This window comes from Duganella sp. 3397 (assembly GCF_031456625.1).
GTDB lineage: Bacteria > Pseudomonadota > Gammaproteobacteria > Burkholderiales > Burkholderiaceae_D > Rugamonas > Rugamonas phyllosphaerae.
In genome coordinates, this window is sequence record NZ_JAVDVB010000002.1 from 56,330 (window position 1) to 113,861 (window position 57,532).

At 63.6% G+C, this 57,532-nt stretch carries 53 protein-coding genes (2 of these 53 cut by a window edge); 41 read left to right on the plus strand and 12 right to left on the minus strand.

Features of this window, described 5'->3' with window-relative positions; genetic code table 11:
• The 6 genes from J2X54_RS04910 to urtE all read left to right on the plus strand — a co-directional run.
• On the plus strand, nt 1-75 hold the 3' portion of the coding sequence (locus J2X54_RS04910) for a porin (RefSeq protein WP_310178550.1). Its footprint begins 1,083 nt before the window's first position; the window shows 75 of its 1,158 coding nt (coding positions 1,084-1,158); the start codon falls outside the window, past its left edge; its stop codon occupies nt 73-75.
• Nucleotides 76-140: 65 nt separating this feature from the next.
• Nucleotides 141-1,379, plus strand: a complete 1,239-nt coding sequence (urtA, locus tag J2X54_RS04915; RefSeq protein ID WP_404990890.1) for an urea ABC transporter substrate-binding protein — start codon at nt 141-143, stop codon at nt 1,377-1,379.
• A gap of 120 nt (nt 1,380-1,499) precedes the next feature.
• Nucleotides 1,500-3,119: an urea ABC transporter permease subunit UrtB gene (gene urtB, locus J2X54_RS04920; protein ID WP_404990891.1), complete on the plus strand. Its 1,620-nt coding sequence runs from the start codon at nt 1,500-1,502 to the stop codon at nt 3,117-3,119.
• Nucleotides 3,116-4,198, plus strand: a complete 1,083-nt coding sequence (urtC, locus tag J2X54_RS04925; RefSeq protein WP_310178556.1) for an urea ABC transporter permease subunit UrtC — start codon at nt 3,116-3,118, stop codon at nt 4,196-4,198. The genes urtB and urtC overlap by 4 nt, the downstream gene beginning before the upstream one ends.
• Complete coding sequence (gene urtD, locus J2X54_RS04930) at nt 4,195-5,025, plus strand: urea ABC transporter ATP-binding protein UrtD (protein WP_310178558.1); 831 nt, start codon at nt 4,195-4,197, stop codon at nt 5,023-5,025. The genes urtC and urtD overlap by 4 nt, the downstream gene beginning before the upstream one ends.
• A gap of 11 nt (nt 5,026-5,036) precedes the next feature.
• The gene (gene urtE / locus J2X54_RS04935) at nt 5,037-5,735 is read left to right on the plus strand and encodes an urea ABC transporter ATP-binding subunit UrtE (RefSeq protein ID WP_310178560.1); all 699 of its coding nucleotides are present in this window, start codon (nt 5,037-5,039) and stop codon (nt 5,733-5,735) included.
• Between the two features lies 1 nt (nt 5,736).
• Here urtE and J2X54_RS04940 read toward each other — a convergent pair whose 3' ends face one another.
• Nucleotides 5,737-6,630 carry a c-type cytochrome gene (locus J2X54_RS04940; protein ID WP_070249602.1) on the minus strand — a complete coding sequence of 298 codons (894 nt, stop codon included), beginning with the start codon at nt 6,628-6,630 and terminating at the stop codon, nt 5,737-5,739.
• Nucleotides 6,631-6,725: 95 nt separating this feature from the next.
• Between J2X54_RS04940 and J2X54_RS04945 the strand changes: the two genes are divergently transcribed.
• The 5 genes from J2X54_RS04945 (at nt 6,726) to J2X54_RS04965 (ending at nt 11,854) form a co-directional block, all read left to right on the plus strand.
• Nucleotides 6,726-7,091, plus strand: a complete 366-nt coding sequence (locus J2X54_RS04945; RefSeq protein ID WP_070249601.1) for a cytochrome c family protein — start codon at nt 6,726-6,728, stop codon at nt 7,089-7,091.
• Entirely contained in the window at nt 7,088-8,047 is a 960-nt protein-coding gene (locus tag J2X54_RS04950) for a c-type cytochrome (RefSeq protein ID WP_310178564.1), read from the plus strand. Before J2X54_RS04945 ends, J2X54_RS04950 begins: the two co-directional genes overlap by 4 nt.
• Nucleotides 8,044-10,569, plus strand: coding sequence for a cytochrome c oxidase subunit I (gene ctaD, locus J2X54_RS04955; protein ID WP_310178567.1), 2,526 nt, complete (start codon nt 8,044-8,046; stop codon nt 10,567-10,569). Before J2X54_RS04950 ends, ctaD begins: the two co-directional genes overlap by 4 nt.
• Nucleotides 10,570-10,589: 20 nt before the next feature.
• Nucleotides 10,590-10,916 carry a hypothetical protein gene (locus tag J2X54_RS04960; protein WP_310178570.1) on the plus strand — a complete coding sequence of 109 codons (327 nt, stop codon included), beginning with the start codon at nt 10,590-10,592 and terminating at the stop codon, nt 10,914-10,916.
• Nucleotides 10,917-10,984: 68 nt separating this feature from the next.
• The gene (locus J2X54_RS04965) at nt 10,985-11,854 is read left to right on the plus strand and encodes a cupin-like domain-containing protein (RefSeq protein WP_310178572.1); all 870 of its coding nucleotides are present in this window, start codon (nt 10,985-10,987) and stop codon (nt 11,852-11,854) included.
• Between the two features lie 110 nt (nt 11,855-11,964).
• Here J2X54_RS04965 and J2X54_RS04970 read toward each other — a convergent pair whose 3' ends face one another.
• From J2X54_RS04970 to J2X54_RS04980, 3 genes are all read right to left on the minus strand, one after another.
• Nucleotides 11,965-12,828 carry an alpha/beta hydrolase-fold protein gene (locus tag J2X54_RS04970; protein ID WP_310178575.1) on the minus strand — a complete coding sequence of 288 codons (864 nt, stop codon included), beginning with the start codon at nt 12,826-12,828 and terminating at the stop codon, nt 11,965-11,967.
• Between the two features lie 75 nt (nt 12,829-12,903).
• A complete protein-coding gene (locus J2X54_RS04975) occupies nt 12,904-14,205 on the minus strand; it encodes a hypothetical protein (RefSeq protein WP_310178578.1) in 1,302 nt (433 codons plus the stop codon).
• Nucleotides 14,198-14,899, minus strand: a complete 702-nt coding sequence (locus tag J2X54_RS04980) for a response regulator transcription factor (protein ID WP_310178583.1) — start codon at nt 14,897-14,899, stop codon at nt 14,198-14,200. Before J2X54_RS04980 ends, J2X54_RS04975 begins: the two co-directional genes overlap by 8 nt.
• A 65-nt stretch (nt 14,900-14,964) precedes the next feature.
• Here J2X54_RS04980 and J2X54_RS04985 point away from each other — a divergent pair, with 65 nt between their 5' ends.
• The 4 genes from J2X54_RS04985 (at nt 14,965) to proX (ending at nt 19,487) form a co-directional block, all read left to right on the plus strand.
• Nucleotides 14,965-15,612 (plus strand): VOC family protein, encoded by a 648-nt coding sequence (locus J2X54_RS04985; RefSeq protein WP_310178586.1) that lies wholly within the window; start codon nt 14,965-14,967, stop codon nt 15,610-15,612.
• A gap of 429 nt (nt 15,613-16,041) precedes the next feature.
• Entirely contained in the window at nt 16,042-17,277 is a 1,236-nt protein-coding gene (proV, locus tag J2X54_RS04990; protein WP_070247614.1) for a glycine betaine/L-proline ABC transporter ATP-binding protein ProV, read from the plus strand.
• Nucleotides 17,274-18,425 (plus strand): glycine betaine/L-proline ABC transporter permease ProW, encoded by a 1,152-nt coding sequence (gene proW, locus J2X54_RS04995; RefSeq protein WP_310178598.1) that lies wholly within the window; start codon nt 17,274-17,276, stop codon nt 18,423-18,425. Before proV ends, proW begins: the two co-directional genes overlap by 4 nt.
• Nucleotides 18,426-18,437: 12 nt before the next feature.
• Nucleotides 18,438-19,487 carry a glycine betaine/L-proline ABC transporter substrate-binding protein ProX gene (gene proX / locus J2X54_RS05000; RefSeq protein WP_310178601.1) on the plus strand — a complete coding sequence of 350 codons (1,050 nt, stop codon included), beginning with the start codon at nt 18,438-18,440 and terminating at the stop codon, nt 19,485-19,487.
• Nucleotides 19,488-19,511: 24 nt separating this feature from the next.
• On the opposite strand, the gene J2X54_RS05005 is transcribed toward proX, so the two are convergent.
• The 7 genes from J2X54_RS05005 to J2X54_RS05035 all read right to left on the minus strand — a co-directional run bounded on the left by J2X54_RS05005 (nt 19,512) and on the right by J2X54_RS05035 (nt 29,891).
• A complete protein-coding gene (locus tag J2X54_RS05005; protein WP_310178603.1) occupies nt 19,512-20,438 on the minus strand; it encodes a response regulator transcription factor in 927 nt (308 codons plus the stop codon).
• Entirely contained in the window at nt 20,428-23,853 is a 3,426-nt protein-coding gene (locus tag J2X54_RS05010) for an ATP-binding protein (RefSeq protein ID WP_310178606.1), read from the minus strand. Before J2X54_RS05010 ends, J2X54_RS05005 begins: the two co-directional genes overlap by 11 nt.
• A 41-nt stretch (nt 23,854-23,894) precedes the next feature.
• On the minus strand, nt 23,895-24,566 hold the full coding sequence (locus tag J2X54_RS05015; RefSeq protein WP_404990892.1) for a flagellar brake protein: 672 nt from the start codon (nt 24,564-24,566) through the stop codon (nt 23,895-23,897).
• Between the two features lie 209 nt (nt 24,567-24,775).
• Nucleotides 24,776-25,525 (minus strand): pseudouridine synthase, encoded by a 750-nt coding sequence (locus tag J2X54_RS05020; protein WP_208600019.1) that lies wholly within the window; start codon nt 25,523-25,525, stop codon nt 24,776-24,778.
• A 37-nt stretch (nt 25,526-25,562) separates the two neighbouring features.
• Nucleotides 25,563-28,130, minus strand: a complete 2,568-nt coding sequence (locus tag J2X54_RS05025; RefSeq protein WP_070247609.1) for a [protein-PII] uridylyltransferase — start codon at nt 28,128-28,130, stop codon at nt 25,563-25,565.
• A 6-nt stretch (nt 28,131-28,136) separates the two neighbouring features.
• Nucleotides 28,137-28,949 (minus strand): type I methionyl aminopeptidase, encoded by an 813-nt coding sequence (map, locus tag J2X54_RS05030; protein WP_070247608.1) that lies wholly within the window; start codon nt 28,947-28,949, stop codon nt 28,137-28,139.
• 165 nt (nt 28,950-29,114) lie between these two features.
• Entirely contained in the window at nt 29,115-29,891 is a 777-nt protein-coding gene (locus J2X54_RS05035) for an MHFG family PEP-CTERM protein (protein WP_310178616.1), read from the minus strand.
• Between the two features lie 402 nt (nt 29,892-30,293).
• On the opposite strand from J2X54_RS05035, the gene rpsB reads away from it, so the two are divergent.
• From rpsB to J2X54_RS05125, 18 genes are all read left to right on the plus strand, one after another.
• Complete coding sequence (gene rpsB, locus J2X54_RS05040; RefSeq protein WP_019919692.1) at nt 30,294-31,043, plus strand: 30S ribosomal protein S2; 750 nt, start codon at nt 30,294-30,296, stop codon at nt 31,041-31,043.
• Between the two features lie 149 nt (nt 31,044-31,192).
• Nucleotides 31,193-32,104: a translation elongation factor Ts gene (gene tsf, locus J2X54_RS05045; protein WP_070247606.1), complete on the plus strand. Its 912-nt coding sequence runs from the start codon at nt 31,193-31,195 to the stop codon at nt 32,102-32,104.
• Nucleotides 32,105-32,259: 155 nt separating this feature from the next.
• Nucleotides 32,260-32,976 carry a UMP kinase gene (pyrH, locus tag J2X54_RS05050; protein ID WP_070247605.1) on the plus strand — a complete coding sequence of 239 codons (717 nt, stop codon included), beginning with the start codon at nt 32,260-32,262 and terminating at the stop codon, nt 32,974-32,976.
• Nucleotides 32,977-33,008: 32 nt separating this feature from the next.
• Nucleotides 33,009-33,569 (plus strand): ribosome recycling factor, encoded by a 561-nt coding sequence (gene frr / locus J2X54_RS05055; protein ID WP_070247604.1) that lies wholly within the window; start codon nt 33,009-33,011, stop codon nt 33,567-33,569.
• Between the two features lie 126 nt (nt 33,570-33,695).
• On the plus strand, nt 33,696-34,448 hold the full coding sequence (uppS, locus tag J2X54_RS05060; protein ID WP_310178630.1) for a polyprenyl diphosphate synthase: 753 nt from the start codon (nt 33,696-33,698) through the stop codon (nt 34,446-34,448).
• Entirely contained in the window at nt 34,448-35,284 is an 837-nt protein-coding gene (locus tag J2X54_RS05065; protein ID WP_310178633.1) for a phosphatidate cytidylyltransferase, read from the plus strand. The genes uppS and J2X54_RS05065 overlap by 1 nt, the downstream gene beginning before the upstream one ends.
• Nucleotides 35,285-35,295: 11 nt before the next feature.
• Entirely contained in the window at nt 35,296-36,489 is a 1,194-nt protein-coding gene (gene ispC / locus J2X54_RS05070) for a 1-deoxy-D-xylulose-5-phosphate reductoisomerase (RefSeq protein ID WP_310178635.1), read from the plus strand.
• Nucleotides 36,486-37,880 carry an RIP metalloprotease RseP gene (gene rseP / locus J2X54_RS05075; RefSeq protein ID WP_310178637.1) on the plus strand — a complete coding sequence of 465 codons (1,395 nt, stop codon included), beginning with the start codon at nt 36,486-36,488 and terminating at the stop codon, nt 37,878-37,880. The genes ispC and rseP overlap by 4 nt, the downstream gene beginning before the upstream one ends.
• Nucleotides 37,881-37,965: 85 nt before the next feature.
• Entirely contained in the window at nt 37,966-40,302 is a 2,337-nt protein-coding gene (bamA, locus tag J2X54_RS05080; protein WP_070247599.1) for an outer membrane protein assembly factor BamA, read from the plus strand.
• A gap of 65 nt (nt 40,303-40,367) precedes the next feature.
• Nucleotides 40,368-40,883, plus strand: a complete 516-nt coding sequence (locus J2X54_RS05085) for an OmpH family outer membrane protein (protein ID WP_070247598.1) — start codon at nt 40,368-40,370, stop codon at nt 40,881-40,883.
• Between the two features lie 12 nt (nt 40,884-40,895).
• The gene (lpxD, locus tag J2X54_RS05090) at nt 40,896-41,948 is read left to right on the plus strand and encodes a UDP-3-O-(3-hydroxymyristoyl)glucosamine N-acyltransferase (RefSeq protein WP_070247635.1); all 1,053 of its coding nucleotides are present in this window, start codon (nt 40,896-40,898) and stop codon (nt 41,946-41,948) included.
• A complete protein-coding gene (fabZ, locus tag J2X54_RS05095; protein ID WP_070247597.1) occupies nt 41,945-42,439 on the plus strand; it encodes a 3-hydroxyacyl-ACP dehydratase FabZ in 495 nt (164 codons plus the stop codon). Before lpxD ends, fabZ begins: the two co-directional genes overlap by 4 nt.
• A gap of 2 nt (nt 42,440-42,441) precedes the next feature.
• A complete protein-coding gene (gene lpxA / locus J2X54_RS05100) occupies nt 42,442-43,230 on the plus strand; it encodes an acyl-ACP--UDP-N-acetylglucosamine O-acyltransferase (RefSeq protein WP_310178645.1) in 789 nt (262 codons plus the stop codon).
• Nucleotides 43,214-44,374 carry a lipid-A-disaccharide synthase gene (gene lpxB / locus J2X54_RS05105; RefSeq protein WP_310178648.1) on the plus strand — a complete coding sequence of 387 codons (1,161 nt, stop codon included), beginning with the start codon at nt 43,214-43,216 and terminating at the stop codon, nt 44,372-44,374. The genes lpxA and lpxB overlap by 17 nt, the downstream gene beginning before the upstream one ends.
• 124 nt (nt 44,375-44,498) lie before the next feature.
• Nucleotides 44,499-45,149, plus strand: coding sequence for a ribonuclease HII (gene rnhB / locus J2X54_RS05110; RefSeq protein WP_070247594.1), 651 nt, complete (start codon nt 44,499-44,501; stop codon nt 45,147-45,149).
• Complete coding sequence (locus tag J2X54_RS05115) at nt 45,146-45,931, plus strand: RNA methyltransferase (protein WP_310178655.1); 786 nt, start codon at nt 45,146-45,148, stop codon at nt 45,929-45,931. Before rnhB ends, J2X54_RS05115 begins: the two co-directional genes overlap by 4 nt.
• Nucleotides 45,932-45,952: 21 nt before the next feature.
• On the plus strand, nt 45,953-47,146 hold the full coding sequence (locus J2X54_RS05120; RefSeq protein WP_310178657.1) for an EAL domain-containing response regulator: 1,194 nt from the start codon (nt 45,953-45,955) through the stop codon (nt 47,144-47,146).
• Between the two features lie 123 nt (nt 47,147-47,269).
• The gene (locus tag J2X54_RS05125) at nt 47,270-49,684 is read left to right on the plus strand and encodes a catalase (protein WP_310178660.1); all 2,415 of its coding nucleotides are present in this window, start codon (nt 47,270-47,272) and stop codon (nt 49,682-49,684) included.
• Nucleotides 49,685-49,727: 43 nt separating this feature from the next.
• On the opposite strand, the gene J2X54_RS05130 is transcribed toward J2X54_RS05125, so the two are convergent.
• Nucleotides 49,728-50,576: a pyruvate, water dikinase regulatory protein gene (locus tag J2X54_RS05130; RefSeq protein ID WP_070247590.1), complete on the minus strand. Its 849-nt coding sequence runs from the start codon at nt 50,574-50,576 to the stop codon at nt 49,728-49,730.
• A gap of 166 nt (nt 50,577-50,742) precedes the next feature.
• Between J2X54_RS05130 and ppsA the strand changes: the two genes are divergently transcribed.
• The 8 genes from ppsA to J2X54_RS05170 all read left to right on the plus strand — a co-directional run.
• On the plus strand, nt 50,743-53,175 hold the full coding sequence (gene ppsA / locus J2X54_RS05135; RefSeq protein ID WP_310178665.1) for a phosphoenolpyruvate synthase: 2,433 nt from the start codon (nt 50,743-50,745) through the stop codon (nt 53,173-53,175).
• Nucleotides 53,176-53,343: 168 nt separating this feature from the next.
• Entirely contained in the window at nt 53,344-53,787 is a 444-nt protein-coding gene (locus tag J2X54_RS05140; protein WP_310178667.1) for an NfeD family protein, read from the plus strand.
• A 25-nt stretch (nt 53,788-53,812) separates the two neighbouring features.
• The gene (locus tag J2X54_RS05145; protein WP_070247587.1) at nt 53,813-54,775 is read left to right on the plus strand and encodes an SPFH domain-containing protein; all 963 of its coding nucleotides are present in this window, start codon (nt 53,813-53,815) and stop codon (nt 54,773-54,775) included.
• A 10-nt stretch (nt 54,776-54,785) separates the two neighbouring features.
• Nucleotides 54,786-55,223: a DUF4259 domain-containing protein gene (locus J2X54_RS05150; RefSeq protein WP_310178670.1), complete on the plus strand. Its 438-nt coding sequence runs from the start codon at nt 54,786-54,788 to the stop codon at nt 55,221-55,223.
• 13 nt (nt 55,224-55,236) lie between these two features.
• Entirely contained in the window at nt 55,237-55,521 is a 285-nt protein-coding gene (locus J2X54_RS05155) for a zf-TFIIB domain-containing protein (RefSeq protein WP_310178672.1), read from the plus strand.
• A 173-nt stretch (nt 55,522-55,694) separates the two neighbouring features.
• Nucleotides 55,695-55,865, plus strand: a complete 171-nt coding sequence (locus tag J2X54_RS05160; protein ID WP_310178675.1) for a hypothetical protein — start codon at nt 55,695-55,697, stop codon at nt 55,863-55,865.
• A gap of 18 nt (nt 55,866-55,883) precedes the next feature.
• Nucleotides 55,884-56,561, plus strand: coding sequence for a hypothetical protein (locus J2X54_RS05165; protein ID WP_310178678.1), 678 nt, complete (start codon nt 55,884-55,886; stop codon nt 56,559-56,561).
• Between the two features lie 220 nt (nt 56,562-56,781).
• A protein-coding gene (locus tag J2X54_RS05170) for a DUF3300 domain-containing protein (RefSeq protein WP_310178682.1) crosses the window boundary here: on the plus strand, nt 56,782-57,532 show its 5' portion. 1,133 nt of this gene lie beyond the right edge of the window; only the first 751 of its 1,884 coding nucleotides appear in the window; it begins with the start codon at nt 56,782-56,784; the stop codon falls past the right edge of the window.

Here is a 57,532-nt window from a genome sequence, read left to right on the forward strand (position 1 = left end):
GTGTACTCCAAGACCAAAGTTACCCGTGCCGGCGACGCCGACAAGTTTGCCGTCACCCTGCAACTCCAATACTAATCCCTCATTTTCGGAGCCCGACCATGCAAAACCACCTTCGCACCCGCCGCACTTTCATCGGCGCCATGACCCGCATCGCCGCCGCCACCTCGCTGGTGGCCGTCGGCAGCCTGTTGCCAGGCCTGGCCCAGGCCGCGGACACCATCAAGATCGGCATCCTGCACTCGCTGTCCGGCACCATGGCCATCTCGGAAACGTCGCTCAAGGACGTGGCGTTGATGACCATCGACGAGATCAACGCCAACGGCGGCGTGATGGGCAAGAAGCTCGAAGCGGTCGTCGTCGATCCGGCCTCGAACTGGCCGTTGTTCGCCGAAAAGGCGCGCGGCCTGATTGCCCAGGACAAGGTGGCAGCCGTCTTCGGCTGCTGGACGTCGGTCTCGCGCAAGTCGGTGCTGCCGGTATTCAAGGAACTCAATAGCCTGCTGTTCTACCCGGTGCAGTACGAGGGCGAAGAACTGGAAAAGAACGTGTTCTACACCGGCGCGGCGCCGAACCAGCAGGCCATTCCCGCCGTGGCCTACTTGATGAGCAAGGAGGGCGGCAGCGCCAAGCGCTTTGTCCTGCTGGGCACCGACTACGTGTACCCGCGCACGACCAATAAAATCCTGCGCGCCTACCTGAAATCGAAGGGCGTGAAGGACAGCGACATCGAGGAGGTGTACACCCCGTTCGGCCACTCCGACTACCAGACCATCGTCGCCAACATCAAGAAGTTCTCGGCCGGCGGCAAGACGGCGGTCATCTCCACCATCAACGGCGACTCCAACGTGCCGTTCTACAAGGAGCTGGGCAACGCCGGCATCAAGGCCACCGACGTGCCGGTGGTGGCGTTCTCGGTGGGCGAGGAAGAACTGCGCGGCGTCGATACCAAGCCGCTGGTCGGCCACCTGGCGGCCTGGAACTATTTCGAGTCGATCAAGAACCCTGTCAACGCCGACTTCATCAAGAAATGGAAAGCGTACGCTGTGGCCAAGAAGCTGCCGAACGCCAAAACCGTGGTCACCAACGACCCGATGGAAGCAACCTATGTCGGCATCCACATGTGGGCCCAGGCGGTAGAAAAAGCCAAATCGACCGACACCGACAAGGTGATCGCGGCGATGGCCGGCCAGACCTTCAAGGCGCCGTCGGGCATGACCCTGACCATGGATGCGACCAACCACCACCTGCACAAGCCGGTGTTCATCGGCGAGATTCGCGGTGACGGCCAGTTCAACGTGGTGTGGAAAACCCCGGGCCCGGTACGCGCGCAACCGTGGAGCCCTTACATCAAGGGTAACGAGGCCAAGCAAAAACTGTAAGGCGCTGTAACTGGCGGAGTGGGCAATGTCAACTGCTGCGGCTCTGCCCAAACCAACGGAGCACGCAGCATCATGGCTGCGCGCTCCGTCATCCCCGCGCACGCGGGATCCATGCCGAGCATGATTTCCCCCACCAGGAAGCACCAAGTGAAAAAACTCCTATTCATCGCCTGTCTGCTGTTGTGCGGCGCGGTACAGGCAGCCATTGCCCCCGCGCTGCTGGCCCCCCTGGCCGGCGACGACTTCGACCCCAAGCTCGACGCCATCGCCAAGATCGGCGCGCTCGCCAACGACGACGCCACCCGCCTGCTCACCGCGCTCAATAACGACGCGCTCTACAAAACCGCAGACGGCCGCCTGCTGATCGTCACCGACGACCAGGCCTACGACCCCGCCACCGACAAGACCGGCCCCATGCCCGAGGGCCTGGACGGCGTGATGCTCAACAACCGCCTGCGCGGCGCGGTGGAAGAGGCGCTGTCCGCGCTCAAGCTGTTTTCGAAAGACCGCGCCGAACGCGCCGCCGCCGTGGGCGAGCTGCTAAAAAGCGTGACCTACGCCCAGGCCCCGCTGATCGACAAGGCGCTGGCCGCCGAACAGGATTCCGCCATCCGCGAGCAGCTGCAACTGGTCGCCGCCACCGCCAACCTGCAGTCGCCCGACGCCGCGCGCCGCAAGGCTGCGGTGGAAGCGCTGGCCGGCAGCAGCAACGCCAGCCTGCGCCCGTCCCTGGAGGCGATGCAGGGCAAGAACGACGACGGTACTCCGGTGGAACCCGACCAAGCCGTGCGCGTGGCCGCCGCCAAAACCCTGGCGGCGATCGACAGCCGCCTGGCCCGCACCGAATTCCTCGGCAATGTCTTCTACGGCATATCGCTCGGCAGCGTGCTGCTGCTCGCCGCCCTGGGCCTGGCGATTACCTTCGGCCTGATGGGCATCATCAACATGGCGCACGGCGAGCTGCTGATGATCGGCGCCTACACCACCTACCTGTGCCAGATGGCGTTTCGCCACTCCTTCCCATCGGCGGTGGACGCCTATCTGTTCGCCGCGCTGCCGGCCGCTTTCCTGGTGACGGCGGCCGTGGGCGTGGCGATGGAGCGCACCGTGATCCGCTGGCTGTACGGCCGGCCACTCGAAACCCTGCTGGCCACCTGGGGCATCAGCCTGATCCTGATGCAGACCGTGCGCACCATCTTCGGGGCGCAGAACGTCGAAGTGGCCAACCCCGCCTGGATGACCGGCGGGGTGACCGTGCTGGGCAACCTGGTGCTCGCGTACAACCGCATCGTCATCATCGGGTTCTCGCTGGTGGTGGTGGCCGGTGTCTGGCTGATCCTCAATAAAACCCGGCTCGGCCTGTTCGTGCGTGCCGTGATGCAGAACCGTCGCATGGCCGGCTGCGTGGGCGTGTCCACCGCCAGGATCGACATGATGACCTTCGGCCTCGGCTCCGGCATCGCCGGTCTCGGTGGCGTGGCGCTGTCGCAGCTTGGCAACGTCGGTCCCGACCTGGGGCAGGCGTACATCGTCGATTCGTTCATGGTGGTGGTGCTGGGCGGCGTGGGCCAGCTGGCCGGCACCATCATCGCCGCCTTCGGCCTCGGTGAAGCCAATAAATTCTTGGAGCCGTTTGCCGGCGCCGTGCTGGCCAAGATCGGCATCCTGGTCTTCATCATCGTCTTTATCCAGAAACGCCCGCAAGGCCTGTTTGCCCTGAAAGGCAGGAGCGTAGAATGACATCCCCATCTCTTTTTTCCAGGCAGGCCTGGGTCGGCATCGTCGTGTGCTGCGTGGTGCTGGCGGCGCTGCCGCTGTTGAATCTCTTCTTTGCCGACGGCCACCCGCTGCATGTGCCGAGCTACATGGTGAGCCTGATCGGCAAATTCATGTGCTACGCGCTGGCCGCACTGGCGCTGGACATGGTGTGGGGTTACGCCGGCATCCTGTCGCTGGGCCACGGCGTGTTCTTCGCGCTGGGCGCCTACGCCCACGGCATGTACTTGATGCGCGCCATCGGCCACGAAGGCAGTTACGCCAGCGACCTGCCGGACTTCATGGTCTTCCTCGACTGGAAAACCTACCCGTGGTTCTGGGCCGGTACCGACAGCTTCTGGTACTGCCTGGCGCTGGTGGTGCTGGTGCCGGGCGTGCTGGCCTTCGTGTTCGGCTACTTCGCCTTCCGCTCGCGCATCAAGGGCGTGTATTTTTCCATCATCACGCAGGCCATGACGTATGCGTTCATGCTGCTGTTCTTCCGTAATAACACCGGCTTTGGCGGCAACAACGGTTTCACCGACTTCAAGCGCATCCTCGGCTATTCCATCAGCGCGCCCGGTACCAAGGCGGTGCTGTACCTGGTCACGCTGGCCGCGCTGCTGGGCGCCTTGCTGCTGTGCCGCGCCATCGTCAAGTCGCGCCTGGGCCGGGTGCTGCAGGGCGTGCGCGATGCGGAGTCGCGCCTGATGTTCATCGGTTACAACCCGCTGTGGTTCAAGCTGTTCGTCTGGACCTTGTCGGCAGTGCTGTGCGGGATTGCCGGTGCGCTTTACGTGCCGCAGGTGGGCATCATCAATCCGTCCGAAATGTCGCCGTCCAATTCGATCGAAATGGTGATCTGGGCCGCTGTCGGTGGCCGTGGCACGCTGCTCGGACCCATCGTCGGCGCGTTCTCGGTCAACGGCCTGAAAAGCTGGTTCACCGGCGCCTTCCCGGACCTGTGGCTGTTCGCCCTGGGCCTGATCTTCATCCTGGTGACCATCTACCTGCCGCAGGGACTGGCGGGACTGACCGCGCGCTGGCGCAAGGAGCAAGCATGAGCATCGTTGACACCGCGCCGGACGTAATCGGCGCCCAGGGTCCGTCGTACGGCCGCGTGGCCGGCCACGGCGTCGATACCAGCCACGGCGCCATCCTGTACCTGGAAGAGATCACGGTGATGTTCGACGGCTTCCGCGCCCTCAATAGACTGTCGCTCGATATCTCGGTTGGAGAACTGCGCTGCATCATCGGCCCCAATGGCGCCGGCAAGACCACGATGATGGACGTCATCACCGGCAAGACCCGGCCCACGACTGGCACCGCGTTCTTCGGCCAGACCATGGACCTGTCGCGCATGGCGGAGCACGAAATCGCCCACGCCGGTATCGGCCGCAAGTTCCAGCGGCCCACCGTGTTCGAGCACCACACGGTGTTCGAAAACCTCGAGCTGGCGATGAAGGCCGACAAGCGCGTGCGCCCCACGCTGTTTGCGCGCCTGACGTCGGAGCAGAAGGGCAAGATCGACGAAATCCTGCGCCTGATACGCCTGAACGGCAGCGAAACCCGGTTGGCCGGCCTGCTGTCCCACGGCCAGAAGCAGTGGCTGGAAATCGGCATGCTCCTGATGCAGGAGCCGCAACTGATCCTGCTCGACGAACCGGTGGCCGGCATGTCCGACGCTGAAACCGCGCGCACCGCCGAACTGCTGAACGAATTGCGCGGCAAGCATTCGATCATGGTGGTTGAACACGATATGGGTTTCGTCACCGAGATCGCCCGGCAGGGCGTGGTGACGGTGCTGCATGATGGCTCGGTACTGGCGCAGGGCACGATGGCGCAAGTGCAGTCCGATGAACGGGTGATCGAAGTCTATCTCGGACGCTGAAGGGAATAACGATGCTGCAAGTGGAAAATATCAACCAGTACTACGGCGCCGCCCACACGCTGCGTGGCGTGTCGCTGGAACTCGAGCGGGGCAAGTGCATGGCGCTGCTGGGCCGCAATGGCGTGGGCAAGACCACGCTATTGAAATGCCTGATGGGCGTACTGCCGGCGTCCAGCGGTTCGGTCAAGCTGGAAGGGCGCGACATCACGCGCCTGGCGCCGCACCAGAGGGCGCGGGCCGGCATCGCCTATGTGCCGCAGGGCCGCGAGATTTTCGCCCGGCTGACGGTGGAGGAAAACCTGCTGATGGGCCTTGCCACGCACAGCGGCAAGAAGGCCAGCGCCATCAAGGGCGAGGTGTACGAACTGTTCCCGGTGTTGAAGTCGATGCTGCATCGGCGCGGGGGCGATTTGTCCGGCGGCCAGCAGCAGCAGCTGGCAATCGCCCGCGCCTTGCTGGCCGAACCGAAACTGATCATTCTCGATGAGCCGACCGAGGGCATCCAGCCGTCGATCATCAAGGATATCGGCAACGTTATCCGGCTGCTGCGCGAACGCGGCGACATGGCGATTTTGCTGTGCGAGCAGTACTTCGACTTCGCCCACGAGCTGGCCGACCAGTTCATGGTGCTCTCGCGCGGCGAAGTGGTGGCGGCCGGCGTGCAGGCGCAGATGGGCGACCCCGAGGTCAAGCGCCACCTGGCGGTTTAACTCACTGCTCGAGCAGGTAGGCGGCCATGTCGCGCGCATCCGATTCGGTCACGCCCATGGCCGGCATGGCGCTGTGGGGGCTGATGGCTTGCGGATCGCGGATGAAGCGCGCCAGGTTGGCGGCGTTATTGGGCAGGTCGTCGGCGATGAACTTGCGCGACCTGAGGTTTGCCAGCGCCGGGCCCACCGAAGTGTCGGAACCGACCACGCCGGGGATCATGTGGCAGGCATGGCATGCATACTGGGTAAAGGCCAGCTTTCCACGCCCCACGTCGGCCTGGGCGAACGACTGCCGTGGCGCGCGCTGTTGTGCACCTGACTGCGCGGTGATGTCGGCGTAATCCCTGGGCGTCATCGAGGGCAGGGCGACCAGGAACCCCACCACCGCCCAGATGTCCTCTTCCGCCAGGTGGTACTGCCAGGCCGGCATGCCGCTCATCTTGATGCCGTGGCGCGTGATCCAGTACAGCTCATTCGGGCGCCAGCGCCGCGCTGCGTCCGACAACGGCCCGGGTACCGGCTGCATGCTCTTGCCGATATCGTCCTGCGCTACGCCGGGCGCGCCGTGGCAGGTGACACAATTGTCGCGATACAGGCCGGCGCCGCGCACCACCTGGCTCGATGCCCGATAGGTGGCCGACGGTGCGCCGGGCGGCGTATCGGCCTCGCGCGCAATCGCTGGCGGCACTGCCACGTCGCGTGCATGAAAGCGCACCGATTCCAGCAAGCCCCGTTCCAGCACGTGGTACACCTGCGGGAAGTGCGACTTGGTGGCGCCGATATGATAGAAACCGCCATACAGCACCGTCAACCCGATGGCGCCGCCCACCACGCCAACTGTCGCCAACGTGGCGGCAACGGTGGTGATAACCAGTCGACGGCGGGTGTTGATCATCGGATGTTCCAGTATGGTTCTGTTGCCATTAATAAATCAATATCTTTCTTGTATTATAGCTATTCGATGACTAACACCGGATTGCTATCGTGCGCATGTCTCTTCATTCCTTGCCGTTTTTGTGCGCCGCTTTGCTGGCCGGCTGCGACAACGGTGGCAAGGCGCCGCTCGCACCGGCCACCGGCGACCCCGCGCGCGGCAAGCTGCTGCTGGCCCAATATCATTGTGGTTCGTGCCACGCGATTCCCGAGGTGCCGGCTGCGCGCGGCGGGATCGCACCTTCGCTCGATGGCTACGGGCGGCGCAGCTATATCGCCGGCCACGTGCCGAATGCCCCTGAAGCACTGGCGCGCTGGATCGTCGATCCGGCCGCCATGAAACCCGGCACCACCATGCCGGCCATGGGCGTCTCGCTCGACGACGCGCGGCACATGGCTGCCTACCTGACGGAGTTGCGATGACCAATATCGCACAACAATCGGTGCTGCATCCGGCCGGCCCCGATGCCGCCATCATCACCCAGCTGGCCTGGATCCTGTTCATCGGCGGCACGGTGTTGTTCGTCGGCGTGATGGTGCTGTGCGCCCTGAGCCTGCGGCGCGGGCAGAAGGTACGCCCGATGGTCTGGTTACTCGGTGGCGGCGTGCTGCTGCCGCTGGTGCTGCTCTCGGCACTGCTGGTGTTCGGCACCTGGCGCTCGGTGCAATTGACGCAGCCCTCGTCGCAGCATGCGGTCAAGATCGCCGTGATCGGCCACATGTGGTGGTGGGAGATCCGCTACAGCCATCCCGATGGCCGTGACGACGTGGTGCTGGCCAACGAGATCCGCCTGCCGGTGGGCCAGCCCGTGTACCTGGGCCTCAGTAGCGCGGACGTGATCCACAGCTTCTGGGCGCCTGCGCTGGCGGGCAAGGTGGACATGATTCCGGGCCGGGTGCACGGCATGACCTTGCAGGCCGACCGCGCCGGCGTGTACCGCGCCCAGTGCGCCGAATACTGCGGCGAGCAGCATGCACGCATGGCGCTGCACATCGTGGCGCAGCCGCCCGCCGAGTTCAAGGCGTGGCTGGCGGCGCAGGCCGGACCGGCGGTGAAATCGAACAGCACCGAAGTGGAACGCGGCCGCCGCGCCTTTGTCGAACAACGGTGCAGCGCCTGTCACACGGTGCGCGGCGTGGACGATCCGGCAGTTGCCGCGCCCACGGTGCAGGCCGCGGGTATCAATGCACCCGACCTCACGCACTTCGGCAGCCGGCTGTACCTGGGCGCTGGCGCCCAGCCCAACAACCGCGCCAACCTGACGGCCTGGATCGCCAACCCGCACATGGCCAAGCCCGGCGTGCGCATGCCCGCCAGTACCGACATCGATCCCGCCACGCTTGCCGCGCTGGCCGCTTACCTGGAAAGCCTGAAATGACCGCAGCCACCGACCAGGCCACTGCTTTGCCCAGCTCCCTGCCACGTCCGCCCGACGAAGTGGAAAAGCTCGAACGCGTATGGCGCACGCCGCGCGGCCTGGCCTTTCTCACTACCGTCAACAATACCAATATCGGCCTTCTTTACATCGGCACTGCGCTGCTGTTTTTTGTATTGGCCGGCATCCTGGGCCTGATGATCCGCGCCCAGCTGGCCGTGCCCGACGCCGGCCTGCTCACGCCCGCCACCTACAACCAGGTGTTCACCATGCATGGCACGGTGATGATGTTCCTGTTCGCCATTCCCGTGGTGGAAGCCATCGCCGTCTATCTGCTGCCCGGCATGCTCGGTGCGCGCGATTTGCCGTTCCCGCGCCTGTCGGCCTATGCCTACTGGGCCTACGCCGTGGGCGGTCTCGGATTTTTCACCAGCCTGTTCGTGGGGCTGGCGCCCGACGGCGGCTGGTTCATGTATCCGCCGCTGACCAGCAAGGAGTATTCGCCGGGACTCAATGCCGACTTCTGGCTGCTGGGGATTGGTTTCATCGAGATTTCGGCGATTGCCGGTGCGATCGAACTGATCGTCGGGATCCTGTTTACCCGCGCGCCGGGCATGACGCTCGCGCGCATGCCGGTCTATGCATGGGCCATGCTGGTCGTGGGCGTGATGATCGTGTTCGCGTTTCCAGCGGTGATCGCCGGCACCACCTTGCTGGAAATGGAGCGCGCGTTCGACTGGCCGTTCTTCATTCCCGATCGCGGCGGCGATCCCATTTTGTGGCAGCACCTGTTCTGGTTCTTCGGCCACCCGGAGGTGTACATCATCTTCCTGCCGGCCGCCGGCATGGTATCGACCATGATCCCCGCGCTGGCCGGTACGCCGCTGGTCGGCCATCGTTCCATCGTGGCCGCGCTGGTGATCGTCGGCTTCTTCAGCTTTGCGCTGTGGGCGCACCACATGTTCACGGCCGGCCTGGGCGTGCTGGAAACCAGCCTGGTGTCCGCCGCCAGCATGGCCGTGGCGATACCGACCGGGGTGCAGGTGTTTGCGTGGCTGGCCACCATGTGGCGCGGCCAGATGCGCATGGTCGCGCCCACGCTGTTCCTGCTCGGCTTCCTGTTCATCTTCGTGCTCGGCGGGCTCACCGGCGTGATGGTGGCGCTGCTGCCGTTCGACTGGCAGGCGCACGATACCTATTTCATCGTCGCCCACTTGCACTATGTGCTGATCGGCGGCCTGGTATTCCCGATGTTCGCGGCGATGTATTACTGGATGCCGCTCATCAGCGGTAATCAACTGTCCGAGAGAGTGGGGCGCTGGGTGTTCGGCCTGATGTTCGTGGGGATGAACCTGGCCTTCTTCCCGATGCACGTCGCCGGTTTGCTGGGCATGCCGCGTCGCGTTTACACATACGGCACCGAGATGGGGTGGGACGGCTACAACCTGGCTTCGTCGATCGGTGCGCTGATCCTGGCGCTGGGCGTGCTGCTGTTCATCGTCGATGCCGTGCGCACCTTGCGCTTGCCGAAACGCGAGGCCGGCAACCCGTGGCACGCGGCCACGCTGGAATGGCTGCCGAATGAAGACTACGCCACCCGCAGCATCCCGGACGTGCGTTCGCACGAGCCGCTTTGGGACCGCCCGCAGCTGATGACCGAAGTGCCGGAGGGGCAGCACTGGCTGCCGGGCACCGTCACCGGCCGTCGCGAGACCATCATCACCAGCCCGATCAGCGCGCGCCCGGTTTACCTGCAGATTCTGCCCGGCGACAGCTGGTGGCCGCTGATCGCTGCCGTCGGTACCGCCGGTTTCTTCCTGCTGCTCACCATCCAGTGGACGCTGGTATCGAGCCTGTGCGGCGTGGTGGCCGTGGCGGCGGTGGTGATCTGGATGTGGCAGTCGGATCGCTTGCCGATGCAGCGCACGGCCAGGGTGAGCGACACGGTGACACTGCCGGTGGGCGCCAGCGGGCCGGCGTCGCACTCGTGGTGGGGCACGATGATCATGCTGGTGGTCGATGGCACCATCTTCGCCTCGTTCCTGTTCGCGCACATCCACACTACCATGCGGCTGGACGTATGTCCGCCGCCGGGCAGCCGGGTGCCGGACGCCATCTGGCCGCTGCTCTCGTGCAGCCTGCTCATCGCCGGCTCGGCGCTGATCGAATGGACCCGCCGCAGCGACGGCAGATCGGGCGTCCACCGTCTGACCGTGCTGGTGGCGCTCGCGTGCGCGCTCGGCGCCTTTGCCGGCGACTTGCGCAGCCAGTTCCTCGCTGGCCTGGACCCTACCGCCAACGCCTGGGCGGCAACGATTGCCGCCATGCTGTCGTACCAGGGCCTGCACGCGGTCATACTCGTCATCCTGGCGCTGTACCTGGTGGCCCGCTCATGGACCGGCCGCCTGTCCACCGTCAACCGCGCCACGCTCGACAACTGCGCGCTGGTATGGCACTACGCCACGCTGCAGGGGGTGATGATCGCGGTGGTACTGCAAGTGCTGCCCAAGCTGATGGAGGGATGATGCGCGCTCAAGACAGGTTGTTGCCCCGCACTTTGACCGCCGTGCTGCCGCTGGTGCTCTGGGGGGGGCACTTCTTCTTCTGCTACGCGTGGGCGGCGGTGGCCTGTGAGCGCGGTAGCGACCCGGCGTGGGCGCTGGGCGCGGTGTCGGTGCTGGCAGTTGGGGCGGCGACAGTACTGTTCGTCCGGGCGCTGCGCCGGGTGTGCCAGTTGAGGGAGGGCCACACGTCACCGGCGCTGCACGACTGGGCTACGCTGGTGACGGCTGCGCTGTCGCTGGTGGCCATTGTCTGGACCTGCGTGCCGATGCTGATGGTCGATATGTGTTCGGGGCCAGCGGCGACGTAACCGGGCGTCCGACCTGTTGATGATGAACCGTTATACTACCGCCTTTTGTCTCAGCACGATTATCCAGCATGTCCAGAGAATCACGCCTGCCGCCCCGAAAATTCGTCGATACCCCTGAAGAGGCGCTGGCGAGAAAACACGCGCGCGAATTGAAGGACGCCCAGGTGCGCGGCGTGCCATCGATCGCGACAATGCGTGACGCCATTCGTCGCGTCAGCCGCGAGCTGCCCACGATTACCGAAGTGCCGCGCTGCGGTCACCTCGACGCGGCGGCCTTTCGCGCCCGCGCCGCCCGCGGCTTGCCGTTCCTGATCACGGGCGTGGTGGAACGCTGGCCGCTGTGCCGGCTCACCCCGGAGCAGCTGCGCGAACAATACGGCCATGTGCCGGTGCGCGCCCGCGTGGGCGACTATATCGCCAACGCCTTTGCCGCGGACCGGCCGATGCGCGACATGACGATGCGCGAATACCTCGATATTTCCCTCGCGGGTTCTGACGACTTGCCTCCCTATGTAGGGAACCTGGAGCTGCGCGAATTGAACAGCATGTGTCACTGGCCCGGCTACTTCGAAAAAATGGGGCCGCCGCGCTTCTGGCTCGGCCCGTTGCGGACCATGACGCCGCTGCACTGCGACTACGACGACAACGTCTTCGCGCAAATCTGGGGCATCAAGCGCATCTTCCTGGCGCCGCCGCACCACGACGAATTTCTGTACCCGAAGGAGGCGAACGCCATTCTGTTCGGCTCCCCGTTCGATCCCGAAGCCCCCGACTACGAGCGCTACCCGCTGGCGCGCCAGGCCAACTGCGTCGAAGTCATCGTCAACCCGGGCGACATGCTGTTCGTTCCCGCCGGCTGGTACCACCAGGTACGCGCGCTGACATTCTCGCTGTCGTCCAACCGCTGGGCCCGAGGAATCCCCCTGTCCCTCACCTGACCCAAATTCGAGGGTCAGTGCCGACATTCGGACATTTTTGAACTTCTCTGTTGTTGTTAACTTCAACGAAAAAGTTCCGTAATGTCCGAATGTCGGCACTGACCCCGAAGTTAAAGGTGATGCTGGCTGAAGAATTGCCAGATGGTTTCGTTGGCGTCGATGGTGGTGGTGGTTTTGCCGATGGGCAGGCCGATGTTGAAGGGATCGGCGCCGGGCCAGGTGTGACCGCCTTCGCGGATGGTGGCGAGCGCCACGCGCTGGCGGCCGTTGCCTTGCTCTTGCCAGGTGACGTCTGCGCCGATGTTCGCCGTTTTCGTCTCGCCTGCGGTAATGCCGTTGCGCTCGAGCCAGTAGGTGTAGGTCGCTGGCGCCGACAGGTAGCCGGTGGCCTTGCCGGCGTAAGCCACTACCTGGTCGGCGGTGCCGTGCAGCTGAAGTACGCCCACCTTGCTACGACTGGTGTGGTGGGCGATGACAGGTTCCGGCATCGGTGCGCCCACCGAGGCGACGGCGGCGAACAGCTGCGGCAATTCGGCGGCGAGGCGTAGCGCGAAGAAGCCGCCGCGCGACAGGCCGGTGGCGTACACGCGTTGGTCATCGACCCTGTAATCCTGCTTGAGCTTAGCCAGCAGCGCCTGCGTAAAGCCGATATCGTTGGTGCCGTCCTGGTACGACATGCCGAAGCCCACGTTCCAGTCCTGTTTGACGCCCGCTGGATATACCACGATGAATTCGTGGCGGTCAGCCGCGCGGTTCATTTGCGTGTACAGCATCTGCTCGGCCATGGTCATGCCGCCGCCGTGGAAGTTGAACACGACCGGGTAGACCTTGTGCGGCTGCTGGCCGTAAGACGGCGGCGTGTAGACCAGGTAGCGGCGCTTTTCCTCCTTGTGCACCAGCGACTTGACTTGCGCCAGCGCGGCGGCGGGCAGGGCGGTGCAGGCGATCAGGAACAGGCTGACGAGAATTTTCATGTGCGACTCCGGGGTGTTTAATGGAGACCGCAGCATGCAGGGGCACCGGTGAAATGCAGGTGAAGTTTGCCGGATTTATTGGTCGCGTGGCGTTGCGGCAGGCGTGATGGTCACGCGGTAGCCGTCGTCAACCGCGTCGAAAGCGATCTGCCACTGCATGGCTGCCGCGATGCGTCGCAGCAGGTGCTGGCCGTGGCGGAAGCCCTGGACAGCGGCAGGATGTTGCAGCGCTACCGTGTTGGTGATGGCGAGCGCGCCGGCCGAGAATTCAAGTTGCAGGCGGCAGTGGGCGCCGCCGTGGAAGACGGCGTTGCGCAGGCAGTTGTCGAGCAGGAGGCTGCACAGGTGTCGGTTGCCTGTTACCGGCAGTCGGTCCGGCAGCGACAATGCCAGGCCTTCGGCGTCCCAGCCTTCGTCCTCGATCAGCCGCAGCAGCCGTTCTTCGGCCAGGGCGCGCAGATCGAATGGAGTGGCGGCGATGTGCTCGGCGCGTGCCAGTGCGAACAGCACATCCACCGTCCCGCGCATTTCAGCGACGCCCGCGCGCAGCTGTTCCGCGTCCGCGCGGACAAGTACGGCATTGGCGCCAGCGGCTGTGACGCCAGCACCGGCAGCAGTCGCAGTCGCGCCGCCATCAATGTCACCGCCGCGCGCCAGCACATTGTGCATCACGGTCAGCGGCGTGCGCAGCTCGTGCCCCACATCGCGGGTAAAGTCATGCTCGCGTCGCAGCGCCGCGTGCAGGTCGTCGATGGTGGCGCCCAGCCGGTCGGCCAGGTAACCGATTTCGTCGCGCCGGCCGCTGGCGCTGAACCGGATCGCCGCACCTGGCGCTGCCAAGGAGACCGCGCGCACTTCCCGCGCCAGCACCTGCAACGGCGCCACCAGCCTGCGCGACAGCAGGTAGGCCAACAGCAGCGCCACCGCCAGCAGGCCGAGCGCCACTGCTGTGAGAAAGCCGCCAACCTCCTGGAACAGTTTGGCCACCACCAGCACCGGGCCAACTTCGGCCACCAGGTACACCCGTTGTCCACTTGAAGATGTCCCCAGGTCCAGCGTGCGGAGGTGGTAATGTTGTCCGGTGTCGGTGGCGATTTCGGCGCGCTCACGACCGGCCATGACTGCTTCTTCAACGACGTCCGGCAGAGCTGCCATGCTGCGGTACAAACGGATCAGCGTCAAATCCGGCGGCTTGATGTCGCCATGCTGGCGATAATGCATGGCAACGCCGTCAGCCTCGCGCGCCAGCAGCCGATCGACCAGCATGTCTTCGGTAACATACGAAATGACCACCGCCAGCACCGTGTAGCACACGCAGATCAGCAACGTGAAGCCGGCCAGGGCGGCGAACAGGCCGTGGCGGATCGACCTAAACATCGCCGCCGTTCGCGAAAGCCAGGCGGTAGCCCAACTGTGGAATCGTGACGATGATGTCTGGCGCGCCAGCGAGTTCGAGCTGCCTGCGCAGCGCGTACAGGTGCGACTTCAGGGCGTCGCTGTCCGGTGGATGGTCGCCCCACAGCGCGTGGATCAGTGCCGAGCGGGCCACCGCGTGCGGGTACGCTTCGCACAACAGCGATAGCACGCGGAACCCGGTGTGGGTGAGCGTCACCGGCGCGCCGTGGCACAGCGCGCGCCGCTCGCGCAGGTACAGCGTGAGCGGACCCGCCGTGGTCTGCTGGTCGCGGTGCAGTGCATTGCGGCGGGCCAGCGCTTCGCAGCGCAGCGCCAGTTCGCGCAGGTCGAACGGCTTGGTTACGTAATCGTCGGCGCCGCCGTGGAATCCCTGCGCCTTGTCTTCGAACGCGTCGCGCGCGGTGAGCATCAGCACCGGCACATTGCGCGCCGCCCGCGCCTTGATCGCGCGGCAAACGTCCAGGCCATCGATGTCGGGCAGGTTGAGGTCGAGCAGGACGACGTCATAGATATTGGTGGTCGCCAGTTCGACCGCCAGCGCACCGGTGCCTGCATGGTCGGCCTGCCACGCCAGTCCCTCGAGGAAGCCCACGACCTGGCGTGCGATGATTGGGTGGTCTTCGACGACCAGGATGGACAGGGACGGTTGGTGCATAACGGCGCAGGAAGTGAAATTGGTAGCGCGATGATATCCTGTCGCGACTGATGAAAGGCTATCCCATGGAACTCGACCACCTGTTTATTCGCGCACTGCCCGGCGCACCCGAAGCGCAATTGCTGCTCGCTGCAGGCCTGCTGGAGGGCAGCGGCAACCGTCACCCCGGCCAGGGCACGGCCAACCGCCGCTTCTTCTTCGAGAACGCCTTTCTCGAACTGCTGTGGATAGACGACGAGGCCGAGGTGTGCAGCGAAGCCACTGCGCGCACGCAACTGGCGCGGCGGCTCGGTGGCGCCAACGATGCGTCGCCGTTCGGCGTGTGCTTCCGGCCGTCGCCCACCGAGCGAGGCGTGCCATTTTCGACATGGGCTTACCGCCCTGGCTATCTGCCGGCCGGCATGCAGGTGGACATCGCCGACGACGCGCCGTTGGAGGAGCCGATGTGGTTCTACCTCGAGGAGGGCAGCGCGCCGGAACACGCACCGGCGGCGAGGCGCCAGCCGATGATTCATACGGCCGGCGTGCGACGTATCACTTCCGTGACCATTACGCTGCCTGCGCAACCGCCATATTCCGACGCGGCCCAGGCCAGCGACGTTGTAAGGCTCAGGCAAGGTGACGAGCACCTGATGGAGATCTGCTGCGACCATGGTGCAGATGGCAAACGCTTCGATTGCCGTCCCGGCATGCCGCTGGTCATGACATATTGATACCAAAAGATGGCCTATTGGCAGCAACCAAAACGTTAAACCAGTCTCATGTATATGTCACGGTATGTGCGCTGACTAACATTGCTAGCACGTTTCAAGCCGGAAAGCTATTGGACAAGCGCACTTTTTCTTGCTATAATTGATGCATATTTACAACAGGTGTAACAAGCATTAAGCAAAAGTAGCGACCACGCTACACATTGTTTTTCACCTCTGCCGTGAGAAGCAATCGATGGGCTCTCCGCCCAAGTTCAGGTTACCTGGCGCCATGCAGTTTCGGCGCCCGCCCCCTAATACGTCACTTGCTTGCGTGCGCCTCGCGCCGCGACATCGCCGACGGAATTCGCTTTGAATTCGCAATATTGCGCCCGCCGCAGCCGCAAGGCTTGCAGCGCTTCATCCATTCGTCCATCGAGGGAGAACCACGACGTGGCTAAACAAATTATTATCGATCATGTATTCAAGGTCTTCGGCGACAAGCCGGAAGAAGCACTGGCCATGGTCCGCCAGGGCGCCAGCAAGCAGGACATCCTGGCCGAAACCGAATGCACCATCGGCGTTTTCGACGCCACCTTCACCATCGAAGCGGGCGAGATCTTCGTCATCATGGGCCTGTCCGGTTCGGGCAAGTCCACCCTGGTGCGCATGCTCAACCGCCTGATCGAGCCCACTGACGGCCGCATCATGATCGATGGGAACGACATCAACACGCTGCCCGATAAAGAGCTGCGCGCGCTGCGCCGCAAGGACATCAGCATGGTGTTCCAGTCGTTTGCGCTGCTGCCGCAGATCACGGTGCTGGAAAATACCGGCTTCGGCATGGAGCTCGCCGGCATTCCCAAGGACGAACGCAATACCGCGTCCCTGCAGGCGCTCGAGCAGGTGGGCCTGGCCGGTTACGGCGCCAGCTACCCGGACGAACTGTCCGGCGGCATGCAGCAGCGCGTGGGCCTGGCCCGGGCGCTGGCCTGCGATCCGTCGATCCTGTTGATGGACGAAGCGTTTTCGGCGCTCGATCCGATCATGCGCACCGAGATGCAGTCCGAGCTGCTGCGCCTGCAGCAGATCAAGCGCCGCACCATCGTCTTCATTTCGCACGATCTCGATGAAGCGATGCGCATTGGCGACCGCGTGGCCATCATGAAGGACGGCCACGTGGTGCAGGTGGGCACGCCGGAAGAAATTCTGCGCAAACCCGCCAACGACTACGTGCGCAACTTCGTGCGCGGTGTCGATGCGGCGGCCGTGTTCAAGGCCGGCGATATCGCCCGCAAGAGCCAGATCGTGGTGTCGGAGTCGCCGACCCGTGGTTCGCGCGCCGCGCTGTCGATGCTCGAAGAGCAGGATCGCGCGTACGCCTACGTGGTCAGCCCGCAGAAGAAATTCATGGGCGTGGTGTCGGCCGATTCGTTGCGCACGGCGCTCGACGGCCATATCGGTCCGCTGGGCCTGGCCCACGCCTACCTGCCCGATGTGCCCACCATTGATGCCGATGAGCCGGTGGCCGGCCTGTTCGGCCAGGTGGCGCAGCTGCCGTATGCCGTCCCCGTGGTGGCCAACGATGGCAGCTTCCGCGGCGCCATCAGCAAGACGACCTTGCTGAAGTTCCTCGACCGCGACACGCCGCCGATTGCCGAACCACTTGCACAGAAAGGACAAGCATGAAATTAGCTAACCCCGCCGATACCGTCACCGCCGCGAATGCCGCGAACGCGACCACTGCCGCGCAACCAGCCGTAGAACAAGCCGCCCAGATCAACCCGTGGCTGCCGCAGCCTCCGACCGACACCTCGTGGTTGGATGCCGCCGCGCCGGCCGCCGCACCGGCGCACGCCACCGGTTTCCATTTCTCGCAGATCTTCGACGGTTCGCTGCCGCTCGAAGCGTGGATCAACCAGGGCCTGGGCTGGGTGGTGGCCAATTTCCGGCCGTTCTTCCAGGCCGTACGCGCGCCGATCGACGCCACCCTGACCGGCGTCAGCGACGTGCTGCTGGCCGCGCCCGCGCTGGCGGTGATCGCCATCGTGGGCGTGCTGGCCTGGCAATTCACCAGCCGCGCGCTGGCCATTGGCACCGTGCTGGCGCTGCTGGTCGTCTCCATGCTGGGCATCTGGCCCGAGGCGATGATCACGCTGTCGCTGGTGCTGACGTCACTGGCCTTCTGTTTGATCATCGGCCTGCCGCTGGGGATTTTCCTGGCCAGCAGCGACCGCGCGCAGAACCTGTTGCGCCCATTATTGGACGCGATGCAGACCACGCCAGCTTTTGTGTACCTGGTGCCGGTGGTGATGTTGTTCGGTATCGGTAACGCCCCTGGCGTGATCGTCACCATCATCTTCGCCTTGCCGCCGCTGGTGCGCCTGACCAACCTCGGTATTCGCCAGGTGCGTCCCGACCTGATCGAAGCGGCGCGTGCCTACGGCGCTTCGCCGTGGCAGCTGCTCACCCGGGTGCAGTTTCCGCTGGCGATGCCGTCGATTATGGCCGGTATCAACCAGTCGCTGATGCTGTCGCTGTCGATGGTGGTGATCGCCTCGATGATCGCTGTCGGTGGCCTGGGCCAGATGGTCTTGCGCGGTATCGGCCGTCTCGATATGGGTCTAGCTACCGTCGGTGGTCTCGGCATCGTGCTGCTGGCCATTACGCTCGACCGCCTGACGCAGGCCATGGGTCAGCCGCGCCGTGGCGTACGCCACTGGTACCAGACCGGCCCGGCCGGCCTGGTGATGCGCCTGGTGCGCCGCGAGCCGGCAGCGGTGCCGGCGCCAGCGCCGTTGCACGACAAGGCGCCGGCGCAGCTGGCCCCACAATAAGAAAGGAACTCCATGAATCAAGTCGAACAATTCAAACAAACCCGCAAGTCGCAACGCAAGTTCCAGTGGTTCTCGTTCCTCGGCATTGCCGCCATGGTGCTGGGCACCAGCCTGGCCATGGCGCAAACGCCTGCCGCCGATTTGCCCGGCAAGGGCATCAAGGTGCAGGCGCTGCAAAGCTCGATCGCGGAAGAGACTTTCCAGACCATGCTGGTCGAGCGCGCGCTGGAAAAGCTCGGCTACGAAATCCTGCCGATCAAGGAAGTCGAGTATCCGACCGCGCACATCGCGATTGCCAACGGCGACGCCACGTTCCTGGCGGTGCACTGGGACCCGCTGCACAAGGATTATTACGATAACGCCGGCGGCGACGCCAAGCTGGTGCGCCTGGGCAAGTACGCCGGTCCCGCCGCCCAGGGCTACCTGATCGACAAGGCTACCGCCGACAAGTACCACATCACCAATATCGACCAGCTGCGCGACCCGAAGATCGCCAAGCTGTTCGACCACGACGGCGACGGCAAGGCCGACCTGACCGGCTGCAATCCGGGCTGGGGCTGCGAGGCGATGATCGAGAACCACATGGACGCCTACAAGCTGCGCGCTACCGTGCAGCACGTGCAGGGCAGTTATTCGGCGCTGATCGCCGACACCATCGGCCGCTACAAGCGCGGCGAACCGATCCTGTACTACACGTGGACCCCTTACTGGGTCAGTGGCGTGCTGGTGCCGGGCAAGGACGTGGTGTGGTTGCAGGTGCCGTTTTCGTCCAACCCGGACAAGACCAACACCCGCATGGAGGACGGCAGCGATTACGGCTTCGCGGTCAACACCACGCGCATCGTGGTCAACCGCGCCTGGGCCGGCAAGAACCCGGCAGCGGTGAAACTGTTCGAGGTGATGCGCCTGCCGATTGCCGACATCAACGCGCAAAATGAACGCATGCGCACCGGCCAGAACACCCAGGCCGACATCGCCCGTCACACGGCCGGCTGGATCAAGTTCCACCAGCAGCAGTTCGATGGCTGGATCGCCGAGGCCAGGGCCGCAGCCAAGCCTTGAGCCTTGAGCCTTAGGCTTTAAACTTTAAACCACCTCTTCGCCGCGCCCTGTGCCATGCAGCTTGCTGATGGCCAGCGCGGCGGCCGAGGTGCGTGTCTCCACCCCCAGTTTGACGAACACGTGTTCCAGGTGCTTGTTGACCGTGCGCGGGCTGGTGCCGAGGATTTCGCCGATATCACGGTTGGTCTTGCCCTTGACCAGCCAGTTCAACACTTCCGATTCGCGCTGCGTCAGCTTGAAGGCCGCCATCAGTTTTTCGATCTGGGCCGTGTCCGATTCTTCGCGCAGCACGATCATCCATTGTTCGTCTTCGCTGTATTCAGCTGCCGAAAAGATCAGTCGCCGGGCGCCGCGTAACAAGGTCAGCGGCGGGTGCGCCTGGCCCCTGGCGTGCGCTTCCTGCGTTGCCGCCAGCCATTCCGGCAATTCCTTCTCCACCGCGTAACCTTGCATCAGCGTGCGCGCCAGCGGCGTTTGCCAGACGATCTTGCCGTCCTGCGGCGACATGGCGATCACCGCATTGCCGAAGGCGTCCAGCGCGCTGCGGGCCTGGTCCATCAGGCGCGCGGTCTGGCGATGCGCGGCGATGCGCGCCATCACTTCGCTGGTGCGCACCGGCTTGGTCACGTAGTCGTTGCCGCCCGCTTCGAAGGCGGCCACCACGTGCTCCGACTCGGTCAACCCGGTCATGAACACCACCGGGATGTGGCGCGTGACCAGGTTCGCTTTCAACCGGCGGCAGGTCTCGAAACCGTCCATGCCGGGCATCATGGCGTCGAGCAGGATGATGTCCGGCTGCGCCTCGGCCGCGCGCACCAGGGCCACTTCGCCGCCGTTGGCCACCAGCACGGTGTAGCCCGATTCGTCGAGCGCGTCGTGCAGCACTGCCAGGTTCTCGGGCACGTCGTCCACCACCAGTACGACGCCCGGTGCCGCAGGATTAAAGTTCATGGTCTTTGCTCTTTCGGATAAAGTCTGCCATCACGTCCAGCTGGAAGCGCGCGGCGTGGCCGCGCAGGATGTCGGTAAAGGCGCGGTAGCGGGTATCGAGCGCATCGATCTCGTCTAGCCGCGCCTTGATGCCGCGCACGTAGCCGATGCGCACCAGCTCCGCCAGCGCGGACAGGTGTTCGTCTGGCGGCAGCACCAGCGCTGCGGATGGTGATGCGGCCGGCGCTGCCGCAGGCTCCACGGTGGTCCACTCCAGCGCCAGGCGGCGGCCGAGCCAGTCGAGCAGTTCGGCGATATTGACCGGCTTGACGATGAAGTCGTCGGCGGTGATGCCGGCCGCGTTGTCCATGCCCTTGTCGAAGGCGTTGGCCGAGACGATGGCAATCGGTGCTTGCGAATTATGGCGGCGGCGCAGCACGTAGCTGGTTTCCCAGCCGTCCATGCCGGGCATGGCCAGGTCCATCAGCACCACGTGCGGCTCGAATGACGCGTGCAGGTCGATGCCTTCCAGTCCCGACGCGGCCTGCGCCACCACGAAGCCCAGCGGCGTGAGGATATTGACCAGCAGCTCGCGGTCCACCTGCTCGTTGTCGACCACCAGCACGCGCCGGCGCGGGCCCAGATAGCCGTTGCGCTGGCGCGGCGGCGCCAGCGTCTCGGCCAGCGCCTTGCCGGCCACGTGCACGCTGGGCAGGAACAGCCGCACGTGGAAGGTGCTGCCGACGCCAACAGTGCTGCGGATGCGCATCTCGCCACCCATCAGTTGCGTCAGCATGCGCGAGATCGGCAGCCCCAGTCCCGTGCCGCCGGCATTGGCCTGGGCGCTGGCGCTGCCGCGCGTAAACGGCTCGAAGATGTGGTCGAGTTCTTCCTGCAGGATGCCGGGGCCGGTGTCTTCGATCTCGAACGAGGCGATTTCGCGCGCGTAGCGCAGCCGCATCGTCACGCTGCCTGCGCTGGTGAACTTGACCGCGTTGCCCAGTACATTGATCAGGATTTGCCCGAGGCGCTTGCGGTCGGCGCGCACCACGCGCGGCAGGGCGCCGGTCAGTTCGTACCGGAAGCTCAAGCCCTTGTTGGCGGCCTGCAGTTCGAACATGCGCACCAGCTGGCCGATAAACTCGGGGAAGTCGATCTCGCGCGTGGCAAAGGTCAGCTTGCCGCCTTCGATGCGGGCGATATCGAGCGTGCCTTCGATCAGCGACAGCAGGTGCTCGCCGCTGCTGCGGATCACCCGCACGGCCTGCTGGCGGTGGGCGGGAATGGCCGGGTCGTTGTCGAGCAGCTGGGCGTAGCCGAGGATGCCGTTCAATGGTGTGCGGATCTCGTGGCTGATGCCGGCAATGTAGCGGCTCTTGGCCTGGTTGGCCTGCTCGGCGGTCTTGCGCGCTTCTTCGGCGATCTTGCGCGCCTGCTGCAGCTGGGCGTCGGTCTCGTTGTGCAGCGCGATTTCGCGCGTGAGCAGCCCGGTCTGGCGGTTCGACTCCTCCTGCGCCACGCGCCGGCTTTCGCTGGTCAGCACCAGCCACCAGGCCACGATGCCCGAGGCCAGCAACAGTGCGGCAAACACTTTTACGAAGGCCAGCCGCAGTTGCGGCAGCAGCGTGGCGTCCGGCAGCACCGACTGCTCGTGGTAATACAACAGTCCCAGCAAAGCGCCCAGGAACAGCACGGTGACGATCATCAGGAGCAGGTAGTGACCAAGCCCGTTGCTCAGGTAGCGCCAGGTCGCTTGCGGCAGCATGGCGCGCATCGCTTGCTGCCACTGGGCGGACACGCGCGCGTGCGGCTTGCAGGCGTCGTTGCAGCGCGCGTCCAGGCAGCAGCACAGCGAGCAGATCGAGCCCTGGTAGGCCGGGCAGTGCGCCATGTCTTCGGACTCGTACTCCTTTTCGCAGATCACGCAGGTGCGCGACTCGACCTGCGGCGCCGCGCGCGCCGTGTAGTACTTGCCGCGCGTGGCCAGCGCGATCAGCGGCGAGGTGATAAAGGCGGTCACCAGCGCGATGAACGCCGAAAATGCCTGCGCCTGCACGCCGAACGCGCCCATGAAGGCAGCCACCGACAGCATCGACGCCAGCAGCATGGCGCCCACGCCCACCGGGTTGATGTCGTACAGGTAGGCCCGGCGAAACTCGATGCCCTTGGGGCTCAGCCCCAGCGGCTTGTTGATCACCAGGTCGGCCACCACGGCGGTAATCCACGAGATGGCGATGTTGGAATACAGCCCGAGCACCTGGTCGAGCGCCTGGAACACGTCGAGCTCCATCAGCAGCACGGCGATCAGCGCATTGAACACGGCCCACACCACGCGGCCCGGGTGGCTGTGTGTGAGGCGCGCAAAAAAATTCGACCACGCCAGCGAGCCGGCATAGGCGTTGGTCATGTTGATCTTGATCTGCGAGATCACCACCAGCACGGTGGTGGCCAGGAGCGCCAGTTGCGGATGCTCGAACACCAGGCCGAAACCGGTCAGGTACATATGGGTGGGATTGACCGCCTGCTCGAGCGGCACGGCCGCGCGGATGGCCAGAAAGGCCAGCAATGCGCCCCCGAGCATCTTGGCGATGCCGAGCAAAATCCAGCCCGGGCCGGCGATCAGCACGCCGAAGTGCCAGCGCCAGCGGTTCTGCGGTGTCCTGGGCGGCATGAAGCGCAGGAAGTCCACCTGCTCGCCGATTTGCGTGATCAGCGCCACGCCCACCGCCGTGGCAGCGCCAAAGGCCAGCATGTTGAAGCGGCCGTGCTGGCCCGGTTGGCCGTGCTGGCCGGCGTAGTCGAACAGCTGCGGCAGCAATTCGGGCTGCTTGTGCAGGATGGCGATGAAGGGCAGCGCCATCAGGATCAGCCACACCGGCTGGGTGAGCATCTGGATGCGGCTGATCAGGGTCACGCCGTGGGTCACCAGCGGGATCACCACCAGCGCGCTGACCAGGTAGCCGAGGTAGAGCGGCAGGCCGAAATACAGTTCCAGTGCATAGGCCATGATGGCCGCTTCCAGCGCGAACAGGATGAACGTAAACGACGCATAGACGAACGACGAGATGGTCGAGCCGATGTAGCCAAAGCCGGCGCCGCGCGTCAGCAGATCCATGTCCACGCCGTAGGTGGCGGCGTAGTAGCTGATCGGCAGCCCGGTGGCGAAGATGATCAGACCCACGGCCAGGATCGCCCACAGGGCGTTGATGAAACCGTAGTTGACGGCGATGGTGCCGCCGATGGCCTCCAGAACCAGGAACGAGATGGCGCCGAACGCGGTGTTCGAGACGCGAAAGATCGACCAGCGCCGGAACGAGCGCGGCGTGTAGCGCAGCGCGTAGTCTTCGATGGTTTCGCTGGCCACCCAGGTGTTGTAGTCGCGGCGGATCTTGATGATGCGCTGGGCCGGTTCGGTCGCGGTTTCGCTTGTCGTCATGACGAACTATCAAGCAAAAAGCGTACCCAGGTAAAACGTGGCTAGCGCTGGCGGGTGGCGTTCAGTTCCTGCAGTTTGCGTGTCAGTTCTTCCTGCATCGCTGGCGACAGGTTGATGAACTGGCAGCCGATCTGCACCTGCTCGCCCAGCAGGAACGAGCGGAAAGTGCGCGACAGGCGTACTTCGAGGTCGGCGATCATCACCGTATCGGGGCCGAGTTCGAGCCGCACCCGTTGCAGCTTGCGGCCCACGTGCAGGCCCACGGTATCGCGCGGGGGCGCGCGCATGCCCACGCCGCCGGCGGAAAAATCGTAGAGCTGCAATTCGTACGGCTTGCCGTTCAACACGAACGACGCCATGTAGTAGATGCCGAGCGGGGTTTCCAGCCGCGTCGACGAGCGCCGGTTGAGCACCTGGCAGCGCAGCGGGAAGTCGAGCGGAATGATGGTCGGCTGGTCCGGCACCGGGGTCCAGTTGTCGTAGGCCAGCTTGAACTGCATCTTGGACGAGCGCAGCCAGGCAACAAAGGTCGCTTCGCCGGGCGGAATGAATTCGCCCTCGTTCAATTCGAGAGTGAAGTGGGGCAGTTCGGGATGAACCGACAGGATACGGCCGAGCACCACGTTCGTGCTCGATGCCGGATAGATCGACACCGGGTCGCCATTTTGCGCCAGCAACGACAGCGCTTCCGCAATGTCATGCTCGTCGCTCATTTCATGCGGCTGCGAGCCGGGCGGCATCGGTTCCACCGCGTCTTTCAGCAGCGGCGGCCCACGGCGCATGTCATTCGGTATAGGATCGTTCACGACGGCATATCTCTTCACTAACGTCACTGTGCGGGGTCGGATCGCACAGTGTATATTTTATTGCTGCATTTGGCTTGCGTTTTGGCAAGTTTTTTTGACCGGTTGTGCAAAATTGCTTAAAACTGTTCGTCGGGACGCAGGTAACGCCACTCGCCGACCGGCAGATCGCCGAGCTTGACCTTGCCGATGCGCACGCGTTTCAAGCCGATCACTTTCAAGCCCACCATGTCGCACATGCGGCGAATCTGGCGTTTTTTACCTTCGCGCAGGGTAAAACTGAGCTGGTCGTCGTTCTGCCAGCGCACCTTGGCCGGCTGCAAGGCTTTGCCATCCATCCACAGGCCGTGGTTGAGTTTTTTCAGGTCGCTGTCGGGCAGCTTGCCCGGCTTGGTGTATTCGACGCGCACCAGGTATTCCTTGTCGACGTCGGTAGTCTCGCCGATCAGGTGCTTGGCCACGCGGCCGTCCTGCGTCAGCACCAGCAGGCCCACCGAGTCGATGTCGAGGCGGCCGGCCGGCACCAGCGAGCGCAATTGCGTCGGGTGGAACTGCTCGGGCGACGGGTCTTCGGCCCAGCGGTTTTCCGGCTTGATCAGCACCACCGCCGGCTGGTAGCCGTCTTCGGCCTGGCCGCTCACATAGCCCATCGGCTTGTTGATCAGCACCGTGACGCGCTTCGATTGCTCGGCGGCGGCCTGCCGCTCGACCGATACGCGCTGGCTCGGATAAATCTTGGTGCCCAGCTCGGACACCACCTTGCCATCGACGCGCACCCAGCCGCGCGCGATCCATTCGTCGGCTTCGCGGCGCGAGCACAGGCCCAGTTCGGACATGCGTTTGGACAGGCGTAATAATTCTTCTGACATGATGCTCTTTATAAAGTGATAGTTGACGACCTGCGTGCTAGACCTTCATGGCGTCGAGCAGGTCGGTTTCCAGTTGCAGCTGGTTGCGCGGGTTGCCCAGCGCGGCGCCATCGATCAGGAACACGTCTTCCACCCGCTCGCCCAGGGTCATCACCTTGGCCGTGTGCAGGTTGAGGCGGTACTTGGCCAGCACGTTGGCGATCGCGTACAGCAGGCCGGCGCGGTCGTTGGCGGCGATCGACAGCAGGTAGTACTGGCCCCGTTCGTCCGGGCGCAGATCGACCGTCGGCTGCATCGGGAACGTGCGCGACAGGCGCGACAGCCGGCCCTTGCCCGGCGGCGACAGCGGCTCGGGGTGGGTGAGGGCGCCGCACAGTTCGTGCTCGATCAGGTTGATGATGTCGCGGTAGCTCTTGGCGAAATTCTGCTCGGTCACCAGGAAGGTATCGAGCGCGTAGCCGTGGCGCGTGGTGTGGATCTTGGCGTCGAGGATGCTGAAGTTCTTGCGGTCGAAGTACGAGCAGATGCGCGCGAACAGGTCGGGCTGGTCGCGCAGGTACACGGCGATCTGCAGGCCTTCGCCGATCGGCGCCAGGCGGCACTTGACCACCGGCTGCTCGCTGTTGAACTTGTCGTACAGCGCGCGGGTTTGCCAGGCGATGTCGGAGGCGTCGTGGCGCAGGAAGTACGCGACGTCGAGCTGCTTCCAGAACGCCAGGTGGGCGTCCGGCGCCAGGCCGTAGAGGCGCAGCGTGGCCAGTGCTTCCTGCTGGCGGTTTTGCAGTTCGTGGTCGGCGCTGTGCGGCTGGCCACCCAGGACGCGCAGGGTGATCCGGTACAGGTCCTCGAGCAGCTTGGCCTTCCAGGCATTCCACACCTTGGGGCTGGTGCCACGGATGTCGGCTACCGTCAGCAGGTACAGCGCGGTCAGATGGCGTTCGTCGCCCACCTTGCGGGCAAAGGCGGCAATCACATCGGGGTCGGACAGGTCCTGCTTCTGCGCCACCTGCGACATGTCGAGGTGGTGCTCGACCAGGAATGACACCAGTTCGGTGTCGGCGTCGTTCATGCCGTGGTCGCGGCAGAACTGTTCGGCATCGACGCGGCCAAGGGTGGAATGGTCGCCGCCACGGCCCTTGGCGATATCGTGGAACAGCGCGCCCAGGTACAGCAGCCAGGGTTGGCCGAAGTTGGCCATCAGCTGGCTGCAGAACGGGTATTCGTGCGCGTGTTCGGCCATCGAGAAGCGGCGCATATTGCGCACCACCATCAGGATGTGCTGGTCCACCGTGTACACGTGGAACAGGTCGTGCTGCATCTGGCCGACGATCTTGCGGAAGTTGGGCAGGTAGCGGCCCAGGATCGACAGGTCGTTCATGCGCCGCAGCGCGTGGATGATGCCCTTGGGCGCCTGCAAAATACGCAGGAACAGCGCGCGGTTGGCCGGATCGGCGCGGAAAGCGGCGTCGATCAGGAACCGCTCGTTCCACAGCGCGCGCATGGTGCGCGAGGTCATGCCCTTGAGCGAAGGACGCTCGGTCATCAACAGGAAAATTTCGAGGATGGCCGATGGCGTCTGGGTGAACGTGTCGTCGTCGCGCATGTCGATCAGGCCGTTGACGTCGTTGAAGCGGGCGTTGATCTGTACCGCGTGCTCTTCGCGCGGGAACAGCCGTTCCTCGATGTTTTGCAGCAGGATGGTGTTGAGCTGGGTAACCGCCTTGGCGGCCCAGTAGTAGCGCTGCATCAGGTATTCGCTGGCGCGGCGCATCTCCACGCCGGCGCCGGTGTTTTCCAGGCCCAGCGACTCGGCAATCGCCGTCTGCACATCGAACACCAGGCGATCTTCGCGCCGCCCCGCGTGCAGGTGCAGGCGCACGCGGATATCCTTGAAGGCGCGCTCTTTTTCCATCAGCCCCTTGGCTTCGGCTTGCGTCACTAGGCCGCTGGTGGCCAGCGTGCGCCACGAGTTGGCCAGGCCGGCCGCCTTCACCAGCCACAGGATCACCTGCAAGTCGCGCAGGCCGCCCGGGCTTTCCTTGCAGTTCGGCTCCAGGCTGAAGGCCGTGTCTTCGTATTTGGCGTGGCGCTGGCGCATTTCCAGCAGCTTGGCCTGGAAGAAGGCCTGCGGGTCCATGGCCGCGCTGTAGCGCGCCTGCAGCTGCTCGAACAGCGGCTCGTCGCCGCAGATCAGGCGCGCCTCGAGCAGGCTGGTTTGCACCGTGATGTCGGCCTTCGACTCTGACAGGCATTCATCGACGGTGCGGATGCTGCTGCCGATTTCCAGGCCGAGATCCCACAGCAGCTGCACCAGTCCTTCGAGCTTTTCGGTGGTGGCCGCGTCGGGCGCGTGGTCGAGCAGGATCAGGAGATCGACATCGGAATACGGGAACAACTCGCCACGGCCGTAGCCGCCCACGCCGACTAACGCCGTGTTGGCGGGCAGGCGCGCATGGTGCCAGGCTTCGGTCAGCACCGCGTCCACGCTCTGGCGCAGGCTGCGCAGCAGCTTTTCCGGCATGCCGTCAGTGCGGAAAGTGCCGATGATGACCTGGCGTTCGGCTTTCAGCTGCGCTTTGAGGCGTTCGCGGATTTCCTTGTCCATGGAGTTTTACTTGGCGGCGTTGGTGATGAAGGCTGGCGGCGGCGGGCTGCCGGCCGACAGCGTGAGCACTTCGTAGCCGGTCTCGGTCACCAGGATCATGTGTTCCCACTGTGCCGACAGGCTGCGGTCCTTGGTCTTGATGGTCCAGCCGTCGCCCATTTCGCGGATTTCGCGCTTGCCGGCGTTGATCATCGGCTCGATGGTGAAGATCATGCCGGCCTTGAGTTCTTCCAGCGTGCCCGGTTTGCCATAGTGGAGCACCTGCGGCTCTTCGTGGAATACCTTGCCGATGCCGTGGCCGCAGAACTCGCGCACCACGCTGTAGCCGGCTTTTTCGGCGTGTTGCTGGATGGCGTGGCCGATGTCGCCGAGGTGGGCGCCCGGTTTCACCTGCGCGATGCCGAGCCACATGCACTCGTAGGTAATTTCGGATAGGCGCTTGGTCATGATCGACGGCTCGCCGATCAGGAACATGCGGCTGTTGTCGCCGTGGTAGCCGTCCTTGATGACGGTGATGTCGAGGTTGACCGAGTCGCCGCTTTTCAGGACCTTGTCGCCGGGGATGCCGTGGCAGATGACGTCGTTGACCGACGTGCAGATGGCCTTGGGGTAGGGTGTGTAGCCGGGCGGGCTGTAGTTGAGCGGCGCCGGGATGGTGCCTTGCACATTGGTCATGTATTCGTGGCACAGGCGATCGAGTTCGCCGGTGGTCACGCCAGCCTTGACGAACGGCGTGATGTAGTCGAGCACTTCGGAGCCGAGGCGGCCGGCAATGCGCATGCCTTCGATGTCTTCGGCGGATTTGATGGATATGGACATAGTTAAGCTGGGTATTCTATGGAGGAGTGCGGAACGAGCGCGGACAGCAAGCGGACCGGGGTCTGCTCGCTGTTTGCTAATAGTATGGAATTATAGACGACGCGTGCGCGGGTTGGCAGGTTGTCGGGCCGGTGGCCCCGGCCAGGCTAAGACTAAGACTAAGAACTAAGACTCGCGCCGGCGGCGGCGCGCGATGCAACCCATCAGGCCCAGGCCGGCCAGCAGCATGGCCCAGGTTTCGGCTTCGGGTACCGCCGCGACCGGCACATCTTCGCGCGGGGGCGTGATGCCGCCGAGCTGGCGTGGCTTCAATGGCGCGCGGGTGGGGTACCCGGAGAGCGGCTCCCAGCCCGGTAGCGGGAAGTTTGACGCGCCGCTCAGCAAGGGCGGCGTCTCCGCCCTTTGTTGCTCCTGCGCATCGTAAAGTCCGAGCTCGTAGGTGCCGACGTGGTCGGTCCAGTCGAATACCGTCGTCGTTTCCAGTTCGCGTTCCGGTGTTGGCATGGCGGTGGGGGGCATCGCGGTGGGCTCATCTGTATCGCGCCGGGTGATGCGGCTGACGTTGCCGCAGATCTCGGGCACCAGGATGCAGTGGCCGTCGGCGCAATACACGGCGCCGGGCTCGACGCGCGCGGCGCTCCACTTGGCGCGACTGACCGTGCCGCACACCTTGTCTTTGCCGAAATGCATGTCGCGGATGGCGGCGCCGTAGCGATGCTTGCCCTCGATGGCGTCGCGCTTGATGGCGACCATTTCGTCCGGGTTGCCGTATTGCAGCCGGTACTTGAGCTTGGTGCGCACTTTTTCCGGCAAGTCCTTGTAGCGGTCGATCGCCGCCTGCGCCGTGCCAGTGTAGGGATTGGCGCCGGGGTTGTCCCAGGAGCAGTCGACCGGCGTGGTGGCGGCAGCGGCGGCAAGGGCAATGGCGAACAGGGCGGACATGGTGTCTCCAGAAACGGCAACTGTAGCAATGGTGAAATATTGCCAACAGTAATTATAATATGGTAACTTAGTTGGTTCCCGGATAATATTACAAGGAAATTACCTTTGTATATTTATTTTTGACGAAAGTCATGTTTTGGTGCGTCATCGCTCATTTGCGCAACAGATTGGTGCGTGGTGATGTGAGGGGTGCACCAGGATGTGGCGCAGGGGAGCTGGGCGTGCGGCACTTGCCAGGAAACCACGTTCGGGGATATAATCTCGGGTTGCTTGAATCCGCTTTGAGCAATGCAGTAAAAAATCACTTATTTTCGTTAATAAACTCGAATCCGATCGACAAGGGTGCCTGGCGTAATAACCGGGTCACTGGTCGGATTCCAGACCCAACCCTGGAGTTAAAAAATGTCCGTAACTATGCGCGAAATGCTGGAAGCCGGTGTCCACTTCGGTCACCAAACCCGTTTCTGGAACCCAAAGATGGCACCGTTCATCTTCGGTCACCGCAACAAGATCCATATCATCAACTTGGAAAAGACGATGGGTATGTATCAAGAAGCGATGAAGCATGTTAAGCAAGTAGCTGCAAGCCGTGGCACCATCCTGATGGTCGGCACCAAGCGCCAGGCACGCGACATCATCGCTGCTGAAGCTGCACGCGCAGGCGTTCCTTTCGTTGACCAGCGCTGGCTCGGCGGCATGCTGACCAACTTCAAAACCATCAAAACCTCGATCAAGCGTCTGAAAGACATGGAAGCCCAGGTTGAAGACGGTTCGGTTGAGAAGCTGTCGAAAAAAGAAGCGCTGATGTTCCAACGCGAAATCGTCAAGCTGCAAAAAGCAATCGGTGGCATCAAGGACATGGGCGGCGTTCCTGACGCAATCTTCGTCGTTGACGTCGGCTACCACAAGGGCGCCATCACCGAAGCCGCAAAACTGGGCATCCCGGTTATCGGCGTGGTCGATACCAACCACTCGCCAGAAGGCGTGAAGTTCGTCATTCCAGGTAACGATGACTCGTCGAAAGCAATCACCCTGTACGCACGTGGTGTTGCCGACGCGATCCTGGAAGGCCGTGCTGCTGCCGGTAACGAAGTAGTTGAAATGGTTAAAGCCGCCGCCGGCGACGAATTCGTCGAAGTCGAGCAAGCTTAATTGTTTGAAGTTGGCTTGAGGGGTACATTCCCTTCATGCTGGCTGAAAGAAAAAGGGGTGGCCACCAGCTCCCCCTTTTTTTTAACATCAATGGGTTAGAGCCATAACGGTTCCCCATCCCCCGAATACCGAACAACAGGAGAAAACACATGGCAGCGATTACAGCAGCAATGGTAGGCGAACTGCGCGCGAAAACCGACGCGCCGATGATGGAATGCAAAAAAGCACTGACCGAAGCCGAAGGCGACATGGGTCGTGCTGAAGAGATCCTGCGCGTCAAGCTGGGCGGCAAGGCATCGAAAGCATCGTCGCGCGTGACCGCCGAAGGCGTGGTTGCCAGCTTCATCAACGGCGGCGTAGGCGCCCTGGTGGAAGTGAACTCGGAAACCGACTTCGTTGCGAAAAACGACGACTTCCTGGCCCTGGCCGCCAACGCTGCCAAGCTGGTAGCCGAACACAACCCGGCCGACGTCGCTGCCCTGCTGGCCCTGCCAGCTGGCAACGGCCAGACCCTGGACGAAGTGCGCGCTGCCCTGATCGGCAAAATCGGCGAAAACATGTCGATCCGTCGCTTCCAGCGTTTTGAAACCACCGCCAAGCTGGCGTCGTACCTGCACGGCGCGCGCATCGGCGTGATCGTCGAGTTCGACGGCGCCGACGAACAGGTCGGTAAGGACGTTGCCATGCACATCGCCGCGATGAAGCCAGTCGCGCTGTCGTCGGACAACGTGCCAGCCGAACTGATCGAAAAAGAGCGTTCGGTTGCGAAACTGAAGGCCGACGAAGATGCCGCCGCAGCCGTTGCTGCCGGCAAGCCGGTACAGCCTGCCGACATCGTCGCCAAGCGCCTGGAAGGTTCGGTACAGAAGTACCTGAAAGAAGTATCGCTGCTGAACCAGGCTTTCGTGAAAAACGACAAGCAATCGATCGAGCAGATGCTGAAAGAAAAAGCTACCACGGTTAAATCGTTCACCATGTACGTGGTGGGCGAGGGCATCGAGAAGAAGGTAGACGACTTCGCAGCAGAAGTGGCCGCTCAAATGGCCGCGATCCAGGGTTAATCACCCTGCAAGTTAAAAAACGGGCCGCGAGGCCCGTTTTTTTAGCCTGACCCCGTAATATTAATTCTTAAGCAACAGTCGCGCTGCCGCCGTCGTCTCAAGGTATGATAGGCGCCGGCAGCCCCCCAACCCACCATATTTAGGAGCCCCGTCTCATGTCCAAACCAGCCTACAAGCGTGTCCTCCTCAAACTGTCCGGCGAAGCGCTGATGGGCGACGACGCGTACGGTATCAATCGCAGCACCATCGAGCGGATGGTGGCTGACGTGGCCGAGGTCGCGAAACTGGGCGTGGAACTGGCGATCGTCATTGGCGGCGGCAACATCTTCCGTGGTGTCGCCCCTGGCGCCCAGGGCATGGACCGCGCCACCGCCGACTACATGGGCATGCTGGCCACCGTCATGAACGCCCTGGCCCTGGCTGACGCCATGCGCCACGTCGGCATCACCGCGCGCGTGATGTCGGCGATCGGCATCGAGCAGGTGGTCGAGCCGTATGTGCGCCCGAAAGCGCTGCAGTACCTGGAAGAAGGCAAGGTTGTCGTGTTCGCCGCCGGCACCGGCAACCCGTTCTTCACCACCGATACCGCGGCCGCCCTGCGCGGTGCGGAAATGAGCGCCGAAATCGTTCTGAAGGCAACCAAGGTCGATGGCGTGTACACTGCCGATCCGAAGAAAGACCCGAACGCCACGCTGTACCACAAGATCAGCTTCGACGAAGCGATCGCCAGCAATCTGCAAGTGATGGACGCCACCGCCTTTGCGCTGTGCCGCGACCAGAAACTGCCGATCAAGGTGTTCTCGATCACCAAGCCCGGCGCGCTGATGCGCGTGATCATGGGCGAGGATGAGGGTACACTGGTTCACGTTTAAGATTTACACCATCCGTATACAGGAGAGCAGCAATGTCCGTAGCTGACGTTAAAAAGAATGCGCAAGAGCGCATGACCAAATCGCTGGAAACCCTGCGCGCCGACCTGGCCAAGGTCCGCACCGGCCGCGCCCACACCGGCATCCTCGACCATGTCATGGTCGAGTACTACGGTTCGCCGACCGCGCTGTCGCAAGTGGCTGGCATCAACCTGATTGACGCACGTACCATCGGCGTGCAGCCGTTCGAAAAGCGCATGGCTGCCACCATCGAAAAAGCCATCCGCGACGCCGACCTGGGCCTGAACCCGTCGGCGCAGGGCGACGTCATTCGCGTGCCCACCCCGGCGCTGACCGAAGAGCGCCGCAAGGAAATGGTCAAGCTGTGCAAGAGCGAAGCCGAAGACGCGAAAATCGCCGTGCGCAACATCCGCCGCGACGGTAACGAATCGCTGAAAAAGCTGGTCAAGGACAAAACCATCTCGGAAGACGACGAGCGTCGTGCTGTCGATGATGTGCAGAAGCTGACCGACAAGTTCATCGCCGACATCGACAAGATGGTGGCAGAGAAGGAAAAAGAAGTCCTGACGGTTTAACCCTTCAGGCCGAGGCGCCAGCGACCACTTTGTCATTCGCGCTCCAGCGAATGGCAAGTTGGCGCTGGCGTCTTGTCTTTTTCCGTTCCACCTGCAATACTTTATTCCTTTGGCAGCAAAGCTTTCATGAAATATACGAGTTCGACTACCGAGGTCCCGGACGCACCGCAAGTGCCGCGCCATGTCGCCATGATCATGGACGGTAACGGCCGCTGGGCCACCAAGCGCTTTTTGCCGCGCGTCGCCGGTCACGTCAAGGGCGTCGAAGCGGTCCGTAACGTGGTCGAGGCCTGCATCAACCGCGGCATCGAGTACCTCACCCTGTTTGCCTTCAGTTCCGAAAACTGGCGCCGCCCGGAAGAGGAAGTGTCCCTCCTGATGCGCCTGTTCATGACTGCGCTCGAGCGCGAAGTGTCCAAGATGCACGCCAATAACATCCGCCTGCGCGTGGTGGGCGACCTGACCCGCTTCGACGACAAGCTGCGCACCATGATCGCCAACGCCGAGCGCAAGACCGCCAACAACACCAGCCTGACGGTCACCATCTGCGCCAACTACGGCGGCCGCTGGGACGTCATGCAGGCCGTGAGCAAGATGGTTGCCGCCCATCCCGGCGCCACCGATTTTTCCGAAGAACAGCTGGCGCCGCACCTGGCCATGGCGTACGCGCCGGAGCCCGACCTGTTCATCCGTACCGGCGGCGAGCAGCGCATCTCCAATTTCCTGTTGTGGCAACTCGCGTACACCGAGCTGTTCTTCACCGACACGTACTGGCCCGATTTTTCGATCGAGCGCCTCGACGAGGCGATCGCCTCCTACCAGCACCGCGAACGCCGCTTCGGCCGCACCGGCGCGCAACTGGCAGAAAAGAAAAACTGATGCTGAAAACACGGATTATTACCGCTCTGGTCTTGCTGGCGGTGCTGCTGCCAGTCCTGTTCTTCCAGTATTTCCCGGCCTTTGCCGTGGTCGTCACGCTGTTCCTTGGCGCGGCCATCTGGGAAGGTGCGCGCATGTTCGGCCTGAAAGACAGCCCGGCCCGCATCGCCGGCATCGTCGGTGCGCTGCTGTTCGTGGCGCTGTTGTACAAGGCCCAGCCCGGTTCCGCGACCCCGCTGTACGCGATCGCCTCGCTGCTCTGGCTGATCCGCTACGCGCCGTCGCTGGGCCTGGGCTTGCCCCAGCTGGGTACGGCCGCCAACTGGTCGATGGCGCTGACCTTCAGTTTTGCCGTGTTCGTCTGCTTCTTCGCCATCGTCGGCCTGTACCTGCGTTCGCCCGTGTACCTGCTGTCGGTGCTGGTGCTGGTGTGGATTGCCGATATCGGCGCCTACTTCTCCGGCAAGGCCTTCGGCAAGCGCAAGCTGGCGCCCACCATCTCGCCCGGTAAATCGTGGGAAGGCGCGATCGGCGGCGGTATCGCCGTGCTGGTCATCGCCATCATTTCCATTCTTGCGGCGGGCGGCGTGCCGTGGCTGCAAGACACCTTTGCCGTGCGCCTGCAGGCGCGCTTCGGCTGGGGCGTGACCATCGTGGCGCTGCTGCTGATCGTGGCCGCGTCCGTGATTGGCGACCTGTTCGAATCCCAACTCAAGCGCCGTGCGGCCATCAAGGACAGCAGCAACCTGCTGCCCGGCCATGGCGGCGTGCTCGACCGTGTCGATGCGCTGATCCCCGTGCTGCCGATCGCCGCACTGATCTCGGCCTGGCTCTGAAAGAACTCCTTATGCAACGCATCACCATCCTTGGCGCCACCGGTTCGATCGGCGTGTCCACGCTGGACGTGCTCGCCCGTCATCCCGAGCGCTACGCTGTCTATGCCTTGTCCGCGCACAGCCGCGTCGATGCGCTGGCCGCGCAATGTATCGCCTTCAAACCGCAACGTGCGGTGGTCGGCACCGCCGAGGCGGCAGGGCGCCTGGCCGCGCTGCTGCGCGCCGCCAACGTCAACACCGAGGTGGAATACGGCGAAGCTGCGCTGTGCGCGATTTCGTCGGCGCCCGAAGTGGACAGCGTGATGGCGGCGATTGTCGGCGCGGCTGGCCTGGCGCCAACCCTGGCCGCTGCCCGCGCCGGCAAGAAAATCCTGCTGGCCAACAAGGAGGCACTGGTCATGTCCGGCCAGCTGTTCATGGACGCCGTTGCCGAATCGGGCGCCATCCTGCTGCCGATCGACAGCGAACACAACGCGATCTTCCAGGCCATGCCGCAATTTGGCGGACGCATGCCGGCCGTGCGCGATGCCGGCGCCGGCGTTGCCAAGATCTTGCTCACCGCGTCCGGCGGGCCGTTCCTCACGCGCGACGTCGCCACCCTCGAGGATGTCACGCCCGAGCAGGCCTGCAAGCACCCCAACTGGTCGATGGGCCGCAAGATTTCGGTCGATTCGGCCACCATGATGAACAAGGGCCTGGAAGTGATCGAGGCGCACTGGCTGTTCGGCGCCCCGGCCGACCGTATCGATGTGGTGATCCACCCGCAGTCGGTGATCCACTCGATGGTGTCGTACATCGATGGCTCGGTGCTGGCCCAGCTGGGCAACCCGGACATGCGCACGCCGATCGCCCACGCGCTGGCCTACCCGGAACGCATCGCGTCCGGCGTGGCCCAGCTCGACATCACCGAGATCGCCACCCTGCAATTTCACCGTCCCGACTACGCGCGCTTTCCGTGCCTGGCGCTGGCGTTCGACGCCTTGCGCGCCGGCGGCACGGCGCCGGCGCTGCTCAACGCCGCCAACGAAGTGGCGGTGCAGGCTTTCCTCGACCGCAAGATCGGCTTCCGCCAGATCGACCGCGTGATCGCGCAAGTGGTGGACCAGTTGCCGCATGGCGCTGCCGACAGCATCGACATCGTGATGGCCCAGGATCGCGCTGCCCGCGTGGCTGCTGAAGCCGTGATTGCCGGACTCGTTCAATGAATTTCCTGACCACCATCCTGGCCTTTGCCGTCTGCCTCGGCTCGCTGATCACGATCCACGAGCTTGGCCACTACCTGGTGGCGCGCTGGTGCGGTGTGAAAGTGCTGCGGTTTTCGGTGGGCATGGGTAAAGTCGTGTGGTCGCGCCGCTTCGGTCCTGACCAGACCGAGTGGGCCATCTCGGCCTTGCCGCTGGGCGGCTACGTCAAAATGCTCGACGCCCGCGAAGGCGACCTGGCCAGTATTCCGAAAGAAGACCTGGCGCGCGAGTTCACGCGCCAGAATGTCTGGAAGCGCATCGCCATCGTGGCCGCTGGCCCGCTGGCCAATTTCCTGGTCGCCATCGTGCTGTTCGCCGGCCTGTACATGCATGGCGTGCAGGAGCCGGCCAGCAAGATCAGCGTGCGCGCGCCCGCCGGCCAGGACGCCGACCGCACGCCCGCCGCCATTGCCGGCCTGCGCAGCGGCGACCGCATCACGGCCGTCAACGGCGAGCCGGTTTCGGCCTGGTCCGAACTGCGCTGGAATTTGATGCAGGCGGCCGTTGACAAGCGCCAGGCCAGCCTGGCCGTGGAACGTTCCGGCTATGGTCACATTACCGCCGTGGTGCCGGCTGCGACCATGGCCGCGCTCGACCTCGAAGGCGACATCGTCGGCAGCCTCGGTATCGACGTCTCGCGGCCGTCGCCGGTGGTGCAGCAAGTGCTGCCGGGCGGCGCCGCCGAGCGCGCCGGGCTGCAAGCGGGCGACCTGCTCAAAAGCGTCGATGGCGTGGCGGTGCAGGACGGCATCGCCTTCATCAACCTGGTCCGCGCGGCGCCTGGCAAGACCATGCAGGTCAATGTCGAGCGTGGCAGCGAGGTGCGCACGCTGGCGGTCACGCCGCAGGCCGAAGCACTGCAAGGCGCGGACGGCGAAAAGTCGGGTAAGCAAGCTGTAACAGTCGGTAAGATCGGCGCTTACGTTGCCTTGCAGCCGGATATGATCACCGTGCCGTCGGGCCCGGTCGCGGCGCTGGGCAAGGCGATCGAGCGGGTATGGGATACCTGCGCGATGACGCTCAAGATGATCGGCAAGATGGTCACCGGCGAAGCGTCGCTCAAGAATGTCACCGGTCCGATTACAATTGCCGACTACGCCGGCCAGACTGCGCGCATGGGCGTGGCGAGTTATTTAAGCTTCATTGCCTTCATCAGTATCAGCCTGGGCGTAATGAATTTGCTACCGATTCCCGTTCTAGACGGGGGGCATTTGCTGTATTATTCGCTGGAAGTTTTAACCGGGCGACCCGTGTCCGAGCGCGTGGCGGAATTTGCCCAGCGTATCGGCATCGGTTTATTGATGACATTGATGGTGCTGGCGGTATTTAACGACATCACCAGGCTCATGTAAGAATATATAAATCACCCGGTTGCAGTAATAACTAACAGTTACATGGTTACACGTAGTTCGTTGAATGAGACATTGAATAACCCCGATGAAATTATATTCTGACCGTATTACTCCATCTTCCATGCGCCGCAGTCTGATCGGCACCGCCGTATTGGCGCTTTGCGCCGGCAACGCCATGGCGATCGAACCCTTCGTGATCAAGGACATCCGCGTCGAGGGCATCCAGCGGACGGAAGCCGGTACGGTCTTCAGCTACCTGCCGGTGCGCGTGGGCGAGACCTTCAACGACGATAAGAGTATCAGCGCCATCAAGGCCCTGTATGCCACCGGTTTCTTCAAGGACGTGCGGCTGGAAGCGGACGGCCAGGTGCTGGTGGTGCTGGTCGAAGAGCGCCCGGCCATCTCCAAGGTGGAATTCACCGGTACCAAGGAATTCGAAAAGGACGTGCTGGTCAAGGCGCTGAAAGACATCGGCGTGGGCGAAGCGAAGATTTTCGACAAGGCGTCCGTGGACCGCGCCGAGCAGGAACTCAAGCGGCAGTACCTGTCGCGCGGCCTGTACGGCGTCAAGCTGGTCACCACCGTCACGCCGCTCGAACGCAACCGCGTCAACATCACGTTCGCGGTGGACGAGGGCGAAATCGCCAAGATCAAGCAGATCAACATCATCGGCAACAAGGTCTTCTCGGACAAGGAACTGCGCGAACAGCTGGCGCTCAACACCGGCGGCTGGTTCAGCTGGTACACCAAGGCCGACCAGTACTCCAAGACCAAGCTGACCGGCGATATCGAGTCGCTCAAATCGTTCTACCTCAATCGCGGCTACATCGAGATGAACATCGATTCCACCCAGGTCTCGATCACGCCCGATAAAAAAGACATCTACATCACCATCAACATCACCGAGGGTGAGAAGTACAACGTCGCCGACATCAAGTTCGAGGGCGAGACCTTCGGCCGCGAGGACGAGCTGCGTTCGCTGGTGTTGCTGCGCAAGGGCTCGGTGTATTCGGGCGAACTGCTCACCGCCACCAACAAGCTGATCTCCGATCGCCTGGGCACGTTCGGCTACGCCTTCGCCAACGTCAACGCCAACCCGGACATCAACCAGGAAAAGCGTGAAGTGAGCTTTACCTTCATGATCGATCCGGGCAAGCGCGCCTACGTGCGTCACATGAACATCGCCGGCAACACCACCTCGCGCGACGAAGTGATCCGCCGCGAGTTCCGCCAGTTCGAATCGTCCTGGTACGACGCCAACAAGATCAAGCTCTCGCGCGACCGCGTCGACCGCCTCGGCTACTTCAAGGACGTGACGATCGATACGCCGGAAGCGCAGGGCACTTCCGACCAGGTAGACGTCAACCTCACCGTGGTGGAAAAACCGACCGGTAACTTCACCATCGGCGGCGCTTTCTCGCAATCGGAAAAATTCACGTTCCAGGCGGCGATCCAGCAGGCCAATTTCGCCGGCTCGGGCACCACCGTGGGCATGGAGCTCAATACCTCCAAGTACAGCCGCACGATTTCGTTCTCGCAGTTCGACCCGTACTACACCGACGACGGCATTTCGCGTTCGTACGAGGTGTACCTGCGTACCCAGCGTCCGCCGGCGCTCAACATCGGTAGTTACACCATCAAGCAAAAGGGCGGCCGCATCAGCTACGGCGTGCCGTTCTCGGAAACCGACACCGTGTTCCTCGGTATCGGCCTCGAGCGCTCGTCGATCGAAACCGATTCGACCTCGCCGACCCGGTTCCAGCAATACGTGACCGACGTCACCGGCAATCCGTCCGGTATCGGCAAGGCCGAGACCAACGCCGTGCCGCTCACGCTGGCATGGTCGCGCGACAGCCGCGACTCGGGCCTGACGCCGTCGATCGGCCGCTACCAGCGCCTGAACCTCGAACTGGACGTGATCGGCAAGCAGAAATACTACCGCGCCATCTACGAGCACCAGTACTACAAGCCGATGATCTGGAAAACCGTGCTGGCGCTCAAGGGCGAGCTCGATTACGGCCGCGGCCTCGGCGACACGCCGTACCCGGTGTTCAAGAACTTCTACGGCGGCGGTATCGGTTCGGTGCGCGGCTACGAAAGTTCGTCGCTGGGTGCGGTCGATTCCCGCTACGGCGATGCCCTGGGCGGCGCCGCGCGCGTGATCGGCAACGCCGAGCTGCAACTGCCGTTCCCCGGTTCGGGCAAGGACCGCAGCTTGCGCTGGTTCGGCTTCCTCGATGCGGGCCAGGTGTACCAGGAAGGCGAGAAGCTGCGCTACTCGCAGCTGCGCTACTCGGCCGGCCTCGGTATCAGCTGGATCTCGCCGGTGGGCCCGCTCAAGTTGAGTTATGCTAAGCCCCTGAACGCCAAGCCGACCGACCGCCTGGAACGCTTCCAGTTCCAGATGGGTAGCGGTTTCTGACCTGCACCCCGGCCCGGCACTCTATATTTAATCGGAGAATCAAGTTGAATACTGCATCCGCCACGATGACCAAATCTATTGCCGCCACGCTCGCCCTGGCGGCCATGGGGTGGTGCGCCGTCGCGCCGGCGCACGCGCAGACCTCGCTGTCGCGCATCGCCTGGCTCAGCCCGGAGCGCATCTATAACGAGTCCAAGCTGGCCAAGCTGGCCAGCGAAAAGCTGCAGGAAGAGTTCAAATCGCGCGAAAAAGCCATGTCCGAAATGGAAGGGCGCCTGAAGGCCGCTTCCGCCAAGCTGGAAAAAGACGCGCCGGCGCTGTCCGAAGCCGAACGCACGCGTCGTCAGCGCGACGTGTTCGATCTGGACAAGGAATTCCAGCGCCGCCAGCGCGAGTTCCGCGAAGACCTGAGCCAGCGCACCAACGAGGAACGCCAGGCAATTTCCGACCGCGCCACCAAGATCATCCGCCAGATGGCCGATACCGAAGGCTTCGATATCGTGCTGCAAGATGCGGTATGGGCCAGCAAGCGTATCGACATCACCGAAAAGGTGTTGGCAGCGCTCGACAAAGACAAGTAAAAAAGGACCATGATGGGCACTCGACTGGGCACATTGGTCGAACGCTTCGGTGGTGAGTTGATGGGGGACCCGGACCTGGAAGTGACCGGGATCGCTCCATTGGCCGATGCCGGCGTTTCGCACATCAGCTTTCTCAGCAATAGCAAACTGCGCGCCCAGGCGCGCGACAGCCACGCGGCGGCCCTGATCGTCGCCGCCAAGGATGACGAATTCATCGCCGCCGGTTACACCGGCGCGCGCATCGTGGTCCCCAACCCTTACGTGTATTTCGCCCGCGCGGCGCAGTATTTCGAATCGCTCACGGCCTTCGTGCCGGCCCCCGGCGTGCATCCGAGCGCGGTGGTGGCCGCTGACGCCCACGTTGCCGCCAGCGCCCACATCGGCGCGCGCGTGGTGATCGAAGCGGGCGCCGTGATCGGCGAGCACGCGGTGATCGACGCCGGCTGCTACATCGGCCGCGAAGCCGAAGTGGGCGAGGGCACGCATTTCTTTGCCAATGTCACGTTCCACGCCCACTGCATCATTGGCGCGCGCGGCATCATCCACTCTGGCGCCGTGATCGGCACCGACGGTTTCGGCTTCGCCAACGAGGCCGGCGTGTACATCAAGATCCCGCAAACGGGCCGCGTGGTGATCGGTGACGACGTCGACATCGGCGCCAACACCACCATCGACCGGGGCGCGCTGGCCGACACCATCATCGAAGACGGCGTCAAGCTCGACAACCAGATCCAGATCGGCCACAACTGCCATATCGGCGCCCACACGGCCATGGCCGGGTGCACCGGCGTGGCGGGCAGCGCCAAGATCGGCAAGTACTGCACCTTCGGCGGCGCCTCGATGGTGCTCGGGCACCTGACCATCGTCGACCGGGTGCACGTGGGCTCGGCGTCGATGGTGTCGCGCTCGATCCTGGAGCCGGGCCAGTACACGGGCTTTTATCCGCTGGCCAAGAACGCCGAATGGGAAAAGTCGGCCGCCATCGTGCGCAACCTGCCCGGCATGCGCGAGAAAATCCGCGCGCTGGAAAAAATTATCAAGACCAATAAAGAAAACGAATCATGACCACTACCCAGCCTGACACCGCCAAGACCATGGACATCTGCGAAATCAAGTCCTACCTGCCGCACCGCTACCCGATGCTGCTGGTGGACCGCGTGCTCGCGTACGAAGAAGGCAAGTCGATCACCGCGATCAAGAACGTTACCGTCAACGAAGAATTCTTCAACGGCCACTTCCCGCACAAGCCGGTCATGCCGGGCGTGCTGATGATCGAAGCGATGGCGCAGACCGCTGCGCTGCTGTCTTTCAAGACCATGGGCATCAAGCCTGACGAAAGCTCGGTCGTGTACTTCGTCGGTATCGACGGCGCCCGCTTCAAGCGCCCGGTCGGTCCTGGCGACCAGCTGAAGATGGACGTGGAAATCCTGCGCAACGCGCGCGGCATCTGGAAATACAAGGCCGTGGGCACGGTCGATGGCCAGGTGGCCGTGGAAGCGGAACTGATGTGCACCATCCGCAGCGTTGCGGATGCCAGCCAGCCTGCGGGGCAGTAATCATGGGCACCATCCACGCCACCGCAGTCATCGATCCGAAAGCGCAGCTCGATAGCAGCGTCGACGTCGGCGCGTACACGGTCATCGGACCGCACGTGCAAATCGACGCCGGCACCGTGGTCGGTCCGCACGTGGTGATCGAAGGCCACACCACCATTGGCCGTGACAACAAGCTGTTCCAGTTTTCGTCGATCGGCGCTGCGCCGCAGGATAAAAAATGGGCGGGCGAACCCACCCGCCTGACCATCGGCGACCGCAACACGATCCGCGAATTCTGCACCTTCAACACCGGCACGGTGCAGGACAAGGGCGTCACGTCGCTGGGCAACGACAACTGGATCTCGGCGTACGTGCACCTTGCGCACGACTGCCAGGTGGGCAGCAACACCATCTTCTCGAACAATGCGCAGATCGCCGGCCACGTGGAAATCGGCGACTGGGTGATCATGAGCGGTTTCGCCAATGTCCACCAGTTCTGCAAGATCGGCGCCCATGCGTTCGTGGGCATGAGCACCAGCCTGACGCAGGACGTGCCGCCGTTCGTGCTGTTGAACGGTAACCCGGCGCAGGCGCACGGCGTCAATATCGAAGGCCTCAAGCGCCGTGGCTTTACGCGCGAAGAGATCAACGGCATCCGCACCGCTTACAAGCTGCTGTACCGCTCGGGCCTGACGCTGGAAGAAGCCAAGGCTGCGCTGCTGGCCGAAGAGCAGGCCACGCCAGGCGCGGCAGTGCACATCCGCGCCATGCGCGAATTCCTCGATACGGCGTCCCGTGGCATCGTCCGCTGACAATCTGACGCTGGCGATGGTCGCCGGAGAACCATCGGGCGACCTGTTGGCCGCCCGTTTGCTTTCCGGCCTCAAGCCGCACATCCCCGGCGCCCGTTTGCGCGGCATCGGCGGCGAGCACATGATCGCCCAGGGGTTCGAGTCGCATGTGCCGATGGACAAGCTGACCGTGCGCGGCCTGCTGGCCGTGATACCGCGCTACCGCGAGATCAAGGGCATCCAGAATCAGTTGCGCGACCAGCTGCTGGCCGACCGCCCGGCGGCCTTTATCGGCGCCGACTATCCCGGTTTCAACCTCGGGCTGGAAGAACAGCTGAAGGCGGCGGGCATTCCCACCATCCACTACATCGGGCCGCAGATATGGGCCTGGCGCGGTGGCCGCATCAAGAAGATCATCAGGGCGGTGTCGCACATGCTGGTGGTGTTCCCGTTCGAGGAAGAGATCTACCGCCAGGCCGGCGTGCCGGTGACTTACGTGGGCCATCCGCTGGCCGAGGTGATCCCGATGGCGCCGGACGAGGCGGGCGCGCGCGCCAAGCTCGGCTTGCCGCAGGATGCCAACGTGGTCACCATCATGCCCGGCAGCCGCATGTCCGAGCTCAAATACAATACGGTGGCCTTTGTGCAGGCGGCCAGATTGCTCAAGCAGCGCGACCGCTCGCTGCGTTTCGTCGCGCCGATGGCGGGGGCACGCCAGCGCCAGTATTTCCTGGAACTGGTGGCGCAGGCGGGCTTGCAGGACGTGGAAATCGACCTGCTCGACGGCCAGTCGCACACGGCGATTGCCGCCGGCGACGCGGTGCTGGTGGCCTCCGGTACGGCGTCGCTGGAAGTGGCGCTGTTCAAGAAGCCGATGGTGATTGCCTATAAAATGATGGCGCTGGAGTGGCAGATACTGCGCCACTTCGGCTACCAGCCGTGGGTGGGACTGCCCAACATCCTGGCGCGCGAATTCCTGGTGCCCGAGATGCTGCAGGACGCCGCCAACCCGCAAGCGCTGGCCGAGGCGATGTGGCAGCAGCTGTCCGACGCGCCGCACCGGCTGCGGCTGGCGCAGCGCTTTACCGACATGCATCACAGCCTGCTGCGCAACAGCGCGGTGGAGAGTGCGGCGGCGGTGCTCAAAGTGATCGGCCGCGGCTAGCACATTGGATTCCCGCCTGCGCGGGAATGACGGCGTTGAGGCCGCTGGCCCCGGTTCCGTCATCCCCGCGCAGGCGGGAATCCAATTTATACGCATTAAATTGAATTAACAGTCAGAGTAAAACGTGAAAAACCCAACCCCCGGCCTGTTCGACGACATACCCGACTCCCCCGACGAAATCATCTGCGGGGTGGATGAAGCCGGCCGTGGGCCGCTGGCCGGCCCGGTGTTTGCCGCTGCCGTCATCCTCGACCCGAACCGTCCCATCCTGGGCCTGCGCGACTCCAAAAAACTCACCGAAGCCAAGCGCGATCTGCTGGCCCCGGTGATCAAGTCGCAGGCGCTGGCGTGGGCGATTGCCCAGGCGTCGGAGGACGAGATCGACCAGCTCAATATTTTGCAGGCGTCGATGCTGGCCATGCGGCGCGCGGTCGAAGCGTTGTCCACCGTGCCCACGCTGGCCCTGATCGACGGCAACCGCTGCCCGGTCATGCGGATCCAGTCGATCGCCGTGATCGGCGGCGACGACAAGGTCGATGCCATCTCGGCCGCATCGATCCTGGCCAAGACCGCGCGCGACGCCGCGCTGGTGCAGCTGCACGCGCAGTATCCGCATTACTGCTTCGACCAGCACAAGGGCTACGGCACCGCGCTGCACCTGGCGCGTTTGCGTGAGCATGGCGCGTCGCCGGTGCACCGCCGCTCGTTCGCACCGGTACGCGCCGTGCTGGCCCTGCAAAGCGGCGTGACCATCCAGATCGAGGTGGGCGCATGAAGACCATCACCTCGCGCGACAATGCGCAGTACAAAGACCTGGTCAAACTGGCCGGTAGCGCCCAGGCGCGCCGCAAGTCGGGCCGCACCCTGCTCGACGGCGTGCACCTGTGCCAGTCGTACCTGCAAATGCGCGGCGCGCCCGAGCAGTGCATCGTCGGCGAAACCGCGCTGCACAACCGGGAAGTGATGGAAATCGTCGGCGCGCTGCAAGCGCAGCACGCGCACGTACTGGCCTTGCCCGATGCGCTGTACAACGCGATTAGCCAGGTGGAGCACGGCGTGGGCGTGATGTTCTTGATCCCCACGCCGGAATGCGTTGTGACCGAGCCGTTGAAAGTCTCTGCGGTGCTGCTCGACGGCGTGCAGGATCCCGGCAACGTCGGCTCCATCCTGCGCAGCGCGGCAGCGGCTGGCATTACGCAAGTTTATTGCAGCGCCGGCACTGCGTTCTGCTGGTCGCCCAAGGTGCTGCGCGCGGCCATGGGCGCCCACTTCGTGCTTGATATTTTCGAGAATGTCGATCTGCCAGCGCTGGTGTCGAATTCGCAGGTGGTGTCGCTGGCCACCAGCGGCTACGCCACGCAGCGCCTGTATGATGTGAACCTGCGCCAGCCGGTGGCGTGGCTGTTCGGCCACGAAGGGCAGGGCGTGGCGCACGACCTGCTGGCGCTCGCTTCCCACCAGGTCGTGATTCCCCATGCGGGCCAGGTGGAGTCGCTCAACGTCGCCGCTTGCGCAGCAGTATGCTTTTTCGAACAACTCAGGCAGAATCAGGGCTAGGCAGTTTCCACCGGAGCAGTTATGGATATCGGGCAGTTGCATTTTCTGGTCGCTGAAGGAGACGACGCACAGCGCCGTGTGCTGGTCGATATCCTGCAGCGCCTGGGCGCTGTCCAGATCACCGAGGCGGCCGACGGCGACACCGCGCTGCGCTGCCTGGGCCTGCGCCACCAGCCCGCCGTCAATGTCATCATCCTCGACTTGCAGGTGCCCGGCACCGACGCGCTGGAAGTCATCCGCCGCATGGGCGACCTGCAAAGCCGCGCGGGGCTCATCATCTTCGGTTCGCAAACCAATTCCGTGCTGTTCTCGATCGAGTCGATGGCCGACGCCTTCGGCCTCAATGTGCTGGGCGTGATGACCAAGCCGCTGATCGCCGGCCGCCTGGAGGCGGTCATCGCCAGCCACCTGAAACCGCCAGAAGTGCGGCCGGCGCGTACGCCCACGCTGTCGTTCGCGGAGGTGGGACACGGCTTGAACAACAACGAGTTCGCGCCGCACTTCCAGCCCAAGATCGAACTCGAAACCGGGCGTGTGAAAGGGCTGGAGATGTTCGCGCGCTGGCGCCATTCGCGCTACGGCATTCTCGGCCCTGCGTCGTTCATGCCGGCGCTGGTGGAAAACCACCGCATCGATTTTCTGGACTGGGCGCTGATCGAAAAATCGGTGCAGGCCTGCCGCCGCCTGCACGACGACGGCATCCCGATTTCGTTCTCGGTCAACGTCGATCCCAGCACGCTGGCGCACCCGCAGTTCATGGAGCAGATCGACGCCTGCCTGGAGCGCCACCGCATCATGCCCGACTATCTCACCTTCGAGATGACGGAAAAAGCGGTGCTCACCACCACGCCGCACTTCCTGGAACGGCTGCTACGGCTGCGCATGAAGGGTTTTGGCCTGGCCATCGACGATTACGGCACCGGCCTGATCAACCTGCAATTGCTGGCGCGGGTGCCGTTCTCGGAGCTGAAAATCGATCGCAGCTTTGTCGATGGCGCGTTCCGCAAGCCGGCCATTGCCACCGTGCTGCGCTCGTGCCTGGGCCTGGCGCGCAGCCTGGAACGGCGCTCGGTGGCGGTGGGCGTTGAGACCAAGCAGGACTGGGATTTCCTGCAGGGACTGGGCTGCACGTATGCCCAGGGCTATTACATCGCCAAGCCCATGCCGGTCGAAGAATTTCCCGACTGGCTCTCCGACTGGCGCCATTTTTTCTAGTCGTTTTCCCCGGGAATTCCTGTTCTCCCCCACGCTTGACCGACATCAAGCGGCGTCAGCCTCAGAAACGCAAACTCGACCTCGGTCCTCCGTGTTGAGGGGACGCCAGACGAGGAGCGCGAGATGGCCAAACGTAAAAGCAATGGCGGCGATGTGGATGGTGCAGGCTCGGTCTTGAGCACTGTTGGCGGCCCGTCGAAGGCGCCGCGCCCGTCGCGCCTGGGACCACCCAACCCGATCGCCAGCCAGTTGATCGAGAAGGTCGTCAGCGACGCCCAGTTGGCCGCCGAGATGCCGTACAACACCACCAAGGCGCTCGAATACGGCGACGCCGCCTACGTGCCGCACGAGGGCGACACCGAAACCCCGACCTCGCCGCTGGCCACGGCCAGCACCAGCACCGAGACCGTGGCTTCGCCCAAGGTGGGCGCCGGCCAGCCCGACCTGGGCGACAATCCGCTCGACGGCCCGCTCGATCGGGTACGGGTGGACGACAGCGGCCGCATGCTCACCACCAACTTCGGCGTGCCGGTGGCGGACAACCAGCATAGCCTGAAAGCCGGCCTGCGCGGCCCGACGCTGATGGAAGACTTCATCCTGCGCGAAAAGCTCACCCACTTCGACCACGAACGGATACCCGAGCGCGTGGTCCATGCGCGCGGCTCGGCGGCCCATGGCTACTTCGAAAGCTACGACGACCTGTCGGCAATCACCGGCGCCGCGCTGTTCGGCGCGCCGGGCAAGCGCACGCCGGCGTTCGTGCGGTTTTCCACGGCGGTAGGCGAGCGCGGTTCGGCCGATACCGTGCGCGACGTGCGCGGCTTTGCCGTCAAGTTTTATACGGAGCAGGGCAACTGGGACCTGGTGGGCAATAACATTCCGGTGTTCTTCATCCAGGACGCGATGAAGTTCCCGGACGTGGTGCACGCCCTGAAGCCGGAGCCGCACCACGCCATGCCGCAGGCGCAAAGCGCGCACGATACCTACTGGGACTTCGCCTCGCTCAGTCCCGAAATCGCCCACATGCTGCTGTGGCAGATGTCGGACCGGGCCATCCCGCGCAGCTACCGCACCATGCAGGGCTTTGGTGTACACACGTTCCGGCTGGTCAATGCACGTGGCGCGTCGGTGTTCTGCAAATTCCACTGGACGCCGGTGGCCGGAACCCATTCTTTGGTATGGGACGAGGCGCTGCGCCTCGCCGGCGCCGATCCGGATTTTCACCGGCGCGACCTGTGGGAAGCGATCGACAGCGGCCAGTTCCCCGAGTGGGAGCTGGGCTTGCAGGTGTTTTCCGAAGCGCAGGCGGCGCGCCTGCCGTTCGACGTGCTCGACGCCACCAAGCTGGTGCCGGAAGAGCTGGTGCCGCTGCGCGCCGTGGGCAAGCTGGTGCTCAACCGCAACCCCGACAACTTTTTCGCCGAGACCGAGCAGGTGGCGTTTTGCGCTGCCCACGTGGTGCCGGGCATCGACTTTTCCAACGACCCGCTGCTGCAAGGCCGCCTGCACTCGTACATCGACACCCAGCTCACGCGCCTGGGTGGCCCCAACTTCCACGAGATTGCGATCAACAGCCCGGTGGCGCCCATCCACAACAACCAGCGCGAGGGTTTTCACCGCCAGCAGATCAACCGCGGCCGCGTCAACTACGAACCCAATTCTCTGGCGGGCGGCTGCCCGTTCCAGGCCGGCGCACGCGGCTTTGTCAGCGTGCCGGAAGCATCGCAGGGTAATCAGGTGCGCGGCAAGCCCGCGCTGTTCGCCGACCATTATTCACAGGCGCGCCTGTTCTGGATCAGCCAGGCGCCGGTCGAGCAGGACCACATCGTGCAGGCCTTCCGCTTCGAACTGACGCGGGTGCAGACGCCGGCGGTGCGCAAGCGGGTGCTGGCGTTGCTGGCCAACGTGGACGAGGTGATGGTCACGCGCGTGGCCGCCAGCCTGGGGATGGACGTCCCGGCGCCGCTGCCGCCCGCCACCGATCGCCCGCCGCATCCGTATTCGCCGTCGTCGCCGCTGTCGCTGCTCAGTCGTCCCGGCAGCGTGGGAATCGCCACGCGGCGGGTGGCGCTGCTGGTGGCGGCGGGCGTGGACGGTCCGCAAACGCGCAAGCTGTATGCCGCGCTGCTGGACCTGGGCGCGGCGCCACGGCTGGTGGGGGAACAGATCGGCAAGGTGGCCGCCAGCGACGACGCGCCGCTGGACGTGGAACTCAGTTTCGAGGCGGGACCGTCAGTGCTGTTCGATGCGGTGATCGTGCCCGATTATCCGGACGGCGAATGCACGCTATCGCGCGATGCGCGCGCGCTGGAATTTTTGAGGCTGCAGTTTCGCCACCTCAAACCCATGCTGGCGGTGGGCAGCGGCGCGGTGCTGCTGCGCACCGCGCATATTCCTGACCGGCTGCCCGATGGTGAGGCGGATCCCGGAGTGATCGCGGCTGACAGTTGCGACCTGGCTGACGCGCTGGCGCAGTTCGTGGCTGTGCTGGGCCGCCACCGGGTTTACGTTCGCGATACCGATCCGCCGCGCTTGTAGGGAGCCCAGCGAGCAACCCCTGACGCCGGTAGGCCGTGCGGGTTCAATAATCGCGCCGGTCGGGCTTGATCTCCTGCAAAATCGTCGTGGAAATCTCCTCGATCGACTTGGTCGTGGACGACAGCCAGCGGATCCCCTCGCGCTTCATCATGGATTCCGCTTCGTTGACCTCGTAGCGGCAGTTCTCGATCGACGCGTACTTGCTGCCGGCGCGGCGTTCGTTGCGGATCTCGGTCAGGCGCTCGGGTGTGATGGTCAAGCCGAAAATCTTCGACTTGAATTCGTACAGCGACGACGGCAGGCGGCCGCGTTCGAAGTCGTCGGGAATCAGCGGGTAATTGGCCGCCTTGATGCCGTACTGCATGGCCAGGTACAAGCTCGTCGGCGTCTTGCCCGAGCGCGACACGCCGACCAGGATGATGTCGGCCGAAGCGAGGTTCTTGTGCGACTGGCCGTCGTCGTGCGCCAGCGAGAAGTTGATCGCCTCGATGCGGTTCTTGTATTCCTCGCTGTCGACGATATTGTGCGAGCGGCCAATGGTGTGGGTCGACTTGACATTCAATTCCTGCTCGAGCGGCGCCACGAAGGTCTGGAACAGGTCCATATACATGCCCTTGCAGCGGCTGATCACGTCCGACAGCTCGGTTTGCACCAGCGTGGAAAAAATGATCGGGCGCTGGCCGTCGGTCACGAACGCCTCGTTGATTTTACGGGCGGCGTCGTGGGCCTTGTCGAGCGTGTCGATGAAGGGCAGGCGGATCTGGCGGAAGCGCAGCTCGAACTGGGTAAGCACCGAGTGACCAAAGGTTTCCGCCGTGATGCCGGTGCCGTCGGAAACGAAGAACACCGTGCGTGATGCTGTAGGGAAAGTCGAGCGTTGTTCTTGTGTCATGGTTTTGTATGCCTGTCTTGTTTGGGAATCGTCAATTATCGTTACAGGCTGTAGAATGGTTGCCAATAGCATGATTGTGGTGCACGACGACCAGAATAACAAGAACAAGCAAAACGGAGACGTCTGCACCCGGCTGAAGATTTCTATCATCAAAAAGGTGTTTTTTATGTCTAACGCAGCATTGAAGGAGCAGGCTGGCGAAGCGGTTTACGTCGCATCGTTTGAAAATTTGCGCATGACCGACGTTGAGTCGGTCGGTGGCAAAAACGCGTCCCTGGGCGAAATGATCAGCCAGCTCGCTGGCGCCGGCGTGCGTGTGCCTGGTGGCTTTGCCACCACGGCGCAGGCATTCCGCGACTTCCTCACCCACAGCGTCGACGGCGGCAAGCCGCTGGCAGACCGCATCGCCGATCGCCTGGCCGACCTGAACATCGACGACGTGCGCGCCCTGGCGCAAGCGGGCGCCGAGATTCGTGGCTGGATCATTGAAACTCCGTTCCAGCCACGCCTGCAGGCCGATATCACGGCCTTCTACGAGCGCCTGGTTGCCGACTCCACCACCGAAATGTCGTTTGCCGTGCGTTCGTCGGCCACCGCCGAAGACTTGCCTGATGCGTCGTTCGCCGGTCAGCAGGAATCGTTCCTGAACGTGGTCGGCATCGACAACGTGCTCGAAGCGATGAAGCACGTGTTCGCGTCGCTGTACAACGACCGCGCCATTTCGTACCGCGTCCACAAGGGCTTTACTCACGCCGAAGTGGCGTTGTCGGCCGGCGTGCAGCGCATGGTCCGTTCCGACCTGGGCGCCGCCGGCGTGATGTTTACCATCGATACCGAATCGGGCTTCAAGGACGTGGTGTTCGTCACATCGAGCTATGGCCTGGGCGAGACCGTGGTGCAGGGCGCCGTCAACCCGGACGAATTCTACGTGCACAAGCCGATGCTGGAAAAAGGCAAATCGCCTGTCATCCGCCGCAACATCGGCTCCAAGCTGATCAAGATGGAATTCACCAACGAAGCCAAGGCTGGCCGCTCGGTGAAAACCGTGGACGTGCCGGTGGAACTGCGCAACCGCTACTCGCTCAACGACACCGAAGTGGTGGAACTGGCCAAGTACGCTGTCATCATCGAAAACCACTACGGCCGTCCGATGGACATCGAGTGGGGCAAGGATGGCCGCGACGGCAAGCTGTACATCTTGCAGGCGCGTCCTGAAACCGTCAAATCGCAGCAGAAAGCGACCGACGTGCAGCAGCGCTTCAAACTGAAATCGACCGGCACCGTGCTGACGTCCGGCCGCGCCATCGGCCAGAAGATCGGCGCCGGCCCGGTGCGCGTGATTACCGACCCGTCGGAGATGGAACGCGTGCAGCCGGGCGACGTGCTGGTGGCCGACATGACCGACCCGAACTGGGAACCGGTCATGAAGCGCGCCTCGGCGATTGTCACCAACCGTGGCGGCCGTACCTGCCACGCGGCGATCATCGCGCGCGAACTGGGTGTGCCGGCAGTGGTCGGTTGCGGCGACGCGACCGAAGTGCTCAAGGACGGCACGTTTGTGACCGTGTCATGCGCCGAGGGCGACGAAGGCAAGATCTACGACGGCCTGCTGGAAACCGAAATCTCGGAAGTGCAGCGCGGCGAACTGCCGAAGCTGCCAACCAAGATCATGCTCAACGTCGGTAACCCGCAGTTGGCGTTCGACTTCCAGTCGGTGCCGAATGCCGGCGTGGGCCTGGCCCGCCTCGAGTTCATCATCAATAACAATATTGGTGTGCACCCGAAAGCGATCCTGGAATACCCGAACATCGACGCCGACCTGAAAAAAGCGGTGGAGTCGGTCGCGCGCGGCCACGCTTCGCCGAAAGCCTTCTACGTGGACAAGCTGGCCGAAGGTATCGCCACCATCGCTGCTGCCTTCTGGCCGAAAAAAGTCATTGTGCGCATGTCGGACTTCAAGTCCAACGAGTACAAGAAGCTGATCGGCGGTTCGCGCTACGAGCCGGACGAAGAAAACCCGATGCTGGGCTTCCGTGGCGCTGCGCGCTACCTGGCCGAAGATTTTGCCGGCGCCTTCGAGATGGAATGCCTGGCCATGAAGCGCGTGCGTAACGACATGGGCCTGACCAACGTCGAGATCATGGTGCCGTTCGTGCGCACCCTGGGCCAGGCCGAGAAGGTCGTGAACCTGCTGGCCAAGAACGGCCTGGTACGCGGCGAAAACGACCTGCGCCTGATCATGATGTGCGAAGTGCCATCGAACGCGATCCTGGCCGACCAGTTCCTCGAGTTCTTCGACGGCTTCTCGATCGGTTCCAACGACCTGACCCAGCTGACCCTGGGCCTGGACCGCGATTCCGGCATGGCGCTCTTGGCAGCCGATTTCGACGAGCGCGATCCGGCCGTCAAGGCCTTGCTGTCGCTGGCGATCAAGGCGTGCCGCGAAAAGGGCAAGTACATCGGCATCTGCGGCCAGGGTCCTTCCGACCACCCGGATTTCGCGGTGTGGCTGATGGAGCAGGGCATCGAATCGATGTCGTTGAACCCGGACTCGGTGATCGACACCTGGCAAAAGCTGGCGAGCCTGCAGCCTAAATAATGTAGCAACTAAGAGTTGACGCAAGACAAAAATGGTTTAGACTGGAGTTAATGAATTTAGTAGCTTTTTACTCCACACAAACCGCTCTTGCATCCGAGACCCTCGTGGCCCATATTGGGCTCCGGGGGTCTTTGTATTTAAAAACAGCTAACCACACGAGGAGACATCATGGCTGACTGGAGTTTCTGGCTGATCGCCGCCGGCGTCGCGGTAACCGTCGAACTGTTCATCGGGACCTTTTACCTCTTGATGATCGCCGTGGGCCTGGCGTTTGGCGCGCTGGCTGCTGCCATCGGGCTGGCGCTGCCGATCCAGACCATGGTGGCCGCCATCGTTGGCGTGGCCGCCACCATCGGCCTGCGCCGCAGCCGTTTCGGCAAGATGGGGTCGCGCACCGACGCCGAGCGCGATCCCAATGTCAACCTCGACATCGGCCAGGCCATCATCGTGCCGGCCTGGCAGGATGGCGTGGCCCGCGTGATGTATCGCGGCGCGCTGTGGGACGTGGAGCTCGACCGCGCTGCGGCTGCGGCAACGGCTACCCATGCGCCCGCACCTGGCAAGTACATCATCCGCGAAGTGCGCGGCAGCCGCTTGATCGTGACAGCGTAAATTAATTTCAAACGAAGGAGACGTAATGGATATCAGTTTCGGCAATGTGACCCTGGTGCTGTTTATATTGGCGCTGGTGTTTGTATTCAAGACCATCAACGTAGTGCCGCAGCAGCACGCGTGGGTGGTGGAGCGGCTTGGCAAATACCATGCGACGCTGGGACCGGGCCTCAATATCGTGATCCCGTTCGTCGACCGCATCGCCTACAAGCACGTATTGAAAGAGATCCCGCTCGACGTGCCGCCGCAGGTCTGCATCACGCGTGACAACACGCAGCTGCAAGTGGACGGCATCTTGTACTTCCAGGTCACCGACGCCATGCGCGCCTCGTACGGCTCGTCCAACTACATCGCCGCCATCACGCAGCTGGCGCAAACCACCTTGCGCTCGGTGATCGGCCGCATGGAACTCGACAAAACGTTTGAAGAGCGCGACCATATCAACACCACCATCGTCAACGCCATCGACGAATCGGCGTCCAACTGGGGCGTGAAGGTGCTGCGCTACGAGATCAAGGACTTGACGCCGCCAAAAGAGATCCTGCACGCGATGCAGGCGCAGATTACCGCCGAGCGCGAAAAGCGCGCGCTGATCGCTGCCTCGGAAGGCCGCAAGCAGGAGCAGATCAACATCGCCAACGGCGAACGCGAAGCGCAGATCGCCCGTTCCGAAGGCGACAAGCAGGCCGCCATCAACCGCGCCCAGGGCGAGGCGGCAGCCGTGGTGGCGCTGGCCGAAGCGAGCGCCAATGCGCTGCGCCAGGTGGGCGCCGCGATCCGCGAGCCGGGCGGCGAAGATGCCGTCAACCTGAAGGTGGCCGAGCAGTACGTGGAAGCGTTCGGCAAGCTGGCCAAGACCAACAACTCGATCATCGTCCCGGCCAACCTGGGCGACATCAGCGGCTTGATCGCCACTGCGATGCAGGTCGTGAAGTCGCAAACGATGGCGCAAAAAGAGCTGCCGCTGGTCAAACCAGCGCGGCCATAAGGAGCAACGCATGGGTACCTGGGCGGTAGACGCTTTCGGCAACGACTTCGCCCAGGACTGGGCCGAGGATTTGCACGAGACAACCAATATGGACGCCATCGAGAACACGCTCGAGACGGCGCTGTCTGACGTTGGCGCCGAACTGGAAGCGCCGCTGGCGGCCGAAGCGCTGGCAGCGATCGAAGTGCTGGCGCGCCTGCATGGCAAGGGCGGCGAGCGCACCGAGGACAGCGCGTCGGTGGACGAGTGGGTGGATGCGCGCAAGGTGGCGGCAGAGGCCAAGGCCAAGGGCCCGGTCAAAGCGCGCGCCGACCTGTTGGCCAAGGCGCAGCAGGCGCTGGCGCGCATCGTCTCCGAGCAATCGGAGCTGCGCCAGTTGTGGGAAGAGAGCGAGCATTATGCCGAATGGCGCGCCACCGTCGACGACCTGGCCGCGCGGCTGGCGTAAGGAACCAGGGAACATGGCGCTGCTCTGTCCCGCCGACGATACGCCGTTACAGGCGAGTGCATCGAGTGGCTACGGCGTGCATCGGTGTCCGCAATGCCTGGGCGTGTCGGTCGCCGGCAGCGTTCTGCCGGCGGTGCGCGCTCACGCGGCGCTGACGCTGCACCAGCAGCCCGACCAGCCGGCGCGCGTGCGCCCCTGTCCCCACGACGGCAAGATGATGAAGCCACTGCCGTACAAGGGCATCGAGATGGACGCCTGCCCCGAGTGCCGGGGCCTGTGGCTAATGCCGTTAAGTTAAGCGAAAAGTCTTAAATTTGTTTGCTTAAAAACGTCGTCCCTGCGCAGGCGGGGACCCAATTTGGCGGGCATTTCGGCGAATTTCGCAGAACTTGGGTACCCGCCTGCGCGGGTACGACGGATATGCGGAGCTTAACTTAACGGCATTAGGGCCTGTGGCTGGAAGCAGGGCAGTTGCCGCGCTTGCTCCAAAAAGTGCAGATCGCCGCGCCGGTGAACCTGGGCCGCCTGGCGGATGGGACGGAAATACGGCAGGAAAAGTCGAGCATCGACTGGGAAGGCAAGTTGGTAGGTGCCGAGTTACTGATGTATCTCGCCAGTTTTCTTCTCAATGTGAGGAAGTAAACATTTTTAAGGATGCGTATGGCAAGCGACTGGCTTTTTCATTGGATGACGCTGCCGTTCGGGCTGATCGTCATCGCTATCGCGGTGGCGCTGCCATTGCCGCTCTGGCGTCGCATGCTTGGTGCGCACTACGTTCGCATTGGCGTGCAGCCCTATGTGGCGGGCTACCTCGCCGCTCTGGCCGGGGTGATGATGGTAAGTTTCGGGTTTTCTTACGTTGAATTCAGTGGGCGGGTCGCTGCAGGAGTGCTCGAGGAATCTCAGCGGTGGACCATCGTGCCTCGCTGGACCGTCAATATGGCAGTGCTGTCGCTGGTGGCGGTGCTGCCCTTGCTGGGGCTGGTCGGCGTTCCGCTCGCGGCGATATTGTTGCGCCGCCATTGGTTCAGCCACCTGGCGGCAGTTGCAGCCGTGGCGCTGGCCTGGGTGGTATTGACTTGCCTGATCTGGTGGGTACCAGTGAATAACTGGGCCAAGGCCCATCGTTTCGAGGCATTCATCGACTTCCTGACCAATTTGCTGCCGGGAATGCTTCTAGTTGCCTTGCCATTCCTGCTGGCGATTCGCTACGTCGTGTATTGTCGCCGGGAGCAGGGCCATAGCGATGACTGCCAGACGACGGTGGCGGTTGATGCCTCGGCCCAGGTGCACAACGACCCGGCGACAGTGGGTGCTGAGGCGCCGCAAGGCAAATAATCTGTTACCTGCGGTTGGCGCCTCAACTGGAACGCATAACTCAATACCAGGATCTACTGTCGTTCCCGCGTGCGCTGGGGATGTGATCCAAGGTTTCGACGGCCTATCCCTTTGACCGCTGGCCCGCCATGCTGAGCTCGCACGTTACAACAGGTAACAGCTTCCACCACAAGCTCCTGTTAATCTGCATTCATACTTTTAACGAAGAAGGATGTGGATTATGGATGCTCATCCCAGGATGTTCAAGCAAGCGGTGTCGTCGTCATTGATACTGAGCCTGCTGGTGCTGGCCGGTTGCAACAAGCCCGGCCAGCCCCCGGCGCCGCAAACCGCCGCTCCCGCCGCTACTGCCGCCACGGCCCCTCAGCCGGCGCCTTACACGCCGCCGACCGCCGAGCAGTTGTCGCAGATGCTGGCGCCGATCGCGCTGTTTCCCGACAAGCTGGTGGGCCAGGTGCTGGCCGGCGCCACGTATCCCCAGCAGATCGCCGCCGCCAACCAGTGGCTGGGCCAGAATCCATCGTTGAAAGGCGACGCGCTGCAAAGTGCCGAAGCCGGCCAGCCCTGGGACGTCAGTGTCAAATCGCTGACCACGTTCCCCACCGTGCTGAACCAGATGGCCAGCAACATCGACTGGACCACGGCGCTCGGTGACGCCTACGTCAACGACCCCGCCGACGTGATGAACGCGATCCAGTTGTTGCGCTCGCGCGCCCAGCAGTCGGGCAACCTGAAAAACTCCTCGCACCTGCGGGTCTCGACCGTGGTCCATTCTTCCGCGCCCGCTTCTCCCGAACCTGCCTACGTCGCGCGGTCTTCCTCCGATCCCCTGGTGTATGACGGCCCGGCCGTGATACCGCCGCCGGCACAGACCATCGTCATCGAACCGGCCCAGCCCGACGTGGTCTATGTGCCGCAATACAATCCGACCGTGGTGTACGGCGCGCCGATGCAGGTGTATCCGGGCTGGG

Coding starts and splice junctions, on each gene's coding strand:
- urtA (WP_404990890.1), top strand. CDS start 141: ATGACCCGCATCGCCGCCGCCACCTCGCTGGTGGCCGTCGGCAGCCTG.
- J2X54_RS04945 (WP_070249601.1), top strand. CDS start 6,726: ATGTCTCTTCATTCCTTGCCGTTTTTGTGCGCCGCTTTGCTGGCCGGC.
- J2X54_RS05115 (WP_310178655.1), top strand. CDS start 45,146: ATGAAGACCATCACCTCGCGCGACAATGCGCAGTACAAAGACCTGGTC.
- J2X54_RS05125 (WP_310178660.1), top strand. CDS start 47,270: ATGGCCAAACGTAAAAGCAATGGCGGCGATGTGGATGGTGCAGGCTCG.
- ctaD (WP_310178567.1), top strand. CDS start 8,044: ATGACCGCAGCCACCGACCAGGCCACTGCTTTGCCCAGCTCCCTGCCA.
- frr (WP_070247604.1), top strand. CDS start 33,009: ATGTCCGTAGCTGACGTTAAAAAGAATGCGCAAGAGCGCATGACCAAA.
- ppsA (WP_310178665.1), top strand. CDS start 50,743: ATGTCTAACGCAGCATTGAAGGAGCAGGCTGGCGAAGCGGTTTACGTC.
- rpsB (WP_019919692.1), top strand. CDS start 30,294: ATGTCCGTAACTATGCGCGAAATGCTGGAAGCCGGTGTCCACTTCGGT.
- urtB (WP_404990891.1), top strand. CDS start 1,500: ATGATTTCCCCCACCAGGAAGCACCAAGTGAAAAAACTCCTATTCATC.
- J2X54_RS05005 (WP_310178603.1), bottom strand. CDS start 20,438: ATGAACTTTAATCCTGCGGCACCGGGCGTCGTACTGGTGGTGGACGAC.
- J2X54_RS05085 (WP_070247598.1), top strand. CDS start 40,368: ATGACCAAATCTATTGCCGCCACGCTCGCCCTGGCGGCCATGGGGTGG.
- fabZ (WP_070247597.1), top strand. CDS start 41,945: ATGACCACTACCCAGCCTGACACCGCCAAGACCATGGACATCTGCGAA.
- J2X54_RS05150 (WP_310178670.1), top strand. CDS start 54,786: ATGGGTACCTGGGCGGTAGACGCTTTCGGCAACGACTTCGCCCAGGAC.
- J2X54_RS05025 (WP_070247609.1), bottom strand. CDS start 28,130: ATGGACAAGGAAATCCGCGAACGCCTCAAAGCGCAGCTGAAAGCCGAA.
- J2X54_RS05120 (WP_310178657.1), top strand. CDS start 45,953: ATGGATATCGGGCAGTTGCATTTTCTGGTCGCTGAAGGAGACGACGCA.
- lpxD (WP_070247635.1), top strand. CDS start 40,896: ATGGGCACTCGACTGGGCACATTGGTCGAACGCTTCGGTGGTGAGTTG.
- J2X54_RS05140 (WP_310178667.1), top strand. CDS start 53,344: ATGGCTGACTGGAGTTTCTGGCTGATCGCCGCCGGCGTCGCGGTAACC.
- bamA (WP_070247599.1), top strand. CDS start 37,966: ATGAAATTATATTCTGACCGTATTACTCCATCTTCCATGCGCCGCAGT.
- lpxA (WP_310178645.1), top strand. CDS start 42,442: ATGGGCACCATCCACGCCACCGCAGTCATCGATCCGAAAGCGCAGCTC.
- J2X54_RS04975 (WP_310178578.1), bottom strand. CDS start 14,205: ATGTTTAGGTCGATCCGCCACGGCCTGTTCGCCGCCCTGGCCGGCTTC.
- urtC (WP_310178556.1), top strand. CDS start 3,116: ATGACATCCCCATCTCTTTTTTCCAGGCAGGCCTGGGTCGGCATCGTC.
- J2X54_RS04950 (WP_310178564.1), top strand. CDS start 7,088: ATGACCAATATCGCACAACAATCGGTGCTGCATCCGGCCGGCCCCGAT.
- ispC (WP_310178635.1), top strand. CDS start 35,296: ATGCAACGCATCACCATCCTTGGCGCCACCGGTTCGATCGGCGTGTCC.
- J2X54_RS05130 (WP_070247590.1), bottom strand. CDS start 50,576: ATGACACAAGAACAACGCTCGACTTTCCCTACAGCATCACGCACGGTG.
- J2X54_RS05155 (WP_310178672.1), top strand. CDS start 55,237: ATGGCGCTGCTCTGTCCCGCCGACGATACGCCGTTACAGGCGAGTGCA.
- proX (WP_310178601.1), top strand. CDS start 18,438: ATGAATCAAGTCGAACAATTCAAACAAACCCGCAAGTCGCAACGCAAG.
- tsf (WP_070247606.1), top strand. CDS start 31,193: ATGGCAGCGATTACAGCAGCAATGGTAGGCGAACTGCGCGCGAAAACC.
- J2X54_RS05020 (WP_208600019.1), bottom strand. CDS start 25,525: ATGTCAGAAGAATTATTACGCCTGTCCAAACGCATGTCCGAACTGGGC.
- J2X54_RS04940 (WP_070249602.1), bottom strand. CDS start 6,630: ATGATCAACACCCGCCGTCGACTGGTTATCACCACCGTTGCCGCCACG.
- J2X54_RS04970 (WP_310178575.1), bottom strand. CDS start 12,828: ATGAAAATTCTCGTCAGCCTGTTCCTGATCGCCTGCACCGCCCTGCCC.
- J2X54_RS05145 (WP_070247587.1), top strand. CDS start 53,813: ATGGATATCAGTTTCGGCAATGTGACCCTGGTGCTGTTTATATTGGCG.
- map (WP_070247608.1), bottom strand. CDS start 28,949: ATGTCCATATCCATCAAATCCGCCGAAGACATCGAAGGCATGCGCATT.
- proW (WP_310178598.1), top strand. CDS start 17,274: ATGAAATTAGCTAACCCCGCCGATACCGTCACCGCCGCGAATGCCGCG.
- J2X54_RS04980 (WP_310178583.1), bottom strand. CDS start 14,899: ATGCACCAACCGTCCCTGTCCATCCTGGTCGTCGAAGACCACCCAATC.
- J2X54_RS05065 (WP_310178633.1), top strand. CDS start 34,448: ATGCTGAAAACACGGATTATTACCGCTCTGGTCTTGCTGGCGGTGCTG.
- uppS (WP_310178630.1), top strand. CDS start 33,696: ATGAAATATACGAGTTCGACTACCGAGGTCCCGGACGCACCGCAAGTG.
- J2X54_RS05015 (WP_404990892.1), bottom strand. CDS start 24,566: ATGAGCGACGAGCATGACATTGCGGAAGCGCTGTCGTTGCTGGCGCAA.
- J2X54_RS04965 (WP_310178572.1), top strand. CDS start 10,985: ATGTCCAGAGAATCACGCCTGCCGCCCCGAAAATTCGTCGATACCCCT.
- urtE (WP_310178560.1), top strand. CDS start 5,037: ATGCTGCAAGTGGAAAATATCAACCAGTACTACGGCGCCGCCCACACG.
- J2X54_RS05165 (WP_310178678.1), top strand. CDS start 55,884: ATGGCAAGCGACTGGCTTTTTCATTGGATGACGCTGCCGTTCGGGCTG.
- rseP (WP_310178637.1), top strand. CDS start 36,486: ATGAATTTCCTGACCACCATCCTGGCCTTTGCCGTCTGCCTCGGCTCG.
- J2X54_RS05035 (WP_310178616.1), bottom strand. CDS start 29,891: ATGTCCGCCCTGTTCGCCATTGCCCTTGCCGCCGCTGCCGCCACCACG.
- J2X54_RS05010 (WP_310178606.1), bottom strand. CDS start 23,853: ATGACGACAAGCGAAACCGCGACCGAACCGGCCCAGCGCATCATCAAG.
- J2X54_RS04985 (WP_310178586.1), top strand. CDS start 14,965: ATGGAACTCGACCACCTGTTTATTCGCGCACTGCCCGGCGCACCCGAA.
- pyrH (WP_070247605.1), top strand. CDS start 32,260: ATGTCCAAACCAGCCTACAAGCGTGTCCTCCTCAAACTGTCCGGCGAA.
- urtD (WP_310178558.1), top strand. CDS start 4,195: ATGAGCATCGTTGACACCGCGCCGGACGTAATCGGCGCCCAGGGTCCG.